Raw genomic sequence first — 57,671 nt, forward strand, 5'->3', positions numbered from 1 at the left:
TCTGGACGGGACTCGAACCCGCGACCCCATGCGTGACAGGCATGTATTCTAACCAGCTGAACTACCAGACCGTTGCTCTAAGCGGATGCAAATATATAACCTTTTTTTAAATAAAAAAGAGTTATTTCATAAAAAATTCTGCCTACTGATAAGGTAGGAGGTAAGTATTTTGTCATACCCTTCATTTATATCTACAGGAACATAATCTATCTTGTATTGTAAGCATTTGTTTTTTAGCTTATTGAAGAAGATGTTGCTTAATTCTTGATATTTTTGTTGTACGTTTTCAGCGTATAAATTTATTTCTTCACCAGTTTCAACATCTGTGAATTTTTTTGGGCTATTGTCAAAATCGAATAAGAACTCTGTTTTTTTATCGTGAGTATGAAATAATACAACTTCGTGTTTGTTAAATTTTAAGTGTCGTAAGGCGTCAAAAAGCTCCTCTTCATTTTTTGAGGTTTGAAACATATCAGTAAATAAGAAAATCAAAGACCTTCTATGAATTTTTTCTGCTATTTCATGTAAGTATTGATAAGTTTCTGTTGAGGTGTTTGATTTTGAAGACAATAATAGCTCTAATTGATTCAACAACATTTTACGGTGACGTTCACTTCCTTTTTCGGGAGCATAATATTCATAAGAATCTGAATAAATACTTAATCCTACAGCATCTCTTTGTCGTTTTAAGATATCCATTAGAGAAGCTGCTGCTAATGCCGAAAAACCAATTTTATTTAAGTTGTCTATTGATTGGTTTTTACTAACAGGATAGTGCATGGAAGCAGAATTGTCTATAATTAAATGACATCGAAGATTGGTTTCTTCTTCATATTTTTTTGTGTACAACTTTTCGGTCTTAGCAAATAACTTCCAATCAATATGACGCGTGCTTTCACCTTTGTTATAAAGCTTATGTTCAGAAAACTCCACTGAAAAGCCATGAAACGGACTTTTATGCATGCCTGTTATAAAACCTTCAACAACCTGTTTAGCGAGTAGTTCGAGGTTTTTTAGTTCAGAAGTTGTGTTTTTAAGATCAATCATATAGTTCCGAAGATAAAAAAAAGGTTTGGCAATTGCCAAACCTTTTCTATAATATCAAATTAAAATACTATTTATATATTATAAAGCAGCATCAATTTTATCAGTATATGCTTTTTTAGGAGCGGCACCTACTTGTTTGTCAACAACTTCACCATTCTTAAAGATTAATACGGTAGGGATGTTTCTTACACCATATTTAGCAGCAAATTCTTGATTTGCATCTACATCTACTTTACCAACTACAGCCTTACCATCGTATTCATTACTAATTTCATCAACGATAGGAGATACCATTCTACAAGGTCCACACCAAGCTGCCCAAAAATCTACTAATACTGGTTTGTCAGATTTTAATACTACTTCTTCAAAAGAAGCATCTGTAATTTCTAATGCCATTTTATTTATGTTTTTATCTAAGTTATTTTCTTATTTATTCACTACAAATGTAAACAAATATTTTACCAATACAATTCTACAAAAATTACTTTTTATTATTATAATATCAATACTTTCTATTTACTTACAAGTTTGTTTTTAAGTGTGTAAAATAATCTATAACTTTGCCAAATATATTTTGAGGAAAAATTTGACTGATTGCAACCTCATTGAACAATAGTTCAAAATAAAAATGCTAAAGCAGTAATTTTCTACTCCTTTTAGCGACTCAGCAATCCAAGTTTTTTCTTTATAGTTAAATTTTAAAAAAGAAGTATTTATGTCATATTTTTTCACTTCGGAAAGTGTTTCTGAAGGACATCCAGACAAAGTAGCAGATCAAATTTCTGATGCTTTAATAGATAATTTTTTAGCTTTTGATTCAGATTCTAAAGTAGCATGTGAAACATTGGTAACAACTGGTCAAGTAGTATTAGCAGGAGAAGTAAAATCTTCTACCTACTTAGATGTTCAAAAAATTGCTCGTGAGGTAATTAATAAAATTGGATATACGAAAGGTGAGTACATGTTTGATGGTAATTCTTGTGGAGTATTATCTGCAATTCATGAACAATCAGATGATATTAGCCGTGGAGTAGATAGAGCATCTAGAGAAGAGCAAGGTGCCGGAGATCAGGGAATGATGTTTGGTTATGCGACAAACGAAACTGAGCATTATATGCCGTTAGCGTTAGATTTATCACATATAATTTTAAAGGAATTAGCAGCGATACGTAGAGAGAATAAAGAAATTACTTATTTACGTCCAGATGCTAAAAGTCAGGTAACGATTGAGTATTCTGATGATAACGTACCACAACGTATTGAAGCAATTGTTGTTTCTACACAGCACGATGATTTTGCTGATGATGAAACTATGTTAGCAAAAATTAGAAAAGATATTGTTGAAATTTTAATCCCAAGAGTTAAAGCACAATTAACTCCAGAAATTCAAGCGTTGTTTAATGATGATATTAAATATCATATTAATCCAACAGGGAAATTTGTAATTGGTGGACCTCACGGAGATACTGGATTAACAGGACGTAAAATCATTGTAGATACCTATGGAGGAAAAGGAGCACATGGTGGTGGAGCTTTCTCAGGAAAAGATCCTAGTAAAGTAGATCGTTCTGCAGCGTATGCAACGCGTCATATTGCTAAAAACTTAGTAGCGGCGGGAGTTGCTGATGAGGTATTGGTACAAGTATCGTATGCGATTGGAGTTGTAGAGCCAATGGGGGTTTTTGTAGACACTTATGGAACATCAAAAGTTAATTTAAATGATGGGGAGATAGCTCAAAAAGTTTCTGAAATTTTTGATATGCGCCCGCATGCTATTGAAGATCGTTTAAAGTTACGTAACCCAATATATAGTGAAACTGCTGCTTATGGGCATATGGGAAGAACAAACGAAGTGGTTTCCAAAACATTTACGCAACCTAACGGAGAAAGTAAAACCGTAGAAGTTGAGCTATTTACTTGGGAAAAATTAGATTATGTTTCTAAAGTAAAAGAGAATTTTGGTTTGTAAAAAACAAAATTAGTAGTAAAAAAGCCTCGACATTGTCGAGGCTTTGTAGTTTTAATAGTTTATTTTACTTGAAATACAAAGGGTATTCTAGCTTGAATTCCTTTTAGGTTTTTCATTTTATGAATGTTGTTGTATAACTGATAGTTTTCATCACCCATTGTTTCTTTCAAAATTTCTTCTTTTGAAGCTTTTGCAAAAGGAGAGAATTTTAAGGCTTCTTTTAAATCTGTTTTATAATTAGGGTAATTACGAACTCTGTAGTTTTCAAGCTCTGCTAATTCAGCGGCAACTTTAATAGCATCATTTAATCCTCCTAATTGATCTACTAAGCCGTTTTCAATAGCTTCTTTACCTGTCCAAACTCTACCTTGAGCAATTTCATTTACTTGCTCAAAAGTCATGTTACGTCCTGCAGAAACACGGTTAACAAATGTGGTGTAAATTTGTTCAACACCTTCCTTAGTAACATCGTAAAACTTTTTATTCATTGGTTCAAAAACACTGTAAGAAGCACTGTTGTTGGTAGATACTTGCTCTGCATTAATACCAATATTGTCGGTAAATTGACTAAAGTTAGGAATAGCGCCAAAAACACCGATTGAACCTGTTATTGTTGTAGGTTCTGCAATAATTTTATCGGCATTACAAGCAATGTAGTAACCACCAGAAGCAGCGAAGTTACCCATAGAAACTACTAAAGGTTTTTCTTTTTTAGTTAATTCTAACTCACGCCATATTAGTTCAGAAGCCAATGCGTTACCTCCAGGAGAGTTTACGCGTAGTACGACAGCTTTTACATTATCATCTTTTCTAGCTTTTCTAATAGCTTTATTAATAATTCCTTGTCCAATATAGTCTTCATTTCCTTCTCCGTAGATAATGTCTCCTTGTGCATATATTACAGCAATTTTATCTTTTGCTGTTGAAGAAATTCTTCCTTTTCCAGAGTTTATGTAGTCTTCAATAGAAATAGTATTTAGTTTCTTGTCAGAACCCATAGCTAATTTTTCTTCGTATTCATCTTCGTAAATAGAAGCATCAATTAAATTGTTTTCTTTTGCAACAGTAACATTTCTTCCGTTAGAATTATCTGCAATAAGGTTTAGCTTTTCAATAGAAATGTTTCTACTTTTACTAATATCATCTGTAATTTCTGACCAAATTGACTTTAAAAATGAAGTAGTTTGTTCGCGGTTAGCTTCGCTCATTTCATTTTCCAAGAAAGGTTCAACAGCACTTTTATATTTTCCGTGACGAATAACCTCCATTTTAATACCATATTTGTCTTCAAAGTCTTTGAAATATAAAATTTCGGTAGATAAACCTCTAAAGTCAATAGCTCCTACTGGGTTTAAGAATAAACTGTCAGCAACAGAGCTTAGGTAGTAATTTTTTTGAGTATAAATGTCATTATAAGCATATACAAACTTACCACTCTCTTTAAACTCTTCAATTTTGTTTCGTATGGCTTGTGTTTGTGCGATACCAGCATTAATAAAAGGTGTTTTAATACTTATTCCTTTTATTTTATCATCAGTTTTTGCATTTTCAATAGCGTTGATAATTTTGTTTAAAGCCAATTTTTCATCTGTTAGCTCCAAAGCTTCAGCAATAGGATTGTCTTCTTTTGGAGCATAATCTTTAATGGGTGTTGATAAATCTAACTCTAAAACTGAGTTTGATTTTACAACAATTTTTTCTTCAGCTCCTACAATAGCAGCGATAGCAAAAAAGAATACAAATAGCAAAAATAGAGCAATGAAAAAGCCTAGAATAGAGGCAAGTAAATTTCTTAAAAACTTCATGTTGTATGGTTAATTTTTTTGAGCAAATATACAGTTTTTAGAGAGACGCCTTTTACTAAGGTTTTGTTAGTTCCAACGATTTATTCCTACACCCAAGTTCATGCGGTATTTTCGTTGGGCGAACTCAAAATAATTAAAAAGTTTATAATTTACTTCATAACCATAATCAACGTGTGGACTATAATCAATTACATTTTCATAAATGTTTGAATTAAATTGAAGAGGATTTCTAGCTCGATAATTCCATGTATTTACATACAAACAATTTTTATTTTCTAGGTATTGTTGTGAGTAAAAGTCCTCTGGTTTGGCTATACTGTTTAAATAAGTAGTAAAACCAGGATCAATAATTATAATTTCATACTCTAAACTATCATTAGCAATTACAACAGGTTCCTCTTTAGGAGTGTTAGAAGTATTTTTTATAGGCGAGGAACTGCAAGCCCATATCATAGTTCCAATAACACTAAGAAAAAGAATATGTTGTAAGGTTTTCATAATCAGTGTGATTTGTAATTATAAAGTTGCAAAAATTATTCCATTTTTCATTGATTTTTAATTTGTTTAATAGTAATTTTCAGCATTAAATACTAAAAAATGAAGAAAAGATGTTTTTGGGTTAGTGATGATCCACTATATGTTGAGTATCACGATAATGAATGGGGAGTGCCTGTATATGATGACGATAAGCTGTTTGAGTTTTTAATATTAGAAACTTTCCAAGCAGGTTTGAGTTGGATTACAGTTTTGAAGAAAAGAGAAAACTTTAGAAAGGCGTTTGATAATTTCGACTATAAAAAAATAGCAAAATACTCTGAAGATAAATATGAAGAATTGCTTTTGGATGCTGGAATTATAAGAAATAAATTAAAGATAAGAGCCACAATTACCAACGCGCAGGCTTTTATGAAAGTACAAGACGAATTTGGTTCGTTCTCAAAATATATTTGGAGCTTTACTAATGGAAAACCGATAGTGAATAAGTTTGAAAAGAGAGAAGAAGTACCAGCAACAACAGAGCTTTCTGATGCGATTTCAAAAGATTTAAAAAAACGAGGATTTAAGTTTGTTGGTTCAACAGTAATTTATGCACACATGCAGGCTACAGGAATGGTAAACGACCATACAACCGACTGTTTTCGATACCGTGAAGTTTAAATTTCGTAATTTTAGCATTCAAAAAAAATAAATTTAAAACTATATAAATGAAATTAAAACAAATGCTTTGTGCAGTTGTTGCAGCTGGAGTATTAACTTCATGCGGAACAGAAGCCAAAAAAGAACCTAAAGTAGTAGAAAAAAAGGCAAAAGAGTTTGAGTATGTTGTTGAGCAATTTGCCGATATAAAAGTGTTACGTTATCAAATTCCAGGATTTGATGAATTAACACTAAAAGAAAAAAAATTAGTGTACTATTTAACACAAGCTGGTTTATCTGGGCGTGATATTATGTGGGATCAAAACTACCGTCATAATCTAGAAATTAGAGCTGCTTTAGAAAACATTAATAATAATTTTAAAGGAGACAAAGAAAGTGAAGATTTTAAAGCATTCACTACCTATTTGAAAAGAGTGTGGTTTTCTAATGGAATCCATCATCATTATTCTAACGATAAGTTAAAACCTACATTTTCTAAAGAATATTTAGAAACGTTGTTAAAAGAAACTAATACTGAATTATCTACGGAAGCATTAGACGTTATTTTTAATGATAAAGATGCTAAAAAAGTAAACAAAAAAGCTGGGGTAGATAATGTATTAGCATCAGCAGTAAACTTTTATGGTGCAGATATTACCAGCAAAGAGGTAGAAGATTTTTATGTGAAAGCAGATAAAGGACCAAAAGGGCAACCAATTGAGGCTGGTTTAAACTCTAAGTTAGTTCGTGAAGATGGAAAACTAGTTGAAAAAGTTTGGAAATCTGGCGGGATGTACGGGCAAGCAATCGATAAAATTATTTATTGGTTAGAAAAAGCTAAGGAAGTAGCCGAGAACGAAAAACAAGCAAAAACGTTAGAGTTGTTAATCGAGTACTATAAAACAGGAGATTTACATACTTGGGACGAATATGCAATTGCTTGGGTAGAATCTACTGAAGGTAACATTGATTGGATTAACGGTTTTATTGAAGTGTATAATGACCCTAAAGGATACAGAGGTTCATACGAAACGGTTGTACAAATCAAAGACTTTGATATGTCTAAAAAAATGAAAGTATTATCAGACAACGCACAGTGGTTTGAAGATAACGCTCCGTTAGACCCAACCCACAAAAAGAAAGATGTTGTAGGAGTTTCATATAAAACAGTAAATGTAGCAGGTGAAGCTGGAGATGCATCTCCAAGTACGCCAATTGGAGTGAATTTACCAAACAACAACTGGATTCGTCAACAACACGGTTCTAAATCGGTATCGTTAGGAAATATTATAGGTTCTTATAACAATGCTGGAGGAACTGGACGTTTAAAAGAGTTTGCTAACGATCAAGAAGAAATTGATTTAGAGATTAAATATGGGAAGTTAGCAGATAAATTACACACGGCATTACACGAGGTAATCGGGCATGCTTCAGGTGTAATTAACGACGGAGTTGGTCAACCAAAAGAGACATTAAAGAACTATGCTTCTACAATGGAAGAGGGTAGAGCAGATTTAGTTGGGTTGTATTATTTAATGGATCCTAAATTACAAGAATTAAGGTTAGTTGATGATTGGCAAAAAGTAGGAAAAGCTGCTTATGACGGATATATCAGAAATGGGTTAATGACGCAGTTAATCAGAATTAACTTAGGAGACGATATTGAAGAAGATCACATGGTAAACCGTCAATGGGTTTCAGCGTGGGCTTTTGAACAAGGAGTGAAAGATAATGTAATTGAAAAAGTTACTAGAGATGGAAAAACTTTTTATAACATTAATGATTATGAAAAACTTCGTGAAATTTTTGGACGTTTATTAAAAGAAACACAAAGAATTAAATCAGAAGGAGATTTTGAAGCGGCAAAAGCATTAGTAGAAGGTTACGGAGTAAAAGTAGATCAAGATATTCATAAAGAAGTTTTAGATCGTAATGCACAGTTTACATCAGCTCCTTATAACGGATTTGTAAATCCAGTCTTAGAGCCAGTAACTGATACTGATGGAAATATTACTGATATCAAGATTAAGCAACCAGAAACGTTTGAAGAGCAAATGAAGTTCTACGCTAAAAACTATAACTTCTTGCCAGTTAAAAACTAAGAAGTCCAGTTTTAAAAATAGTTGAAAAAATCAAAACCGATTCTATTTAGAATCGGTTTTTTGATTTTATAAGAAACTATTAAAAGGAAGTGTTATTTTGTTAATAATTTTGATAAAAACAATAAAGCAATTACTACTGCTATTGCTATAGCAACGTATAAAGCTCCATTCTGATAATGTTTTTTATTGTTTTTAGCATCTTTCTTATAACTAAAATACATTAAAAGAATAAAAGCTATCACAAATAAACTCGCAAAAACAATTCTGCCTGTAGTAAACATTTTTGCAGCAATAAGTATAAACATAAAATTGTATTTTTAGCAAAGTTAAAGAATGATTTTAGAATGAAAAAAACTAAAATAGCAATTATTTTTGATGCTAGTTAAAGTGTCAGAGAAAGCAACATAAACCAATATAAAACAGATTAATTACAATGAAGAAAAGAATAGCAGCAGTACACGAATTTCATTCAGCATTCGGATTAGGAGTCAAAAATGAACCTACAGCAAATATAGGAGAAGAACGAAACTTACTTCGTTTTAATTTGATGAAAGAAGAAAATGAAGAATATTTAGAAGCTGCCCAAAATAACGATTTGGTTGAGGTAGCAGATGCTTTAGGTGATATGTTATATATTTTATGTGGAACCATAATAGAACATGGTATGCAGCATAAAATAGAAGAAGTATTCAATGAAATACAACGAAGCAACATGAGTAAGTTAGGAGAAGATGGCAAGCCTATTTACCGTGAAGATGGTAAAGTATTGAAAGGACCAAATTACTTTAAACCAAACATTAAAGAAATCTTAGATAAATAAAAAAGACTCCTTATTAAGGAGTCTTTTTTATTTTGTTCTTTTATTTACCCATAATTCTTTCTAATTCCGATGTTAATGTTTTAACATTATTAACCATTTTAATAATGATACCATTAGAATCTATAATTAAGTGTGTAGGATATTGTTTAACTTTTAGTTTCTTAGTCATGTAATCCTTTTGCTCAGGGATAGTTGGATATTTAAACTCTTTGGTTTCTAAAAATTTAACCAGTTCATCTTTTTTATCAAAAGCCAAGCTAACAAATTCAATTTTTTCATCCTTGTACTTATCTACCAACTCATTTAATTCAGGAAATTCTTCAACACATACTTTACAAGTAATAAACCAGCATTTTAGTACTAACAACTTCCCTTTTGTATCAGCTTTATTGTGTGCGTTACCATTTAAATCAATAAAGTTGTAATTAGGAAGTTTTTTACCTTCCATTTTAAAGTATTGATGTGCTATTGAAGCTTTACTAACAATTGATTTTTTTATTTTTTCATTCGAAGAATCATCAATACCTGTAAGCTGATATTGTACTTTACCATCTTTTTTAGACTTAATAGGAATGTATGCACCAGTACGAAGTAAGGTTAAAAAGATACCTTTTTCCATAATAGCACCCTTATCATCCATAGGAATGAAAGTTGACATTAAATCAATATTTTCCTTTGTATAAGCTTCCCAGTTATCAAAGTTTTTTTGAATATCTTCAGTATCAACAGAAAATGAACCTGTCGAAGAACCTTTAACAGTTAAGGTTTCTTCAGAAGTATTATCTTCATTAATAGGAGGTTCTCCTTCCTTTTTGGGAGTAATTACTTTATTACTTTGAGCTATGGTTTTATCTTCATTTGAAATTGAATTAGAATAAATATCTAATCCAAAAAATGAAATTGCAAAACCTACTCCTATTGATAATAAAGCTAGTACAATATTTCTCATTTCTTTAGAATTTTTTGTTAAAAAACTTAATTCTGTTTACTAATATAGCTTTTTTTAATGAAATTATTAAACTTTAACCCTCCAGTTGTGCTTATCTTCTAGTTTGTTGTATTGAATGTTAAGTAGTTTTTCTTTAAAGAAGGAAGCATAAGAATCACTTACTTCTGGTAATTCAAAAGTATTATTTTGGTGTTTAAACCCTTTTATAGGATTTATTACAGCAGCAGTACCAGAACCAAAAATTTCTTTTAGTTCACCTTGCCTTGCAGCTTCTTTAATTTCAGCAACCGATACTCTTTTAATTTCAATATCTATGTTGTAGTCTTTTGCAAGTTGAATAATCGATTTACGAGTAACACCATCTAAAATACGGTCACTTGTTGGTGCAGTTATAAGTTTATCTCCTACTCTAAAAAAGATATTCATTGTACCTGCTTCTTCTAAGTATTCGTGTGTATTAGCATCAGTCCAAACAATTTGTTGATACCCTTCTTTATGCGCTAAACTAGTAGGGTAAAATTGAGCTGCATAGTTACCAGCCGCTTTTGCAAAACCAACACCACCATCAGCAGAACGACTATATTTTTCAGCAAAAAGAACTCTAACTTCACCAGCATAATATGATTGTGCAGGAGAACAAATAATTATAAACTTATATTCTTCGGCAGGAGAAGCAGCAATAGCTCCTTCAGAAGCAATAATGAACGGACGAATATATAACGAGTTTCCTATTCCTTTTTTAATCCATGCATTATCCAATTTAAGAAGTTTTTTTAACCCTTCAAAAAATACGTTTTCTGGAACTGGTGGCATTGCTAAACGAGCCCCGGATTTATTAATTCTATGAAAATTCTCATCAGGACGAAATAAAAACACATCATCATTTTCATCTTTATAAGCCTTCATTCCTTCAAAAACAGCTTGTCCGTAATGAAAAACCCTAGCAGAAGGCTCAAAAGTTAAAGGTCCATAAGGTAAAATTTTAGGCGTTTTCCATTCTCCATTAGCAAAGTCACAAACTAGCATATGGTCAGTAAAAGTGCGACCGAACGCTAAGTTGTTAAAATCTACCGTATTTATTTTAGACTCTTGTATAAGCTCAATATCAATATTCATTATGTGATTAATTTTAGAAGTGCTACGAAGATACAAAATCTAGTGGTATATTTTGAGGTTAGCTACTAGCTTGAAGAAATATGAGTATATTTGTTGATATGTTAATTTTAATTTTTTGAAAATGAAAAGACTACTAGTTTTTGCTACGTTTTTAAGCGTAATGTTTAGTGCTTGTAAAACTGAAAAGAAAGATGCAACTTCTGCTGTAAATGATATTAAAGAACAAAAGATAGCCTATGCGTCGTTTGGAAATGAGATTACAGATAGCAATGCTATTTCTGCTGAAGAAATGCGAACAAAATTCAAAAATTTAAAAAAAGGAGATACTTTAAATATAAAATTTACTTCAACAATAAATGAAGTATGTAAGAAAAAAGGGTGTTGGATGAAGTTAGATTTAGGTGAAGAACAAGAATCAATGGTACGTTTTAAAGATTATGGTTTTTTCATGCCTTTAAACGCAGATGATAAAGAAGTGATAGTAAACGGTAAAGCTTTTGTTACTGAGATTTCTATTGATGAATTACAGCATTATGCTAAAGATGCAGGAAAATCAGAAGAAGAAATAGCAAAAATTACAGAACCAAAATACACCTACGCTTTTGAAGCTGATGGAGTGTTAATGAAAAAATAATGAAACAATTAATTATTGTTTTATTGATGTCCTTGGTGTTTTTTTCTTGTAAACAAGAAAAGAAAGAACCAAAAGAGGAACTTATAATGTATCAATCTTCAGAAATGGCAGCCTTAATGAATGCTATGTATGAAGGGAACATGACAATTAAGAATAAAATTTTAGCAGGTGAATCAATAGGTAACTTTCCTGAAACCTATCTGAATATTCATTCTGCGGTTTTAACCGATCCAGCAGATAGAAATACAAGTTTTGAAGCTTTTTCAAAACTGTATATTCAAGATATGCAGCAAGTATATTCGGGTTCAAAAGATTCTTTAAAACAGAATTTTAATCAAGCTGTAAATAGTTGTATTGCCTGTCATAAAACAACTTGTACAGGACCAATACCAAGAATTAAAAAATTACTGATTAAATAGTTTAGTTATAAAACGAGAAATTATCATAACGTCCGATGGTTCTACTACCATTCATTTGCCAGAGTGGAATGAACAATATCACTCTAAACACGGAGCAATACAAGAAGCCTATCATGTATTTATTAGAAACGGATTAAAGTATGTAGATGTTAAAAATGTTTCTATTTTAGAAATAGGTTTCGGAACAGGACTCAATTGTTTTATCACATTACTGGAAGCTAAAAAGCAGATTGATTATGTTGGGGTAGAAGCATATCCTGTAGCTAAAGAAGAAGTGGTGAAATTAAATTATGTTGAGGAATTGGATGCTGATGATAAAAGAGAATTTTTTGAGAAAATTCACGAAGTTTCTTGGGAAGAAAAACACAAAATAGCCTCCAATTTTTCATTGACTAAGCGTAAACAGTTTTTTACTGAAATTACTGATGAAAATAGCTTTGATTTGATTTATTTTGATGCTTTTGGAGCTAGAGTACAACCCGATTTGTGGACAGAAGATATTTTTAAAATTATGTTTGCTGCGCTAAAACCAGAAGGTGTCTTAGTAACTTACTCAGCAAAAGGAAGTGTACGACGAGCAATGCAGGCGGTAGGTTTTGATGTAGAACGCTTACCTGGACCTCCAGGGAAAAGAGAGATGTTGCGAGCAACAAAAGTAAGTAGTGAGTAACATTTAACATAATTAAAAGCCTAATGCAATTAGTTTAGTAAATAGAAACAAATAAATGGAGTTTAAAAGACGTTTTGGTAATCGAAAAAAAGGAAATCCTAAAAAAGGGTTATTTCTAGTAATCTTATTAATCATTGTATTGTATTTGTTTTTCAATGTAGAAAAAATTATTGGAAGATTTTTATAAATGAAGCCATTTCAATTTAAAGAGTTTACAGTACACCAAGATAAAACTGCAATGAAAATAGGTACCGATGCGGTATTGCTAGGTGCGTGGTGTGATTTAGGAGGATACCCTGATACAATGTTAGATGTTGGTTCAGGCACAGGGGTTATTTCATTGATGTTAGCACAACGAAGTGATGCGATGACTATTGATGCAGTAGAAGTTGATGAAGGTGCTTATGAACAAACGGTTGAAAATTTTGAGCAATCAGCTTGGGGAGATAGACTTTTTTGTTACAATGCTTCTTTTGTAGAGTTTGTAGAAGAAATGGCAGAGGAAGAAGAAGAATACGATATAATTGTTTCAAACCCGCCATTTTATACTGATGACTATGAAACGGAAGATATAGCAAGAAATAAAGCACGATTTACAAGCTCATTGTCTTTTGAAGAGTTAATACAGGGAGTAAGTGAAATATTGTCCGAAAACGGAAGGTTCTCAACCATTATACCGTTTAAAGAAGAAGCGGATTTTATCAAGCTAGCTAAAAAACATAACTTATACCTAAACAGGGTTTGTAGAGTAAGAGGAAATCCAACATCAGAAATAAAACGTAGTTTGTTAGAGTTTTCGTTTACTAAAGCTACAGTTCAAGAAGAAGAATTAATTATAGAAACAAGAAGGCACCAGTATACTGATGCCTATATAAATCTTACAAAAGATTTTTATTTGAAGATGTGATTTTTTATGTGGATACCTTTTCAAAAACGTCATTTAATGTTAACTCAGTTCTTGTTGTGAAGAATGGAGTTTTTGAGTGTCAGTTTTTATAACTTCGATTGGGTTTTTATTCTCATCAATAGCAACAAAGGTAAACTCACCCTCAATGGCTTTTTCTCTATGATGTGAGTACATATGCTCTGTATAAATTTTAACGGTAACTTTCAAACTTTTGTTACCTATATAGCTAACTTTTCCTATTAACTCAATAATAGTTCCAGCAGGAATTGGTTTTTTAAAATCAATTTTATCACTACTTACAGTTACAACTTTTTGTCTACAAAACCGTGTCGCAGTAATAAAAGCAACTTCATCCATTAATTGCATGGCAGTTCCTCCGAACAGTGTATCATAATGATTGGTTGTGTTTGGAAATACGGCTTTAAAAATACGTGTTTCCGATTGTATTATTTTTTCTTCTGTGGTCATTTTTAGTGGGAGTTTATATGATAATTAGTGCCCAAAAAGTTTTGTGTTTTTGGGCACTTTATAATTAGTCAGCTGTTAGGTAATAGTTTCCAGTGTATTAGTATTGTACCTTAATGAAGCTTCTTTTGCAGCCGAAACCATAGCAAGTAAAGCTTTTTCTGTTTCATCCCAATGTCTGGTTTTAAGACCACAATCAGGATTTACCCAAAGCTGGGCGGCTGGAATAACTTTTTGAGCTTTGTGTAAGAGTTCAAGCATTTCTTGAATAGAAGGAACTCTAGGTGAATGAATGTCATATACTCCAGGGCCAATTTCATTTGGATATTTAAAATCAGCAAAAGCATTTAATAGTTCCATTTGAGAACGAGAGCATTCAATCGTAATAACATCAGCATCCATATCAGCAATGTTTTGAATAATGTCATTAAACTCTGAATAGCACATGTGTGTATGTATTTGTGTAGCATCATCTACACCGCATGATGAAATTTTAAAAGCTTCAACAGCCCATTTTAGATAATCATTCCAACCTGATTTTCGTAGAGGAAGTCCTTCTCTTATAGCAGGTTCATCAATTTGAATAATTCTGATACCCACTTTTTCTAGATCTGTAACTTCATCGCGAATAGCTAATGCAATTTGTTTACAGGTAGTTGAACGAGGCTGGTCATCGCGTACAAAAGACCATTGTAAAATGGTAACAGGTCCTGTTAACATTCCTTTAACCCAATTATTAGTTAAAGATTGTGCGTACTGTGACCAATAAACAGTCATTGGATGGGGGCGGTAAACATCACCGTAAATAATAGGAGGCTTCACACAGCGGCTACCATAACTTTGAACCCAGCCTTTTTTAGTAAATGTAACTCCTGCAAGTTGTTCACCAAAATACTCTACCATGTCGTTTCGCTCATACTCACCATGAACCAAAACATCAAGACCTATTTTTTCTTGCCATTGAATGGTTTTTTGAGTTTCTTTCTTTAGTAAATATTTATATTCCTCACTATTTAAAGTACCTTTTTTAAATTGTGCTCTCCAGCTTCTTACTTCTTTAGTTTGGGGAAATGAACCAATGGTTGTAGTAGGGAATAATGGTAAATTCAATACTTTTTCTTGCGCTTCTTTACGAACAGAAAAGCTATTTTTTCTTCGAGAATCAGTTTCAGTAATAGCATCAATACGTTGTTTTACGTCGTTATGATGAATCAAAGCTGAAGATTTTCTACTTGCGATAGCTTTTTTGTTTTCTTCAAAAGCATTCAAAATAGCTTTATTAGTAGTATCTTCAGATAACTGTTTTAACAAATTTACTTCTGTAAGTTTTTGCTTAGCGAAAGCAAGCCATTGTTTAATATCATTATCTAAAGATGTTTCTAGTTCTAAATCGCAAGGAGAATGTAATAAAGAACATGAGGAAGCAATAAAGATTCTGTCAGAGCCTAATCTATCGGTTGCTTTTTGAATAAGTTGTAACGATTTTTCAAAGTCGTTTTTCCAAATGTTTCTTCCATCTACAATACCTAACGATAGAGACTTGTCTTCAGAAAGAGTGCTTAATACATCGTCTAATTGGTATTCACAACGAACTAAGTCGATATGTAATGTATCGATAGGAAGTGTGTTAGCTAATGAAAGATTGTCTTTTAAACCTTCAAAGTAAGTGGTAACTATAAATTTTAAATTAGGAAACTTCCTTCTAATTTCATTATAGATAAATTGATAGGTTTCTTTAGCTTTTTCGTTTAGGTCTAACGCTAAAAAAGGCTCATCAAATTGAATATATTTTGCACCTTGTGCTTGAAGCTCTTGAAGAATTTCCATATACACAGGAAGTAGTTTTGTTGCTAAATCTAACTTATTAAACCCCTCTTCTTTTTCTTTACCTAAAATAAGGTAGCTAACTAAACCAATAATTACAGGTTTAGCATTAATTCCTAATTGTTTAGCTCCAACAAATTCATTAACAATTTTATTAGAGAATAGTTTAAACTCCTGGTCTTTATAGAATTCGGGAACAATGTAATGGTAGTTAGTGTCAAACCACTTAGTCATTTCCATAGCAGTAATATCAAGCTCATCTTTTTGATATCCTCTTGCCATGGCAAAATAGAGATCTAGTTCAGAGTTTGAAGCTTTTAAAGCTACTTCGTTGTAACGTTTAGGGATAGCGCCAACGCTGAGTGTCATATCTAACACTTGATCGTAATAAGAAAAATCATTACAAGGAATAAGGTCTATACCTGCTTCTTGTTGTGTTTTCCAGTTTTGTTGACAGATGTTTCTTCCTGTTTCAAGAAGTTCCTGTAAACTTGTTTTGCCCGACCAATATTGCTCGCAGGCTTTTTTGAGTTCTCTGTTGCTACCAATACGCGGATAGCCAAGAATGTGCGTTTGCATTTCTTTTTAACTTTTATAATTAAACATTAATTTTAAAAGTTCTTTTAGATGCTTCGCAATGCTAAAAAACGATGTGATGCTTGAGAAGAAATAATGACATACCAAAAAAGCACAGCATTTCATAAGAGAAAGTGTACGTTAAAATATATCATCGGTATGACCCAAAGGCTTCAAATCGCGAAAGCATTGTCAATATCCGAATAGGCAGGTCTCCTGACTTATAACAGTTTTTATCATCCTTCCCGCTTTTGCAGTGGATATACTAGGATAAAAACTTTTGGTGTGTTACTTACAGTTGCGCGACAGTTCGTGATTTTCACACGATTCCCTATTAATCTACAGCTAAGTAAAACCTTTCCGGTTGATGAAGTATGTAAAGAACTTATCGGGGTAAATGTATGTATTATTTTTTTAGAACTGGTAATAAAAAAAGCATCAGTATACTGATGCTTCTTGAGTTTTAACAAGATTTTAAATTTTGTTATTTTTCCCAGTTTTTAAGTTGATCTAAGTATAGATAGCTTTCAACGAATTTCCTGTGCTCTATATTTGTCATGATTTCGAGTAGTTCTAACGCTGAAATATAACTTGCTAAATTTCCGTTTGAAGATAAAAACTTACCATCTTTAATAAAAGTTACCAAGCTGTCGTTTTGAACTTTTAAATTAGGGTAATCTTTTTGTAGTTGTTCACCACCACCAATCCATGTTACAATTTTATGGCCATCAGCTATACCAGATTTACCAATTAAGTTAGCACCAGCACAATTACTAACAGTGTATTGGGTCTCTTGATTTTTTGTTTTTATAAAATCTACAATTTTATCATTATGCACCTGCGTATACATATCGTAAGCACTTGGAACAAATAAAGCTGTTAGTTTGGGGCAATTATCAAAAGTGTAGTCTGGAACAAAATGCATTCCTTCTTCGGTAGTAATAGGTTTAGCTGTTTCAGCTATCGTTACTACATTAAAAAGTTGTTTGCCCTCTTTGTCTACTTTTCCAAAAACATCAGATGTTGCTATAACTTCTCCTTGTAAAACTCCGTTAAACATTAAAAGCCCTATAGTTGGTAATTCAGGATTAAATGGTTTTAAATGTTTAGTTAGAGTATCAGATGGAGATACAACTTGATCAGTTTTTTTGTTGGTTTTTGATTTTTCTGAATTACAACTAACAGTAATAATTGCAAAAATTAAAATTACTACAATACTTAGGTTTTTCATGTGTGTTTTTATTTAGTATCTCTTTGAGTAGGTTTAATAATCATTCTAAAGTATTGGTCTTTATATATGTAATAGCCTAACCAGTTATAGAGTGTTCTTACTTTGTTTTTGAAGTTTACAAGTCCCATAATGTGTACAAAAATCCAAATTAACCAAGCAACAAAACCTTTTAAAGATTGTTTTTGCCCAGGGAAATCAAGTACAGCCTTATTTCGTCCAATAATAGCTAATGAACCTTTATCATTGTATTGAAAAGTCTTCCAGTTACTATTTTTTCTAGAAAGATTTTTAGCTAAGTTTCTAGCTTGTTGTAATGCAGGTTGTGCTAATTGAGGATGTCCTTTAGGATAGTTTTTGTCTCCTAAAATCAAAGCACAGTCCCCTAAAGCATAAATGTTATCATATGAATGTACTAGGTTGAACTGATTTGTTTTTAACCTTCTACCAGCACCAAAACTCTCCTTTGAAAAACCATCAAATGTTTTAGCAGACACACCAGCTGCCCATATAAGGTTTTTAGTATGTATTTTTTCTCCGTTTGATAAATACACAGTTTCACCATCAAAATCATTAACCATGGTGTCCATTGTCAAAGTTACCCCAAGTTCACTTAATTTCTTAGAGGTATATTCTTGTGCTCTTTTGGACATTGGAGCTAATACAGAGCTTTGACCATCAATAAGGTGAATTTCTCCAAAATCATTTTCGTCTAGTTCAGGGTAGTCTTTTATGATAATTGAAGTTTTAATCTCGGATAAAATCCCTGAAAGTTCAACACCTGTAGGACCTGCGCCAGCAATAACAAAAGTTAAACACTTTTTTCTTTCTTCTGGGTTGTGAATTCTTGTAGCTCGGTCAAATCGAGTTAAAATAACATTTCTAAGAGACAGCGCATCACTAATGGTTTTCATAGGTAAACTGTACTTTTCAATGTTTTTGTTTCCAAAAAAATTACTCTCTGTACCAGTTGCCATTACTAGGATGTCGTATGCTATTTCTCCATTACTTACCACTATTTTATTTTCTTCTGGAACAATTTTTTCAAGAGTACCCAGTCGAAAACGAGCGTTTTTAAATTTTCTTAAAATTTTTCTGAATGGATAACTAATTGCAGAAGGTTCCATAAAACCTGTGGATACTTGGTAGATTAAAGGAGGGAAGAAATTGTAGTTGTTACTATCTACTAAAATAATCTGATAACTTTCTGAATTTCCTAATCCTTTTATAAGTTCTAATCCAGCAAAACCGCCGCCAACAACGACAAGTTTTTTCATGTTTTTCATAATGCTATTATGCCCTTAAATTAAATATAAGTGCAAAGGTAGTTAAGTAGGTTTTAGTAAAAAATAAACTAGCTTAAGAAAAACTACTTTCTTTTAATTTCGCTTAAATATTCTGGAGTTAACCCTAAAAAACTAGCTAATAAATATTGAGGTACTCGTTGTACAAATTCAGGGAAGTCTTCTCTAAACCTAAAATACATTTCTTCTTTAGAGTAACTGTTAATATATTTTAAACGCATTAAAGCAGCTCCATAAGCTGTTTCGTATATGTTTCTAAAGTATTTTTCTAATAAAGGAAACTTATTTAATAACTCGTTATATTTTGAAAAGGAAATTGATAAAACCTCAGAACTTTCAATTGTTTCTATCGTAAAGTTAGCGTGTTTTTGGTTTTGAAAAGCTAAAAAGTCTGTTAGCCACCAATTCTCTAAAGCAAACTGTGTTGTTTTTTTATAGCCTAAATCATCAATAAAGTATAATTGCAAGCAACCTTTAGCAACAAAAAATAGTTTATCACATCGTTGGCTAGTAAATAGTAAGGTTTCTTTTTTCTTGTAGGATTGATGATCAAAAAATGTTACTATTTCAGATAGCTCTTCTTCGGAAAAAGAAGTGTAACCTTTAATATGTTCTGTTAAAATACTTTCGGCCATTTGTTAGTTTAGTATTGAAATGTAAAAATACTAACTTTATAATTAGTTCTTTTTAACTAAAAAAGAAAAGGCACCCTTGTTTAGGTGCCTTTTTATTAGTTATTTGAAAATTTTTTATCCCTTTATACTCTCAGGATTATAGCCTAAATAAGGTACTTCTTTTTCAACAAAATTAATTCCGTAATCTTCCAACTCTTTTAAAATTGGTTCGTACACCTCTTTATTAATAGGTAATTGTACACCAGGAGTGGTAATATCACCGTTTAAAATACGTACTGTAGCCATAGCTACAGGTAGTCCAACAGTTTTTGCCATTGCAGTGTAAGTTTGGTCATCACCTTTAATCACCATACTACTTTCAATTTGGTACTTGTCTTCTTTGTATTGATATCCAAAAATATGGTGCATTACAATCATATCTTTATCTTCAGCTTCAAGAGTCCAAGAATCCATTAATATTTTTTGTAAAATTTCAGCAGGAGTAGCATTTTTCAATCCTACTTTTTTATTTGGGTTGAATATGTCTAACTCTACAAATTTATCCCACATTAAATCATCTTGATCAATCTTTGTATACGAACGGAACTTTAATTCAACAGAATCGGAAGGAGAATATGCTAAGAAAAGATTTGTGAAATCACGATAGCTCATGTTTTCTGAGTCTTCAATAGTATAAGTGTCATCAGTCATTCCTAATTGAACAAATACGTTCCAAGCACGAGAAAATCCAACTTTACGAATTGTTCCTCTATACATGGTTTTAATATCTTCTAAACCATAAATACTTCTATATTTTAAAGAATCACGGTTAGCATACGCTTCAAATTTTCCACTACCATTAATGGTTAAAAATTCAGTTCTTCTAAATAATTTTTGGTATGGAATGTACTTGTAAGTTCCTTCTTGTATAAACATAGAAGCTCCACCTTGACCAGCTAATACCACATTTCTTGGGTTCCAAGTAAATTTATAATTCCATAAATTAGTATCACTTTCAGGAGCTACCAATCCACCACAAAAAGATTCAAATAACAACATTTTTCCACCCTGTTCCTTTATGCGGTCAATAACTTGCATAGCACTCATGTGATCGATTCCTGGATCCAGACCAATTTCGTTCATAAATACTAATCCTTTAGCTTTAGCTTCTTCATCTAAAGCTTTCATTTCATCAGAAATATATGAGGCGGTAACCATGTGCTTTCCGTAAGCAATACAATCTTTAGCTACTTCAATATGAAAACGAGCAGGTAACATTGAAATAACGATATCTGCTTTTTGAATTGCTTGTGAGCGTTCCTCAGCGTTAAAAACATCTAACTGTATTGCTGTAGCATTTGAATGATTGTTAACTTTAGATTGAGCGCTTTCTAATGAAACATCACCAATAGTTATATGTAGTTTTTCTTGTGAAGATTTATCTAATAAATATTTTATAAGTGAAGAGCTTGATCTACCAGCACCAATTATCAATATATTTCTCATTATAATGTATTTTTGTTATCAATAAATTTTGAGGCGACAATATCGCTAAAAAAGTTTAAATTTAAACAAAAACTGAGATAATGTATAAAAATTTAACAATAGCAGGGGTTTTAGGAGTAATTGCTGTTATTTTAGGAGCCTTCGGAGCTCACGCTTTAAAAACAAGATTAACACCAGAAGCTTTAGAGAGTTTTGAAACCGCTGTACGTTATCAGTTTTTTCATGTGCTATTATTACTTTTTGTAAACATGTTTACTGGATTTACTAACAAAGAAAAGAACAGGATTAGCTATTTTTTAATAGCTGGAATTTTATTGTTTTCAGGATCAATTTATCTAATTTACCTAGCGAATGTTCCAGCAAAAGCAATTTGGTTTATAACACCTTTAGGAGGAATACTATTAATCGTGGGCTGGAGTCTATTAATATATAGCTTTTTCAAAAAAGTTATTAAAGGTTAAAGTTGATAAAATCTTTATATGATTCACCTTTTTAATCAAAAAGAACTATTTTTGTCCAAAATTAAACACAACTAAAATCTTTTAAGATGACAAATCTTGATACGAAAACGATATCGTTAGATAACTTAGGCATAAAAGACGCTACGGTTCGTTATCAATTAACTTCAGACGAGTTACACGACATCACTATTGAAAAAGAACAAGGAGTAGAAACCAGTTTTGGAGCTTTGGCTGTTAAAACAGGTGAGTTCACAGGTCGTTCTCCAATGGATCGTTTTATCGTTAAAGACGATATAACTAAAGACCAAGTTTGGTGGGGAGATATTAACATTCCCTTCGATTCAGAAAAATTTGACAAGTTATACGATAAGGTAACTAATTATTTATCAAATAAAGAAGTGTTTGTGCGTGATAGTTATGCATGTGCAGACGAAGATTATAAGTTAAATATTAGAGTAGTAAACGAACACCCTTGGACTAACATGTTTGCACACAACATGTTTTTACGTCCTACAACAGAGGAGTTAAAGACTTTTTCGCCAGAATGGACAGTAGTAAATGCTCCAAATTTTATGGCTGATCCAGCAATAGACGGAACACGTCAACATAACTTTGCTATCTTAAACTTTACTAGAAAAATAGCATTAATTGGCGGTACAGGGTATACAGGAGAAATTAAAAAAGGAATTTTCTCTGCGTTAAACTTTATTTTACCAGTATTTAAAAACACCTTACCAATGCACTGCTCAGCAAACGTTGGTAAAGATGGAGATACTGCTATTTTCTTCGGATTATCAGGAACAGGTAAAACTACTTTATCTACCGATCCAAATCGTAGTTTAATTGGTGATGATGAGCATGGTTGGACTGCTGAAAACACAATTTTTAATTTTGAAGGTGGATGTTATGCAAAAGTAATCGACTTATCTCAAGAGAAAGAACCAGAAATTTACGGAGCGATTAAAAGAGGGGCGATTCTTGAAAATATCGTAATGGATGACAAAGGAAATGTAGATTTTGCTGATACATCAATTACACAAAATACACGTGTAAGTTATCCTATTTATCACATTGAAAATATTCAAACACCATCTAAAGGTGCAAATCCAAAGAATATCTTCTTCTTAACAGCAGATGCTTTTGGAGTATTGCCTCCAATCTCTAAATTAACACCAGGTCAAGCTGCATATCACTTTATTTCTGGGTACACAGCAAAAGTAGCAGGTACTGAGGCTGGAATTAATGAGCCATTACCAAGTTTTTCAGCTTGTTTTGGAGCTCCATTCATGCCATTACACCCAACACGTTACGCTGAAATGTTAAGCAAGAAAATGCAAGAAGCAGGAGTAAACGTTTGGTTAATTAACACCGGATGGACAGGAGGTGCTTACGGTACTGGTAGCAGAATGAAATTAAAGTACACTCGCGCTATGATTACTGAGGCTTTACAAGGTAATTTAGAAAACGTTGAATTTGTACAACACCCAATTTTTGGATTATCAATGCCAACTACTTGTGAAAATGTTCCTGATGAAGTGTTAAATCCAAAGCAAACATGGGCAGATAAAGATGCTTATGATGCAAAAGCTATGGAATTAGCAAATTCATTTAGAAAGAACTTTGCTCAGTTTGAAGAAATGGCAAGCGAGGAAATTATTAAAGGAGGACCAATAGCGTAACCTTTATAACATAAATACTAAGAAAGCATCCACTATGGATGCTTTTTTTGTGAAAAATACTCAGTATTTTAGCAATAAATAAATTTTAGCATGATTGTACAGGGAAATATAGTCGATATTCAAAACAAACGAATTTTTAAAGGAGAAGTTGAGGTTAAAGAAGGAAAGATTACACAAATTAGAGCAGTAGAACATACTGTAGAAAACTATATTTTACCCGGATTTATAGATGCGCATATTCATATAGAAAGCTCTATGTTAGTGCCATCAGAGTTTGCTAAAATAGCCGTAACACACGGTACGGTAGCAACAGTATCCGATCCGCATGAAATAGCCAATGTATTAGGTGTAAAAGGAGTAGATTTTATGATTGAAAACGGAAAAAAAGTTCCGTTAAAATTTAATTTTGGAGCGCCATCATGTGTACCAGCAACTTCTTTTGAAAGTGCAGGAGCTGTCATTGATTCAGAAGATATAAAAAAGATGATGGAGAATCCTGATATCAAGTATTTAGCAGAAATGATGAATTACCCAGGGGTTATTTATCAAGATGAAGAAGTGTTGCAAAAAATCGCTTGGGCAAAACATTACAACAAACCTGTAGATGGTCATGCACCTGGACTACGAGGAGAAGATTTAGATAAATATATAGCGGCAGGAATTTATACCGATCACGAATGCTTTACCTATGAAGAAGGATTGGAGAAGTTAGAAAAGGGGATGAAAGTTATTATCCGTGAAGGAAGTGCTGCAAAAAACTTTGAAGCATTAATCGATTTACTTCCTGAATATTATGAGAATATGATGTTCTGTTCCGATGATAAACATCCAGATGATTTGTTATTAGGACATATCAACCAATTATGTGAGCGTACAGTAGCGAAAGGAATAGATGTTTTTAAAGTGTTACAAGCTGCTTGTATCAATCCAGTTGAGCATTACAATTTAGATGTAGGAAGATTGAATGAAGGAGATACGGCTGATTTTATCGTAGTAAAAGACTTACAAAAATTTGAAGTGCTTCAAACATACATTAACGGTGAGTTAGTGGCTGAAAACGGAAAATCATTTGTACAGCATGTAGACTTTGAAGTGTTGAATAATTTTGAGAATGATAAAAAGAGTGTTGTTGATTTTGAGTTTCATTCAGCATCTGAAAAGATTCGAGTGATAGAAGCTCTAGATGGAGAATTAGTGACGAATGAAATAGAAGTAGATTCGTTAATAAAAGAAGGAAATTTAGTTTCTGATGTAGCAAACGATGTGCTAAAAATGACGGTAGTAAATCGTTATCAAAATGCAGAACCTTCGATTGCGTTTATCAAAAACTTCGGATTAAAAGAAGGAGCAATAGCGAGTTCTGTAGGACATGATTCTCATAATATTATTGCCGTTGGCGTATCGGATGAATTGATTTGTAAGGCGGTAAATTTATTGATTGAAAATAAAGGAGGAGTTTGCGCTGTAACATCTTCTGAAGAAAAAGTAGTTCCGCTTCCCGTTGCAGGAATCATGTCAGATAAACCAGCAGTTGAAATAGGAAAAGCCTATGCAGAATTGGATGCCATGGCAAAACAATTAGGTAGTAAATTACGAGCTCCGTATATGACCCTATCTTTTATGGCATTGTTAGTAATTCCATCCTTAAAACTATCAGACAAAGGCTTGTTTGATGGGAACACATTTAAATTTACTTCTTTAGAAGTTAAATAAACGAGAGTTTGAAGACAGAAAAAATTATATTAGGGATTGATCCAGGAACTTCTATCATGGGGTTCGGAATTATAAAGGTGGTAGGAAAAAAGATGGAATTTGTTCAGATGAATGAATTGCTCTTAAAAAAATATGACGATCATTATTTAAAACTCAAAATTATTTTTGAACGTACCATTGAATTGATTGACACTTATCATCCAGATGAAATAGCGTTGGAAGCTCCTTTTTATGGGAAGAATGTACAATCCATGTTGAAATTAGGACGCGCACAAGGAGTGGCTATGGCAGCAGGATTGTCAAGACAAATACCAGTAACGGAGTACGCACCTAAGAAAATAAAAATGGCAATTACAGGTAAAGGAACATCAAGTAAAGAACAAGTAGCGTTAATGCTAAAATCACTGTTGAACTTAAAGGAATTACCTAAAAATCTAGATGCTACTGATGGTTTAGCAGCTGCGGTATGTCATTTTTATAATTCAGGAACAGAAGTAGGAGGTAAGAACTATACAGGTTGGGCAGCGTTTGTAAAACAAAACCCGAAAAAAATTAGTTAATTATGAAAGAAGTTTTAGAGATTTTTTTGCAGAACCCAATTTTATTTTTGTTAGGTTTAGTTTTGATAGGAAGCTATTTCTTTTTCAAGAAAAAATTTGAAAACTTAGCAGATAAAGATGATATTTCTGATTTGACTAGAGAGGTGGAGAATGTAAAAAAAGAATTTAATGAAGATTTAGAAAAATTAAAAGTAAATTTAGAGATATTGAAGTCTCATAAAGTTAACCTAGTTAATGAAAAGAGAAAAACTATTTATGACTTTTGGAGCAGTATGAATTTGTTGACAGAGAAGTCTATAAATATATTTAACTATAATATTGATGATTTTGACAGTTACAACCATTTTAAAGGAGATATTAATAAATCATATGAGAACTTTACTTTAAATAGATATTCTTTTGAATTAAAACTTCATGAGTTTATAGATGAGGAGTTTAAGAGAATAATTGGAGACTTTTCTAAATTGATAATAAAAAAACATCTTTTACTTTATGAAATAGGTTTAGAAATAGTAGACTTTAAATTCAAACTAAAAAAAGATGAAGTTGAAATCAGTTATTATGATTCTATAGTAGATAAGTACTCGAAGTCTTCTAAAACCTACATGGATGAACTGTATCCAAAATTACAATTGATTAAAGAGAAATTAATTTTGATTACTGAAAGCTTACATAAATAATTTGGCAGGAATTTATCTACATATCCCATTTTGTAAGCAAGCATGTTATTATTGCGATTTTCACTTTTCTACTTCATTAAAAAAGAAAGAGGAGTTAGTTTCTTGCTTGGTGAAAGAGCTAGAATTGCGAAAGGAAGAGTTACAAAATGAAGAAATAGAAACGATTTATTTTGGAGGAGGAACACCGAGTTTATTGTCGGTTGAAGAATTAAGGTTGTTGATAGATACTATTTATCAGAACTATACCGTAGTATCAAATCTAGAAATTACCTTAGAAGCAAATCCAGATGATTTATCAGAAGAAAAAATAATTGAATTATCTGAAACCCCTGTTAATCGCTTAAGCATAGGAATACAATCTTTTTTTGAAGAAGATTTACAATTGATGAATCGAGCTCATAATGCACAAGAAGCAAAAAACTGCTTGTCTGTCGCGACACGCTACTTTGATAATATTACTATTGATTTGATTTACGGAGTTCCGAATATGAGTAATGAACGTTGGAGAGAAAATTTGCAAATAGCTTTTGATTTCGAGATCAATCATATTTCATCGTATGCGCTAACAGTAGAGCCTAAAACAGCGTTAGATTCGTTTATCAAGCAAGGAAAATATCCTGATGTTGACGAAACGGTAGCTAAAGAACATTTTGATATTTTGGTAGCAGAAACCACTAAAAACGGATTTGTACATTACGAAATTTCCAATTTTGGAAAACCTAATTATTTTTCAAAGCACAATACTAGTTATTGGTTAGGAAAAAAATATATAGGAATTGGTCCTTCTGCACATTCGTTCAATAAAACACATCGTAGTTGGAATGTCGCCAACAATGCAAAATATATCAAAGCAATTCAAGAAGGAAAACTCCCTTTGGAGCAAGAGAAACTCACTAAGAAAGATCAGTTTAATGAATATTTAATGACAGGATTAAGAACCATTTGGGGAGTGTCGCTAGAGAAAATTGAGGAAGATTTCGGGGAAGAATTTAGAAAAAATCTCCTTAAAAATGCAGAGAAGTTTATCAATCAAGGTTTGTTAGTTGTCACTTCGAGTAATTTTGGTAAGAATCAAAATTGTATCGAGAAGTTGAAAACTACATCAAAAGGAAAGTTCTTAGCAGATGGATTGGCTAGTGAGTTATTCATAATTTAGGTATATTTGAGTATGATCGCAACAATTGAATACAACTCAAGAAAGTACAAAATAGATTTATCAAAACCACTAGACATTTCAATAGCTATTGATACCTCAAAAGAAAATGTAAATGCCTGGTATTTAGATGACCCTAAAATTTTCCCTGTTTCTGATGGGAATTGGATTGGAAGTGTACAACAAGGAGCTGATGTAAATTTTAATAACATACAATTTAATCCGCACTCACATATTACACATACCGAATGCGTGGGGCATATAACAGAAGAAGTTTATTCAGTAAACAAAGAACTATCAAAATTTTTCTTTTTAGCAGAAGTAGTGACTATCGCTCCAGAACAGTTAAAAAATAAGGACTTTGTAATTTCAAAAAAACAATTACAAAATGTTCTAGGAAATAAAAAGCGTGATGCAATAGTCATCAGAACCTTACCAAACCTGTCAGACAAAAAGTCGATGCGTTATTCAAATACAAATCCAACCTATCTGTTAGAAGAAGGCGCTATATACTTAAAAGAAAAAGGAATAGAACATTTACTAATTGATTTGCCGTCGGTGGACAAAGAAAAAGACGGAGGAAAATTATTAGCACATAATGCCTTTTGGAATACGCAAGGAATAACTAGAATGCAGGCAACCATTACGGAATTTATATATGTGCCCAATAAAATAAAAGATGGAACTTACTTTTTAAATCTAATGGTAGCGCCATTTGAAAACGATGCAACACCTAGTAAACCTACACTTTACGAAATTATTTAAAAATTTTTATGTTAGTGTATTCGTTTTTTTACTAGTTTTACACTTCAATCTAGAAATAATAATGACAATTTTTAATACATATAAGCAATGTAAATCGACTGTGGTAAGACACAGAAACGATCGGGCGATGTATGTATTATAACTATGTGTATATAAAATATAATGATTACAAAAAGTCCGACTGAAAAGTCGGACTTTTTACTTTTATAACTAATAACAACAACTAAACTATAAACATATGAAAAAACTCTACTTTAATTATTTAAACACCTTTAAAGGGCTTTCTAGCGAGGTTTGGTGGCTCGCTTTAATAACTTTAATAAACAGGGCAGGTACAATGGTAATTCCGTTTATGTCTTTGTATTTAAGAGAAAGTTTACATTTTACTTTAAACGATGTAGGTTGGATTATGACTTGCTTTGGATTAGGGTCTGTTGGAGGATCTTGGTTGGGAGGAAAATTAGCAGATAAAATAGGTTTTTACAAGGTGATGAAAACCAGTTTGTTTTTAACAGGATTACTCTTTGTAGCCTTACAGTTTGTAGATACTTTCTGGGGATTTTGTATTGGTATCTTTTTGGTGATGCTAGTAGCAGATACTTTTAGACCCGCTATGTTTGTAGCCTTAAATACTTATAGTAAACCAGAAAATAAAACACGTTCAGTAACCTTAATCCGTCTGGCAATTAACTTGGGTTTTTCTGCAGGGCCTGCTGTTGGAGGATTAATAATTACTTCATTAGGATATAGCGGATTGTTTTGGATAGATGGGGTTACTTGTGTTTTAGCAACTATATTATTAGTAAATGTGTTACATCCTAAAAAAGCAAGAGTATTAGATGAAATAAAGATAGAAAATCCAGAGTCGATTTTTTCAGATAAGGCTTTTTGGGTGTTTTTTGTAGGAATGTTTGTGTTCGGGTTTATTTTCTTACAATATTTCTCTACCATGCCACTGTATTATAAAGATATACATCATTTGACAGAGTTAGAAATAGGATTGTTAATGGGGATGAACGGATTTTTCATTTTCCTATTAGAAATGCCGCTCATTACTTGGTTAGAAAAAAGTAAGTATACTAAAGAGTTCTTAATGTTTCTTGGGCTATTACTAACAGGATTAAGTTTTGTAGTAATTAACTTAACCGGTTGGGTAGGAATTTTAATTGTAGGAATGTTACTGATGACAATAGGAGAGATGATCGCATTTCCTTTTTCAAATGCCTTTGTGATGGAGCGAGCAAAAAAAGGAAATCAAGGAGAATACATGGCATATTATAGTATTGCATTTTCTATGTCACACATATTTGGACATAATTCGGGAATGCAATTAATTGATAATATTGGATTTGATAATACATGGAACTTTATGATTGTATTATCAGGAGTTGGAGTGTTATTTTTATTTATGTTAATACGAATTGTAAAAAGAGAAAAAGTAATAGCATGGACTTAAACCAAGTAACAATTCCGTCTATAGATGTAAATCAATCTGTTGTATTTTATAAAAAACTAGGCTTGCATCTTATTGTAGATGCAAGCCCTAGATATGTTCGGTTTGAAGTGCCTGATGGAGAAGCAACTTTTTCAATTCACCAAGTAGAAAAGATGCCTAAAGTAGAGGGTATTACGTTGTATTTTGAAGATGAAAATTTAGATGAATTAGTAGAAAAACTACAAGAAAAAGGAATTCAATTTACTCAGTTACCTAAAAATCAAACATGGTTATGGAGAGAAGCCCACTTGTTAGATCCAGATGGTAATAAATTAATTCTGTTTAAAGCAGGAGAGCATAGAAAAAATCCGCCTTGGCGAATCAAATAAGAAATAGAAGTTTTTATCTTTGAATATTTTAATTAAGAAAATAAACGATGAATATACAAGACGCACAAAAACAAGTAGACGATTGGATTAAAAATCATGGAGTACGTTACTTTAACGAGTTAACAAATATGGCGCAACTAACTGAAGAAGTTGGAGAAGTAGCTCGAATTATTGCGCGTCGTTATGGAGAGCAAAGTGAGAAAGAAAGTGATAAAAACAAAGATTTAGGAGAAGAATTAGCAGATGTAATGTTCGTAGTGTTGTGTTTAGCAAACCAAACAGGAGTAAACTTACAAGAAGCTTTTGATAAGAAGTTAGATATTAAAACGAAACGAGATCACGATCGTCATCATAATAATGAAAAACTGAAATAAATGAGTCTCATAAAAAATATACAAAAAGGAAGTTTTTGGATTAATGTTTTAAAAGTAGGAACCCCATTTTTAGTAATCGTAGCTGTTTTTTCTCTATTCTTTAAAACAGGGGGAGCTATTTTTTCAGGAGACTTTGAAACTGTATACAATGTACACTTCGCAAATAAACAATGGATTCGCTTTTGGCTAAGTAAAATTGTAATTGCACTTATTTATAGTATATACATTGTAAATAAAAAAACGAAATAGTTTTTTATGGATTTAAGACTAAAAACTGAAGAATTTAATTCAGGTACTCATATAACCATTTCAGGTTCAAAAAGTGAATCGAATAGATTGTTGATTTTACAACAATTATATTCAGGTTTACAAATTGAAAATTTGTCAGATTCTGACGATACACACCATTTACAAGGAGCGTTAACCTCTGATAATATAGTTGCAGATATTGGACATGCAGGAACTGCGATGCGCTTTTTAACTGCTTTTTTTGCAACACAAGAAGGCGTTACAAAAATATTGCAAGGATCAGACCGCATGCACAATCGACCGATTGAAATTTTGGTTAATGCGCTTCGCGATTTAGGAGCATCTATAGATTATGTAGAAAAAGAAGGATACCCTCCGCTTAAAATATCGGGAAGAAAACTAACAAAAGAGAAAGTTTCAATTAATGGAAATGTAAGTAGTCAATATATTTCAGCATTACTATTAATTGCTCCAAGCTTAGAAAAAGGATTGGAAATTGAATTGGTCGGAAAAATTACGTCGGTTCCCTATATTAATATGACTTTACAATTATTAGCTCAATTAAAAATTGAAGCTGAGTTTAAAGGACAAGCCATTAAAATTAAGCCAAAACCAACTGTAAAAAAGCAAGTGATTGTTGTAGAGTCAGATTGGAGTTCCGCTTCCTATTTTTATTCAATTGTTGCATTAAGTAAAATTGGTTCTTCGGTAAAACTTTCAGCGTATAAAAAAGATAGTTTACAAGGAGATAGTTGTCTGTCAGAAATATATAAGCATTTTGGTGTAGCCACAACTTTTGAAGAAAACTCAATTCTTTTAACAAAAGAGAGAGAGCATAATTCAGCAGCACTTAATCAAGACTTAAAAAATGCCCCAGATATTGCACAAACTATTGCAGTCACATGCTTCGGATTAGGGGTTGCTTGTGATTTATCAGGATTACATACGTTAAAAATTAAAGAAACTGATCGATTAGAAGCGCTACGCGAAGAGTTGGCAAAACTAGGAGCAGAAATTTCAGTTACTAATGAAAGCTTACACTTAAAAACATCTTCAAAAATTAAAGAAAATATTCAAATAGCAACTTATAATGATCATCGAATGGCAATGGCATTTGCACCGTTAGCCTTAAAAGTTCCTATAGAAATTTTAGAAGCTGAAGTAGTAACTAAATCCTATAGAAGTTTTTGGAAAGATATGCTTTGTGTAGGAATTGAGAATGTTACCATAAAATAATACGACAATCACTTGACAACGCCTATGTTGAAATTGTATATTTGCCACCGTTAAGAAAATTTTACAAATGAAATTATCAAATTTTAGTTTTGAATTGCCACCAGAATTATTGGCAGAGTATCCTTCAGAGCACAGAGATGAAGCACGTTTAATGGTATTACATCGCGATACCCAAAAAATCGAACATAAATTGTTTAAAGATTTAATCAATTATTTTGATGAGGGAGATGTAATGATGTTAAATAATACGAAGGTTTTTCCTGCTCGCATGTTCGGGAATAAGGAGAAGACAGGAGCTCGTATTGAAGTGTTCTTACTACGCGAATTAAATGCTGAAAATCGTTTGTGGGATGTATTAGTAGACCCAGCAAGAAAGATAAGAATAGGAAACAAATTATTTTTTGGAGAAGATGAAAGTTTAGTAGCTGAAGTTATAGATAATACAACTTCACGTGGAAGAACTTTACGATTCTTATTTGACGGTCCTTACGAAGAATTTAGAAAGAAATTAATCGAATTAGGAGAAACTCCGTTACCAAAATATATTAAAAGAGAGGTAGAACCAGAAGATGAAGATCGTTACCAAACTATTTTTGCAAAGCATGAAGGTGCAGTAGCAGCTCCAACAGCAGGACTACATTTCTCTAAACACTTAATGAAGCGTTTAGAAATTAAAGGAGTAGATTTTGCTGAAACTACATTACATGTAGGTTTAGGTACTTTTAATCCAGTTGAGGTTGAAGATTTATCAAAGCACAAGATGGATTCAGAGCAGATTGTTATTCCTCAAGCTAGTGCAGATATGGTAAATAATGCAATAACAAAGAAAAAAAGAGTATGTGCAGTAGGTACTACGGTGATGAGAACAATTGAGTCATCAGTATCTTCAAGTAATGAATTAAATGCTTATGAAGGATGGACAAATAAGTTCATTTTTCCTCCATATGATTTTAGTATTGCTAACTGCATGGTAACTAATTTTCATACACCAAAATCAACGTTGTTGATGATGGTTTCTGCATTTGCAGGGCATGATTTTATGATGGAAGCATACCAAGAAGCAATTAAAGAAAAATATAAATTTTACTCGTATGGAGATGCGATGTTAATTTTATAAAATAGTTTTTTAAACCAAAAACAAAACCTCACAAGTTACTTGTGAGGTTTTGTGTATTTTTGTACCTGATGATAGTAAAGAAGAAAGACATACGCGCATTAACTAAAGAGCAGCTCCGTAATTTTTTTGTTGAAAATGGAGATAAAGCTTTTCGTGGTAATCAAGTATACGAATGGTTATGGCATAAAGCTGCCCATTCTTTTGACGATATGACGAGTCTGTCTAAGGCTACGCGAAAAATGTTAGATGAAAACTTCGTAATTAATCATATTGAAGTTGATACAATGCAGCGTAGTAATGATGGTACCATAAAAAATGCGATTAAGCTCCATGATGGGTTAATTGTGGAGTCAGTTTTAATTCCTACTGAAAAACGTACCACTGCTTGTGTGTCTAGTCAAGTAGGTTGTAGTTTAGATTGTAAGTTTTGCGCAACAGCTCGTTTAAAACGTATGCGTAATTTAAATGCAGATGAAATCTACGATCAAGTTGTGGCAATTGATAAGCAAAGTAGACTATATCATAATCATAAACTTTCAAATATTGTTTTTATGGGGATGGGAGAGCCTTTAATGAATTATAACAATGTAATTAAAGCTATTGATAAAATAACTTCAGAAGAAGGTTTAGGAATGGCTGCTCGTAGAATTACAGTATCAACTTCAGGCGTGCCTAAGATTATTAAAAAAATGGCAGATGACGAAGTTCGTTTTAATTTAGCAGTATCGCTACATTCTGCTATTGATGAGGTTCGAACATCTATAATGCCTTTTAATGCTACTTTTCCTTTAAAAGATTTAAAAGAAGCTCTGGAGTATTGGTACGAAAAGACCAATCGAAAAATAACTTATGAGTATGTTGTTTGGAATGGAATTAATGATCGAAAAGAAGATATTGATGCGTTGGTTCGATTCTGTAGTTATGTTCCTTGTAAAGTCAATTTAATTGAATATAACCCAATAGATGATGGAGAGTTTCAGCAAGCTTCAGATAGGGCTTTAAATAATTATATTTCCAATCTTGAAATGAATGATATTGTGGTAAATGTACGTCGTTCTCGCGGAAAAGATATTGATGCTGCTTGTGGGCAGTTAGCTAATAAATCCTAGGTTTACATAAACAGAAAAACGATAAGAAAAGAGACTAGCATTAAACTTAAGTCGATAATAGCTTTGTAAAGTTTTAGTTTTTTTGAGAAAGCTAATACGGTTATATCTAATATTCCTAAGAAAAATATAGAAGGAAGACCTAAAAAAGTGTACGGTAAAATAACAGGATTCCCTAAACAAGAACGTTGATTACTGTCAGAAATATAAATACCAAACAATATAAAACAGGTACAGATTATAATAAAAATAACCCCTCTTGTTTTTAAATGTTTCATATTTTGTTTTTAATCAAAAGTAAACATTTTTTATTCTTATTTTTGTTTACTATATGAAGCCAGTAGAGCAAATAAAACTTCCGATTGCTAAAGAAATGGAACTCTTTGAAACTAAGTTCAAAGACTCGATGTTGTCTAAAGTTCCATTATTAAACAGAATTACTTATTATATCGTTCGTAGAAAGGGAAAACAAATGCGACCAATGTTTGTGTTTTTAGTCGCAAAAATGGTTTCTAATGGCGGTTTTGATGAACGTACATATCGTGGAGCATCTGTGGTAGAGCTAATTCATACGGCAACCTTGGTACATGATGATGTGGTTGATGACAGTAACCGCCGTAGAGGTTTTTTCTCAATCAATGCACTTTGGAAAAATAAAATAGCTGTTCTTGTAGGTGATTACTTACTTTCAAAAGGGTTATTACTCTCTATAGATAATGAAGATTTCGATTTGTTAAAGTTGATTTCCATCGCTGTACGAGAAATGAGTGAAGGAGAGTTATTGCAAATCGAAAAAGCTCGTAAACTTGATATTACCGAAGAAATTTATTTTGAAATTATCCGCCAAAAAACAGCTACGTTAATTGCAGCTTGTTGTGGTATTGGTGCTGCATCAGTTGGAGCGAATAATAAAACAGTGCAACAGATGCGAAAGTTCGGCGAATACATAGGTATTGCTTTTCAAATTAAGGATGATTTATTTGATTATACTGAAGATAAAATAGGAAAGCCAACAGGAATTGATATCAAAGAGCAAAAAATGACGCTTCCGTTGATTTATACGCTGAATAACTGTTCAAAAAAAGAAAAATCGTGGTTAATTAACTCCGTAAAAAAACATAATACAAATAAAAAGCGTGTAAAAGAAGTAATTGCTTTTGTAAAACAAAACGGAGGTTTAGAATATACGACTGCTAAAATGCATGATTATAAAAATAAGGCATTAGCTATTCTGAATAATTACCCTGATTCGGAATATAAAAGCTCTTTACTTCAAATGATTGATTATGTTGTAGAGCGTAAGATTTAAAGGGAAGGATTATTGCTTTTAATTTCCCATATTTCTAAGCTTATGTAGTCTTTAAGTTTATTTAAACTTATACATAGGTTATTAATAAAGCAATCATACATTTCAATGTTGTTTAAAGGGTCTTCTTTTAAAAAGTAGCCTTCGGGTAAATTTTCATTAATAGAGTTGTAGAATAAATCAAAGTGTTTTAAATCGAATAAATATTTAATTCGAGTAATCTTTTCATGTTGAAACCAAAGAAAACAATTTGAATTGAATTTTTTTCCAAAAATATAAACTTCAGAAAGTTTTTGACTTTTGTACAGCTTGCCCATATGAGAGTTTACTTCAATGAATTTCAAATCTATTGAACAATCTTCAAAAGGTATACCTAGAGTGTATGGAAGTTTATTAATGAACATTTTACTAGTTGTTTAAAAATTAGTCTAAATTCCAAAATACATCATTCATAGTATCTGGATTAGTAGTTCCAGAAGCTTGTTCTAGCCAATCATCTTTATAAGAGTTATCCATAAAATTAGGGTTGTTATATTTGAGACTATCTTTACTATCCCATCTAGATTTCAACTCCTTTTCTATGTTTTTATACCATTTTTTTAGATTATAAATGAAATTACCATAATCATAAAAATATTTTAAGTAATTAAAATTTTCTGGAAACTTTTTGTTAGGGAATTTATATTGAAAATATTCAAACTCATTATAATCTAGTAGTAATGACTCAGTTTTATTTATTTCTTCTTTATAAATAGTATTTATGTAGTTTTTTATATAAGGGAGCTTAATGAAATCTTCATGATCTAAGTCAAACCACTCAAAATGAAAATACAACCAGTTTATATAGTTAATATCTTGTTTCATAAGTGAACTAACACTTTTATTGGGGTGTTTTTTAAAACCTTCCGGTAGTATTTCTTTTGAAAAGTTTTTAATATTTATTTCATTTTTCGATTTATTCTCTAGCTCCTCAAGTGATATTTTCTTTCTTTTAATTTCTGAAATTAAAAAACTGATCTCTATATAACAAGTCAATTGATAGTCATTATTGTTTGTTAAATCAATTTTTGAATCTATTATAAAAGAATTAGATAAATATTCAAGAATTTCATCTTTTAAAAGTTTAGAATCTTTGTAAAAGTGTGATAGGTTTTTAACTTGCTTTATTTTAAAACTTAGGTCTATTTTACTTTGAGATTCTTCATCAAAATTTAGTGTTATTTTATCTTTCCAATATTCATTTTCCTTGATAGATTTAATGTCTGTTTCAAAATCCAAAAAGAGTAAAGCAATTTTCATTAATAAACTTTTAAATTTTATAAATATACTAAAACTATTAAAGTATTAATCATGCTTAATTAAAAAGTGAAAAACCTCGAGACATGTCTCGAGGTTTTTAAATATTTAGGTGTCGAATTTCTCGACTACATCATTCCTGGCATTCCACCACCCATTGGAGGCATTCCACCACCTGCAGGAGCATCTTCTTTAATATCAACTAAAGCACACTCAGTAGTTAAGATCATTCCAGCAACAGAAGCAGCGTTTTCTAAAGCTACACGAGTTACTTTCTTAGGATCAATAATACCAGCCTCTAACATATCTACATATTGTTCAGATTTAGCATCATATCCAAAGTCTTTTTTGCCTTCTAATACCTTGTTAATTACAACAGAACCTTCACCACCAGCATTTTCAACAATCGTACGTAATGGAGATTCAATAGCTCTATTCACAATTTGAATACCTGTAGTTTCGTCTAAGTTCTCTGTAGTAATTGCTTCTAGCACTTTTTTAGCGCGTACCAAAGCAACACCACCACCAGCAACAATTCCTTCCTCTACAGCAGCTCTTGTAGCGTGTAAAGCATCATCAACACGGTCTTTCTTTTCTTTCATTTCTACTTCAGAAGCAGCACCAACATATAATACAGCAACTCCACCTGCTAATTTAGCTAAACGCTCTTGTAATTTTTCACGATCGTAATCAGAAGTCGTAGATTCAATTTGCGCTTTAATTTGGTTTACACGAGCTTTAATTTGTGTTTGCTCACCAGAACCATTAACAATAGTTGTATTGTCTTTATCAATAGTTACAGTTTCAGCAGTACCTAATAAATCTAAGGTTGCATTTTCTAAAGAGAAGCCTCTTTCTTCTGAAATTACAGTACCACCAGTTAAAATAGCGATGTCTTCTAACATTGCTTTTCTACGGTCACCAAACCCAGGAGCTTTTACAGCAGCAATTTTTAATCCACCACGTAATTTGTTAACAACTAAAGTAGCTAATGCTTGTCCGTCAACATCTTCAGCAATAATTAATAAAGGCTTTCCTGATTGTGCAACAGGCTCTAAAATTGGAAGGATTTCTTGTAAATTAGAAATCTTTTTATCAAATAATAAGATATATGGATTGTCTAAATCAGCAATCATTTTATCAGCATCTGTTACAAAGTATGGCGATAAATACCCACGATCAAACTGCATTCCTTCAACAACGTCAACATAAGTATCCATTCCTTTGGCTTCTTCTACAGTAATAACACCTTCTTTACCAACTTTACCAAAAGCAGTAGCAATTAAATCGCCAATAACTTGATCATTATTAGCAGAGATAGAGGCTACTTGTTGTATTTTTTCTGAAGAATCACCAACTTCTTTTGATTGTTTTGTTAAGTCTTCGGTAATAGCAGCAACAGCTTTATCAATACCGCGTTTTAAATCCATTGGATTAGCACCAGCAGCAACGTTTTTTAATCCTTCTTTTACAATTGCTTGTGCTAATACAGTAGCAGTTGTAGTACCATCACCAGCTAAATCGTTAGTTTTAGAAGCTACTTCTTTAACCATTTGAGCTCCCATGTTTTCTAACTCATCTTCTAACTCTACTTCTTTAGCCACAGTAACACCATCTTTGGTTACGTGAGGAGCTCCGAATGATTTAGAAATAATAACGTTACGTCCTTTAGGTCCTAAAGTTACTTTTACTGCATTTGCTAATGCATCTACACCACGCTTTAATCCGTCGCGAGCGTCTACATCAAATTTTATATCTTTTGCCATGTTTGTTGTTTTTAGCTTATAGCTATTAGCACTTGGGTGCTAGCTAAAAATTATTAATTTATTAAAGTTGTATCTAAAGGCTAAAAGCCAATAGCTGGAATCGATTTTTAGATAATAGCGAAGATGTCGCTTTCTCTCATAATTAAATAATCTTTTCCTTCTAATTTAAGTTCAGTACCAGCGTACTTTCCGTATAAAACAGTGTCACCAACTTTTACAGTTAAAGGTTCATCTTTTGTTCCGTTTCCTACGGCAACTACAGTACCTTTTTGTGGTTTTTCCTTTGCGTTGTCAGGGATGATAATTCCTGATGCTGTAGTAGTTTCTGCTGCAGCTGGTTCAACAAGAACTCTGTCTGCTAAAGGTTTAATGTTTAATCCCATTTTATATATTTTTGATTAAATTAATTTTTACTGGTTAAGTTTTGTCAGAAATTATGCCATTAGATTTTTGCTGACATTTTTTCTAACAGATTAGATTTATAAATAAAAAAAATGCCAACGTGTCATTTACGTTGGCATTTCATATTGTATTTTGTAAAAACTACTGAGCGCTATCTTTAGCAGTATCTGTTGCTGCCGGTGTAGCAGGAGTAGTTGTAGTTTCAATATTGTTTAAAGTTTCATTTAATTGAGGAGCATCAGCTGCGTTACCTCTTGGAATAGCAAAATTTGCTAATAAAATTAAAGCAAACATAGTAATAGCTAATGTCCAAGTAGTTCTGTCTAAAAAGCTATTTGTATTTTGTACACCTCCAATATTTTGAGCACCACCTCCTCCAAATGATGAAGATAATCCTCCACCTTTAGGATTTTGAACCATTACAATTAAGATTAATGCTATTGCAACAATCAATATTAAAACTAAAAGTAAAGTATACGTTGTCATCTATTTATTGTTTTGTAAAATTTGTATTCTTTTAATTTGGTCTGCAAAGAAACCACTTTTTTCTGGATATTTCAAACTTAATATTTTATATGCTTGAATAGCACTGTCATATTTCTTCTGTTCTAAATATACCTTAGCTAGGGTTTCGGTAGCTAATTGATTATTTTGCTGATTTTCGGATACTTTTATATCTGCAGTATTTGTTTTACTAGGACGAGATATTTTTGGAGTAGTTTCAATAAAACGATCAATAATAGCCTCGTGTTCAGATTTTACTGGAGCTTCTTGTTGCTGCTTGTTTGGAACCTTATTATCAGAAGTTCTTACAATAGCTTTTTTAGAAGATAATTGTAACCATTGATTAAAAGAAAAAGTTTCTTTTTCTGTAAACGAAAGAGGTTTTCCTATAGCTAAACCCTCTTCTATAACTGAAAATTTTGTTGTTTTTCTTCTGTTAAGAATTTTGTCTTTTAAGCTATTTTTTTCTTCTTTTTTAGGTATTTCTTTAAAAGTTTGAGAAGTAATAAAGTCAAATAAAACAGTTCTGTCATTAGTGTGAGAAGCTGTTATTTTTAACTCGTTATTATATTTATAGCTTTCTTGATTCTTTAAAACTTTTAAACGAAGGGCTCTAGCAGATTGAAAATAAGGATATTCTTGAATAATAGCAGTGATATCTGAAAGATGTTCTTGCGAAATTAATTCAGGTTTTTCTAATAATTGTATGTATGTGTCTTTTTTCAAAATTATCCCCAGTCTCCTACAGAAGCATTAAAAATATCTTGTGTAATTCGTTCTAAAATTTCATCTAACGCGGTTTCTAACACAGTACCTGTTAACTGTTGGTTAGCTCCATAATCGTAATAAAAAGAAAAACGTTTTTCAAAATTTTTCTTTTCATTTAAGTTGTTAACAAAATTTACGTTTACAGTAATTGTTAATCGGTTTTGAGCAGCAGTTTGCTGTGCGGTAGCACTCATTGGCGTAACACGGTAATCAACAATTTCACCTGAAAAATGTAAATCACCACCAGAAGAAACTAGAGTTAAGTTGGTTTGGCGTGTAAATAAATCTTGTAAGTCTTGTGTGAATTTTTGACTTAAAGTAGGCTCTACTAATGGAGCTTGGTTAGGGAAAAAATCAACCTGAATTGTTTTTGCATTTCCTGTATCTCCTCCTGTAAAAGAGTATGCTCCACAGCCTAACATTAAAATGATTGTGGTAATGAAAGTAATAGTGTAAAATAAATTTTTCATAAAATCAAATGTAAACAAATTCAAGTTTTATAATGGTATACGACTACTATTATAAGTCGTATTGTTTTATTTTTCGGTATAAAGTTCTTTCAGAAATTCCTAACTCTTTAGCAGCTAACTTACGTTTTCCGTTGTTTTTTTCAAGAGATTTTTTTATCATTTCAATTTCTTTTTCTTGCAATGATAAACTTTCATCTTCCTCAATAGTTTCCGCATAATCATACTCACTTTGGTGAGAAGATGATTTAGGTATTTGTACTACTTCGATGTTTGAAGCTTCTGACAACTCTTGATCTTGATATATACGTTCAATTAAACGATGATTGTCTTCTTGAACTTGTTCAGGGTCATCATTTTGCATTAAGTCTAACGTTAGTTTTTTTAGATCATTAATGTCGTTACGCATATCAAACAAGATTTTATACATGATATCTCGTTCGTTAGCAAAATCTGATTGATTTACAGTTTTACCCCCGACTACAGCAGGTAAATTACTACGATTTTCTGGTAAATATTGAACTAGTTTTTCAGGAGTAATTAATCTGTCTTCTTCAACGATTGATACTTGTTCAGCAATATTTTTTAATTGACGGATATTGCCAGGGAAACGATAGTTTAATAAAATTTTTACTGCATTTTCATTCAATCGTATGGTTGGCATTCGGTATTTTTGTGCAAAATCGGCAGCAAACTTTCTAAATAACAAATGTATGTCCTCTCCACGTTCCCTCAAAGGAGGCAATGGAATTTCTATAGTGCTTAAACGATAGTATAAATCTTCACGAAATTTTTCTTTAGAAATAGCCTCGTGCATATTTACATTGGTAGCAGCTACAATACGAACATTTGTTTTTTGCACTTGAGAAGAGCCTACTTTTATAAACTCTCCATTTTCTAACACACGTAGCAAGCGTACTTGAGTTGTTAATGGTAATTCTCCAACTTCATCTAAAAAGATAGTACCACCATCAGCAACTTCAAAATATCCTTTTCTGGTCTGCGTAGCTCCTGTAAAAGCTCCTTTTTCATGCCCAAATAATTCACTATCAATAGTTCCTTCAGGGATAGCACCACAGTTTACAGCAATATATTTTGCGTGTTTTCTGTGTGATAATTGATGAATTATCTTTGGAATGTTTTCTTTTCCAACACCACTTTCACCAGTAACTAATACTGAAATATCAGTAGGAGCTACTCGAATCGACTTTTCAATTGCGCGATTGAGCTGAACATCGTTACCGATAATGCCAAAGCGTTGTTTTATAGCTTGTAAATTTTCCATATGCCCTTTTAATTTCCCCTAAAAGGGAAAATAGTTTTATAAATTTTTACCAACCACAATAGTTTCCTTCCTTTTGGGAAGGATTAAGGATGGGCTTTAATTATTGTCAGAATATCCAACAGCCGTACCTTTTAAAGTAGTTGAAGTACAGTTTTCAATTTTTACATTTACAAAATCACCTATCTTATAGTTCTCCTTAGGAAAAACTACTACGGTGTTTTGTGTATTACGACCTTTCCATTCGTTTTCGTTTCTCTTTGAAGTTCCTTCGATTAAAACTTCTTGAATTTGACCAATATTTTCTTTGGTTCTGTATAAACTGTGTTCTTGTTGTAAATCGATGATTTCCTGTAAACGACGTTTTTTGATAGCTAAAGGAACATCATCTTCCATTTTTTTAGCGGCTAAAGTCCCTGGTCTTTCAGAGTAAGCAAACATAAAACCGAAACTATATTTTACATGGCGCATTAGGTCTAAAGTATCTTGATGGTCTTGTTCCGTTTCTCCACAGAAACCAGCAATCATATCTTGACTTAGAGCCATTTCAGGAATAATCTTATAAATATCGTTAACTAACTCCATGTATTCTTCGCGAGTATGTTGTCGGTTCATGGCTTTTAACATGGCATTACTTCCACTTTGGACTGGTAAATGAATGTATTTACAAATGTTTTGGTGTTTTGCCATTACATGAATTACATCCAAGGTCATGTCTTGAGGGTTAGATGTAGAAAAGCGAAAACGCATTTTAGGAAATTCAGTAGCGCACATATCTAATAATTGAGCGAAATCTACAGCAGTCGCTTGTGCTAATTCTGAAGCTTTCTTGAAATCTTTTTTCAATCCACCACCATACCATAAGTAAGAATCTACATTCTGACCTAGCAAAGTAATTTCTTTGAAGTTTTTTTCTTTCATACTGCGGATTTCTTCAATAATACTCTTAGGGTCACGACTGCGCTCACGACCACGAGTAAAAGGAACCACACAAAATGTACACATATTGTCACAACCACGAGTAATTGAAACAAATGCAGAAACTCCGTTAGAGTTTAAACGAACAGGAGAAACATCGGCATAGGTTTCTTCCTTGGATAAAATTACATTTACAGCATCACGACCTGCATCTACCTCTTCTATTAAATTTGGTAAATCACGATAGGCGTCTGGTCCTACAACTAAGTCGACAATTTTCTCTTCCTCTAAAAATTTCTCTTTTAATCGTTCAGCCATACAACCTAACACACCAACTTTCATAGTTGGATTTGTTTTTTTAACAGCGTTGTATTTTTGAAGTCTGTTACGAACAGTGGTTTCTGCTTTTTCACGAATAGAACAAGTGTTTACCAATACCAAATCAGCATCTTCAAGGTTTTGAGTAGTATTAAAACCTTGTTCAGCTAAAATTGACGCCACAATTTCGCTATCGTTCATGTTCATTTGACAACCATAACTTTCAATAAAAAGCTTTTTGCTGTTTCCTTCTTTGTGTTCTGTAACAAGGGCTTTCCCTTGTTTCTTCTCATCAATTACTTTCTCTACGTGTTCCATAAATCCTAAAATCGTACTAAATATAGGGTGCAAAGATACAACCAAAATGTGTAATTTGTGACAAATTGACATGGATAGTTTTTTTAAGAAAAAGTAAAATTTTGTTAAAAATGACTCATTAAAAAAAAACTATATACTTTTGCAAACTGAATTATGCCTATATTAATAAGGTGTAAATGAGATAAGAGATATAAGACGTATGGCAAAAAATTTAGTAATAGTTGAGTCACCTGCTAAAGCGAAAACGATAGAGAAGTTTTTAGGAAAGGACTTTCGGGTTGAATCTAGTTTTGGACACATTGCAGACTTACCATCTAAGGAATTAGGTGTAAATGTAGAAGGAGATTTCAAACCAAAATATATAGTTTCTACTGATAAAAAAGCAGTGGTAAAGAAACTGAAAGATTTAGCAAAAAAAGCAGAAACTGTTTGGTTAGCATCCGATGAAGACCGCGAGGGAGAGGCAATAGCATGGCACTTAGCGGAACAATTAAAGTTAAAAGATGAGAATACAAAACGTATTGTTTTTAATTCTATTACTAAAAAGGCGATTTTAAAAGCGATTGAAAATCCGCGTACAATTAATTATAATCTAGTTGATGCACAACAAGCACGACGTGTGTTAGATAGAATTGTAGGATATGAGCTATCTCCTGTTTTGTGGAGAAAAGTAAAACCAGGATTATCTGCGGGTAGAGTACAATCGGTAGCAGTACGTTTGATTGTAGAGCGTGAAAGAGAAATAGAAGGGTTCACTCCTGTGGCTTCTTATCGAGTTGATGCAGAGTTTGTAAATGCAGAAGGTAAAAAATTTAAGGCAAAACTTGCGAAGAATTTCTCAACAAAAAAAGAAGCTGAAGACTTTTTGAATTCTTGTTTAGATGCAGAATTCTCTGTAGCAGATTTACAAAAAAAACCAGCAAAAAAATCTCCTGCACCACCATTTACAACATCTACCTTACAACAGGAAGCATCAAGAAAATTAGGTTTTCCTGTTGCTAAAACGATGATGGTAGCACAACGTTTGTATGAAGCAGGGTTGATAACCTATATGAGAACAGATAGTGTGAACTTATCTGATGATGCAAAAAATGCTGCTCAAGCTGAAATCATTGCTTCTTATGGTGAAGAATATAGTAAACCACGTAATTTCTCTACGAAATCAAAGGGAGCACAAGAAGCACACGAGGCGATTCGTCCAACCAATATGGAGAATCATGAGATTACAGGCGAATACGATCAAACAAGACTCTATAGTTTAATTTGGAAACGTACACTAGCCTCACAAATGAGTGAAGCACAATTAGAACGTACTGTTGTAAAAATAGACAACAATAAAAACAAGAAGCAATTTACTGCAAACGGAGAGGTAATCACTTTTGAAGGTTTCTTAAAAGTATATTTAGAAGGAACCGATAATGAAGAAGAGGAACAAGCAGGTATGTTACCTAAAATGAAGGTGAAGGAGCAATTAATTAATGAGTTAATTACAGCAACTGAACGTTATACACGACCATCAGCGAGGTTTTCAGAAGCAGCTTTAGTAAAACGTTTAGAGGAATTAGGAATTGGTCGTCCTTCTACGTATGCACCTACTATTTCAACAATTCAAAGAAGACAATATATAGAAAAAGGTACTGTAGAAGGAAAGGAAAGGAATTACACACAATTAAGTTTAGCAAACCAAACAGTGTCAGAACAACTCTTAACAGAAAGAGTAGGTTCTGATAAAGGAAAATTAGTTCCAACAGATATTGGAAACATTGTAAATGATTTCTTAGTAGCTAATTTCGATACTATTTTAGACTATGGTTTTACAGCCAAAGTAGAAAATGAGTTTGATGATATTGCTGAAGGAAAAGAAGATTGGACAGCGATGATTAAAGATTTCTACAAAAACTTTCATGTAGTTGTAGAAGATGTTGCTGAAAATGCTGAAAGAGCAAAAGGAGAACGTTTGTTAGGGGTTGACCCAGAAAGCGGTAAAAATGTATATGTGCGTTTAGGGCGTTATGGAGCAATGGTACAAATAGGAGAAGCGACAGACGAAGAAAAACCTCGTTTTGCTAGCTTACAAGGAGACCAAACTATGAATTCAATTACCTACGAAGAGGCGATGGATTTATTTAAGTTGCCAAAAACATTGGGGGATTATGAAGAAAAAGAGGTAATTGTAGCTAACGGAAGATTTGGGCCTTATATTAAGTTTGATGGTAAGTATGTGTCGTTAGACAAAGGAGAAAATCCAATGTCAGTAGACATGGATAGAGCTATAGAACTAATAGAAGCAAAACGGAAAGCAGATGCACCTATTGGAGAATACGACGGTATGCCAATTCAAAAAGGAGTTGGGCGTTTTGGACCTTTTATTAAATGGAATTCTATTTTTATCAATGTCAATAAAAAGTACGATTTTGATAATTTAAGTCAAGCAGATTTAGAAGAGTTAATCGAAGATAAAAAACGAAAAGAGCGTGAAAAGCTAATTCACAACTTTGAAGAAGTTGGTATTCGTGTTGAAAAGGCACGTTGGGGGCGCTTTAATGTAATAAAAGGAAAAATAAAAATAGAGCTTCCTAAAACCACAGAAATAGAAAAGCTAACACAAGAAGAGGCTGTTAAAATGATAGAGGCGAAAACACCAAAGAAAAAAACAACCAAAAAGAAAGCTGTCAAAAAAAAATAAAGAAGCTTTCAAAAAAAAAATAGTTTAGTATATTGCGACCCTTAAATTCCCCTTATCAATGAATATAGACTTCTTTACCCCTGTTGAAGATTCTGTAGCTGCTTATGTAGTTATACAACCTTCTGCTGTATTAGGTAGGAATATTCAGATTCATACTGTTCAAGATGGTTTTCCAGATTTAACGGAAGTTTCTATAGCTGTTTTAGGCGTTAAAGATGATAGAGGTGCAATAGATAATTTTGGTACAGGTAAAGAACTGCACGAAATACGTAAGCATTTATATCAATTATTCCCTGGTAATTGGCATACGCGTATAGCGGATCTTGGGGATATAGAGAAAGGAAATACACTAGAAGATACTTATTTTGCTGTTAAATCATCAATAGCATTTTTACTGAAAAAAAATATACTTCCAATTATAATTGGGGGAGGGCAAGATTTAACTTATGCGAATTATAGGGCTTATGATGAGTTAGAACAAACAGTTAATCTAGTCGCTGTAGATAGCAGATTTGATTTAGGAACATTAGAAGACGAGCTAAGTTCAAGGTCATATGTGAGTAGAATTGTTATGGAACAACCAAACAATTTGTTCAATTTTAGTAATATAGGTTATCAAACATATTTCAATTCACAAGAAGAAATAGATTTATTAGATAAATTATATTTTGATGCTTACAGATTAGGGCAAGTAAAGGATGTAACTTTAGTAGAGCCTATAATGCGTGATGCAGATGTTGTAAGTATTGATATTGGAAGTGTTCGGCAAAGTGAAGCACCTGGGAATAAAAATGCCTCACCAAATGGTTTTTATGGAGAGGAAGTGTGTGCTATTGCACGTTATGCAGGAATTAGCGATAAAGTAACATCCTTTGGGATATATGAGTATAATAGTAAGCTAGATTCAAATTGCCAGACAGCAAATTTAATAGCTCAAGTGATTTGGTACTTTATAGAAGGGGTAAACTCAAGAGCTAAAGATTATCCATTTGTCACAAAAGAAAGTTACCAAAAGTTTACAGTACTTTTGAATGATGATGACCCCATAAATTTCTATAAGAGTGACAAAAGTGGGCGTTGGTGGATGGAAATAAACTTAATATCAAATAATAAACACAAAAGACATGCGTTAATACCATGTAACTATCGAGATTATGAACAGGCGTTGCAACAAAAAACACCAGAAAGGTGGTATAAAGCTTTGCAAAAGCTTGTTTAGTAGAAAGTTGTATGTTCTGTAAAAAATAATAACTCGTAATTGTTTTTTAATAAAAAAAATAATAGGTTTACGCCTCTTTATATAAGAAAGATATAATATGAAAAAAATAACAGTACTTGCATTGTTAGCATCTATCATCTACTCTTGTGGTTCAAGTGGAGATAGAGGAGAATTGGTAGGAGTAAAGTCAAAAAGAAAATGGTTTGCAGAGAAGCCATACGGTATGGCTAAAATTCCAGGAGGATCTTTCACTATGGGGAAACAAGATGAAGACCCTATGGGGGCTATGAATGCTCCAACTAAAACGGTTACTGTACAGCCATTCTACATGGATGAAACAGAAATAACTAATAGTGAGTACAAAGCATTTGTTCATTGGGTTAGAGACTCTATTACAAGAACTAAATTAGCTTACCAAGCAGATTTTGCTTCTTTAGGAGGAGAAAATGCTGAAGCTACAGGTAAAAATGCACAAGGGATACAGTTATATGCTTTTGCATCAAAAGACACAGTAAATGAAACTCCGTATGAGAAATACATGCGTGAAAATTACTATGAGTTAGGTGAAGGACTAGATTCATTGAAACCATTAAATTGGGAAGAAGAACTTATTTGGGATTCTCAAGAATATCCAGATGCAGACTATGTTGAGGTAATGGATTCTCTATATATTAAGAAAGATGAAGCCTTAAATGGAATAAGAACATTTAATACAAAACTATTAAATTATAGGTATTACTGGTTTGATAATGAAGCGGCTGCAAGAACTGGTAAAAATAGAAAAGATTTCTTAAGAGATGAAGTTATAAATGTATATCCAGATACGACAGTATGGATTAAAGATTTTAACTATTCATACAATGACCCAATGCACCAAGAATACTTTGGTCATAAAGCTTACGAAAACTATCCAGTAGTAGGAGTTACTTGGAATCAAGCAAAAGCATTCTGTCACTGGAGAACTCAAACAAAAAATAACTTCCAACGATCAAAACAGAAATTAGGTTTAGTACCAGCATTCAGATTACCAACAGAAGCTGAATGGGAGTATGCTGCACGTGGAGGACTAGATTATGGTAAATACCCTTGGGGTGGACCAAGTACGACAAGTGATAGAGGGTGCTTCTTAGCAAACTTTAAACCAGTTCGTGGAGACTATGCTGCAGATGGAGCTTTATATACTGTCGAGGCGATGTCTTATAATCCTAATGAGTATGGGTTGTTTAATATGGCAGGTAATGTTTCTGAGTGGACAAATACAGCTTATAACCAAATGTCTTATTACATGGGGTCTACAATGAATCCTAATGTAGAAATAAAAGAGAATAGAAGAAAAATTATCCGTGGAGGATCTTGGAAAGATGTAGCATATTTCTTAGAGGTAAGTTCTCGTGATTGGGAATATGCTGATACAGCAAGAAGTTATATTGGATTTAGAACAGTACAAGATTATTTAGGTACTAATAAAAGTAATTAACAAGAAAACAAGAATAAATATTAATCCCCAAAATTTAAAAATCAAGAATTATGGCACAATCAAAATCAACTAAGAAAATGTTCAATATGGCTTACGGTTTAGGAGCCGCAGTAGTTATTATTGGAGCATTATTTAAAATTTTACACTGGCCTTTTGGAAATGAAGTATTAATGGTAGGTATGATTGTTGAAGCAGCAGTTTTCGCATTGTCAGCGTTTGAAGCAGTTGAAGACGATTTAGATTGGACAAAAGTATACCCAGAGTTAGCAGATGGACAATCACTAGGAGGTAAAAAAGGTAAAGAAGCATCTCCAGAAGAAGCACAAAGTATGTTATCTCAAAAGTTAGATAATATTTTAAGCGAAGCTAAATTAGATGCTCAATTAGTTTCTCGTTTAGGTGATAGCATTAAAAATTTCCAAGGAGCAGTAGAGCCATTAGCTTCAGCTTCTCAATCAATTTCAGCTACTAATAGTTACAATGAGCAAATGTCTAGAGCAGCAGCTCAAATGGAGTCTTTAAACAGTTTATATCAAACACAAGTAGAAAGTGCTAGTAGACAAGCTGATTTAAACTCTGCAATGGTAGAGAATTCTCAACGTTTACAAGAACAAATGCAATCGTTAGCAACAAACCTATCTTCATTAAATGGAGTATATGGAGGAATGTTAACTGCAATGTCTAATAAATAATTAATTAGTTTATCTAATTTATTAACTAAACAAACTAATTAATATGGCAGGAGGACAACTATCACCAAGGCAAAAGATGATTAACCTGATGTACTTAGTGTTTATTGCAATGTTAGCAATGAATATGAGTAAAGAGGTATTATCAGCCTTTGGATTAATGAATGAAAAGTTAACAGTAGCAAACGAAAAAGCAACTGAGAAAAATAAAACAGCTTACGAAACGTTAGCTCAAAAAGCAGCAGAACAAGCTAAACAATATGGTGAAGCTAAAGAGAAAACTGATAAATTAAAAGTAGCTGCGGATGAATTGTATGCTTATGTAGGAGACTTAAAGAGCCAAATGACTGGTGATTTAGAAGACAAGGAAGCATATGAAACAATGGATAAGTCTAAGTTTTTAGATGAGTTATTCTTTAAAGGAGGTAAAATATCAAAAGCAGGACAAGAGTTTGTAGCTAAGATTGATGCTTTCAGAAACGATGCAGTAACAGCTTTAGAAGGTACAGAAGTAGCTGATGTAATTGCAGCTCGTTTTAGTACAGCCAAAGAAGAAAACAAAGATGGTAAAAAAATTGACTGGTTAAAATATCATTTTGAAGGATTCCCTTTAATTGCATCTTTAACTAAGTTAACTCAAATTCAAGCAGACATTAAAGCCACAGAATCAGACGCTTTAACAGCTTTATTACAAGGAGAATTACAAAGTGCTGTATCTATGACCAAGTATGAAGCAATGGTTGTTTTTGATAAGAGTGCTTATTATCCAGGAGAAAACTTATCAGGTAGAATTGTATTAGGAAAAAAAGACCCTAATTTAACTGCTGAGAAAGTTACTATAAATGGAGAAGAAGTAGCTAAAGATAAGATTCAAGCAGGACAGGTGATTTTAGACGGTCCAGCTGGTAATGTTGGGGATAAAGAGTTAATTGGTGAATTCCAGTTTAAGGAAGGAGATACTATAGTTCCTATTCCAATTAAAGGAGCTTATGCTGTAATTCCTAGACCAAACGAAGCGTTAGTTTCTGCAGACAAGATGAATGTTGTATACCGTGGTTTATCTAATCCATTAACAATTTCTATTCCAGGAGTACCAGGAAACAAAGTTAGCGCAAGAGCTCCAGGACTGAAAAGAGTTAGAGGAGATAAGTATGCTATGTATCCAGGTAAAGGTAGTGAGGTAAACATCGTAGTTACTGGAACTCCAACTGGTGCATCAAAAGGTGTACGCTCTGTTAAGAAATTTAGAATTAAAGACATACCACCAGCGGTTGGTATGGTTAGAGGTCAATACGGTACAGTAAAAATGCCAAAAGCAAGTGTAGGTAGAGTAAGTGTAGCTGCTGGATTACCAGATTTCTTATTCGATTTAAAACTAAACGTATCTAGCTTTAAAATTAAGGTACCAGGGCAAGTGGCTATTCCTATTAACGGAAGATCTATGAGCTCAAGAGCTAAAGCGGCAATTAATAAGGCAAGAAGAAATGATGTAATTACTATCTTTGATATTAAAGCATCTGTTTCTGGATCTAATTATAGAATCAAAAAGGTATTGCCTGTTAGTATTGAAATTACGAATTAATAAGTAAAAACAAGAAAGTATGAATTGGAAGCGTTTTTATATGGTTTTATTCGCATTTGCAGCAACAAGCTATGCAAGTGCCCAAGCTAACCTTTTAAATGCAAAAAAGGTAGATGAAATTGGATTTAAATCTGAAGCACAAATTGCTTCAGAAGATAACAAACCACTTCCTTATGGCTTTATTAGTGATAGAGATGTATTGTGGTCTAAAGTGGTGTGGGAATATGTAGATTTAAATCAAAAAATAAATCTTCCTTATTATTACCCAATTGATACTATGAATGCTGGATTAACAAGACGTTCTTTATTTGATACCTTATTAAAAGGGATTAAAAATGGGGAAATAAAAGAAGTATATAATGACTCTTATTTCACTACGAAGATTGATATGAATAATATTGAAATGATGATTCATAATCAACGTCAAAATGGAGATTATGTAGATGATTATTATGTACAGTCTCAGGATATTAAAGGCTTTAAGTTAAAAGGCATTTGGTATTTTGATAAGCGTCAAGGTGAGTTAAAATATCGTTTATTAGCTTTGGCTCCAATGGGACCAGATGTACAGGTAATGGGAGTTGAAGAAATTGATGATAGCGAAAGTGTATATCCTTTATTTTGGGTGTTTTTCCCAGATGCTCGTGAAACATTACACAATTCTAAAGTATTCAACCCAGAAAATTCGGCTCAACCACTTTCTTATGACAATTTGTTAAATGCAAGACGTTTCACTTCTACTATTTTGAGAGAAGAGAACATTTATGGAGACAGAGCTATTTCTGATTATGTTCGTGGTAACTCTTTATTTCAATTGTTAGAAGCAAATAGGATTAAAGAAGGTATCCGTAATAGAGAAATGGATATGTGGAATTACTAGTATTCCTTTTCAATATAAACAAAAAAGAGCTTGCAATGCAAGCTCTTTTTTATTGCAATAGTAGTACTTTTGAGTTATGAATGCAGAGGTAGATTATATCATCGTTGGTTTAGGGTTATCAGGAATAGCTTTTACAGAACAATTAATAAAAAACAACAAAAGCTTTATAGTTTTTGAAAATAACTCACAAGTATCATCGGTAGTTGCTGGTGGGGTTTACAATCCCGTAATTTTAAAACGATTTACTCCAGTTTGGAACGGACATGAGCAATTGCAAAAAGCAATCCCTTTTTATAAAGAATTAGAAGAAAAGTTACAACTTACCTTAGATTATAAATTTACCACAAAAAAAGTATTCACAAGTGTAGGAGATGAAAACAACTGGTTCATAGCATCAGATAAACCGATGTTATCTTACTACATGAATCCTAAGGTCTCAAAAGAAAGAATAAAAGGAATTATAGGTGATTATGGATTTGGAGAACTAAAAGGTACAGGGAGAATCGATACGCCTCTATTGGTGAAAACCTATAAAGAATATATCAAGTCATTAAAAAGTCTAGTAAAAGAAGCCTTTGACTATTCAAAAGTAAAGATTGAAAAAGAAATAGTTAGATACGAAGACATCACAGCAAAAAGAATTGTGTTTAGTGAAGGGTTTGGTTTGAAGAAAAATCCATTTTTTAATTATTTACCTCTAAACGGAACCAAAGGAGAAACCATAACAATACATGCTCCTGAATTGAAAATAGATTTTTTATTAAAAGGTAGTGTTTTTATAATGCCACTAGGTAACGATACTTATAAAATAGGAGCAACATTTAACTGGACAGATAAAACCTCGATTCCAACAGAAGAAGGAAGAAAAGAATTGGAGGATAAACTACAAAAAGTTATATCTGTTCCATATACAATAATAGAGCAATCAGCAGGAATACGCCCAACAATTAAAGATAGAAGACCTTTAGTAGGAAAACATCCAAAATATCCAAAATTAGCCGTTTTAAACGGTTTAGGTACGCGAGGTGTAATGGTAGCTCCAACTGTAGCTGAAAACCTCTTTAATCACTTTGAAAGAAATGAAGAGTTAGATAAAGAAATAGATATTGAAAGATTCAGACAAGAATAATAGAATGTATTGTATAGAAAAAACGACTTCTTAAGTGATTAGGAAGTCGTTTTTGTTTTTTTATTATTTTTTTGATTGTAATTCTTCAGCCTCTTTTTTATAACTCACAAAAAGATTAATCCAAATAATTCTTGAAAGTCGTAAGGTAACAGGTGTTAGAATCAAAGAGACAGCAACAATAGCAATGAAACTATGTAAAATAGATAGTCCAATAAATACTTTAGCAATGATAAAAATAGCAACAAAAAGAGCAACTGCTAAACCATAATTAACATACATTGCACCAAAAAAGAAAGAAGGCTCCATCATGTATTTTAAATTACATTTTGGGCAGTTCTCGTGTAATGTAGTAACTTTTTTAGGGTTGAAGTTAAGCTTGTATTTAAAAAACTCCCCTTCATGACAACGAGGACATTTACCATTAAAAATACTATACAATTTACTTCCTTTTCCAAACATTTCTTATAGGTATTAAGTTCAATTAACTATTTGCTTTTTGTAAGTTTGCACAAATTTCAACAAAAATAAAACTATCATTTGTAACTCTAGTTACAAAACCAAAGTAATTTGCTAAAAATATGTTAAACGTACACGATGTATCAGTTTCATTTATGGGAACAGATTTGTTCTCCGGAATCACTTTTAAATTAATAAAAGGAGATAGAATTGGATTGATTGGAAAAAATGGAGCAGGAAAATCTACTTTATTAAAAGTTTTATCAAAAGATATTGAAAGTAGTGGTGGAACGCTAGCATTTGATAAAGATGTACGTATCGGATTTTTACGTCAGGATATTGATTTTGTTCAGGGAAGAACTATTTTAGAAGAAGCCTATCAAGCATTTACTGAAATTAAAGCAATAGAGTTAGATTTAGATGAGATAAACCGACAATTAGCTGAAAGAACCGATTATGAAAGTGAGTCGTATAATCAGTTAATTATTGATTTAAACGAAAAAACAGAACGTTACGAGTTACTAGGAGGTTACAATTATCAAGGCGAAACTGAAAAAATATTACAAGGTTTAGGGTTTCAACGAGAAGATTTTGATAAGTTGACAGATACCTTTTCTGGGGGTTGGCGTATGCGTATTGAGTTAGCAAAACTACTTTTACAGAATAATGATATCTTATTACTCGATGAGCCTACCAACCACTTAGATATCGAGTCGATTATTTGGTTAGAAAACTTCTTAAAAAACTATGCTGGAGCTATTGTGTTGGTATCGCATGATAAGATGTTTTTAGACAATGTAACTAACCGAACGATAGAAATTTCGTTAGGTCAAATTTACGATTATAAAAAACCGTATTCTGAGTTTTTAAAACTACGAGCTGAAATTAAAGAAAAGCAGTTACAAACGCAGAAAAATCAGCAAAAGGAAATAGAGCATACCGAAAAACTAATTGAGAAATTCCGTGCGAAGGCGAGCAAAGCTTCCATGGCACAATCGCTAATTAAAAAATTAGAAAAAGTTGAGCGTATTGAGGTAGATCAAGATGATAATTCAGTAATGAATGTTCGTTTTGCCATATCAAAAGAACCTGGTAAAATTATTGTTGAAGCTGAAAATTTAACCAAGAATTACGGAGAAAAAGAGGTCTTAAAAGATGTAGATTTGTTGATTGAGCGCAATAGTAGAATCGCTTTTGTAGGACAAAACGGACAAGGAAAATCTACGTTAGCTAAAATGATGGTGGGAGAAATTCCATTTGAAGGAGATTTAAAACTAGGGCATAATGTTGAAATAGGTTATTTTGCACAGAATCAGTCGGAAGAATTACCAGCAGAGAAAACGGTACTAGAAATTATGGAAGATGCTGCTACGGATAGTAACCGAATGCGTGTACGAGATATGTTAGGTTCGTTTTTGTTTGGTGGAGAAGCGGTAGATAAGAAAGCCAAAGTGCTATCAGGAGGTGAGCGAAACCGTTTGGCGTTGTGTAAGTTATTGCTATCGCCATTTAATGTGTTAATAATGGATGAGCCTACCAACCACTTAGATATTGCTTCTAAAAATGTATTAAAAAAAGCACTACAAAACTTTGATGGAACGTTAATAGTAGTATCTCACGACCGTGATTTTTTACAAGGATTAACCACCACGGTTTACGGATTTAAAGACCGTGAAATAAAAGAATATTTAGGAGATATCGATTACTTCTTAGAGCAACACAAAATGGAAAGTTTGCGTGATGCTGAGAAAAAAACGGTAGTAACCAAAGAAAAAGATACTTCTAAAAAAGAAGCCTATCAATTATCGAGAGAGCAAGAAAAAGAGCTAAAAAAGCTAAAAAACAAGCTTAATAAAATTGAAACGCAAATCGCAAATTTAGAAGCTGAAATAGAAAAAATAGATTTAGAATTAGCTCAGAATTACGATGAAGTATCTTCACGTCCTAACTTTTTTGAAAACTACAAAGCAAAAAAAGCCAAAGTAGATAAACTCATGGAAGAATGGGAACAAGTTGAGAAGCAGTTAGTTGATTTTTAATATTAAGAATAAAAGCAAAAACTTGTTTTTTACCTCAGTTCTTTGTTGTGCGTAGTTTTTTTATTTAGTTATTCTATTTTTTAAATCCATTTGTCCGTGTAAAATTCTCGTAATTTCAATCGGTAGGTTAATTCGCTTTCGGTAAAAAATGATATGTCGGCTTGTTTTAAGTCCGAATAAGTCATTGGTTATTCCTTCGTAATTTTTTCCTAAATCAGGATTATTAGCAATATATTGGCAACTATCTAATAGTAAGTTATAATATCTGTCAGCTTGTTGTTCAGACCACTTTTCAATTGTGTATTCCCAAATTCCAGTCAAATCTTCAATAGCTTTGTTAGTCAGTTCATATTTAGCCATTCTTTTTATGTCTAGCTTTTAATTCCTGAAGATGTTTCTCTGGGTCAAAATCGTGTGCAATTCCGCTATCAATTCCTTCTTGTATTGCATTTTTCAAAGCGATTACTTTACTTTCTTCGTTTTCTAAAAGCCGAAGTCCAGCTCTAACTACTTCACTTACATTTTTATATCGTCCAGCTGAAACTTGGCTACTTACAAATTGGTCAAAATAATTTCCGAGTGATATTGATGTGTTCTTACTCATAATTCAAATATTTACTCAAAAGTACCAAAAATTGGTAAGTTTTCCAAGTTACACCTAACTACTCTGTATAGCATCTATGAAAAAGCAGTAAGTTGAGCATCTTTAAAGTAGATAAGCAACACAAATTAACCTTGTTAAAGAGCATTCCAAGGATGGGTGTAAAGACAGCTTTATTTTTAATAATTGTAACCGATGGTTTTAAAAAGTTTGAGAACGCATCACAACTTTGTAGTTATGTAGGAATTACACCAACTATAAGGGAGTCATGAAGCAGTAGAAGCAGGATAAGTAAAATAGGAAATCAAAAACTACGAAATTTATTATTTATGTGCAGTTTTAATGCGTGCAAATATAACAAGGCCTGTAAAGCTATTTATGACCGAATAGTAGCCAAGGGAAAGAGTAAAAAGTTAGCATTAATAGCCGTGTATAATAAACTATTAAAGCAAGCATTTGCTATCGCAAAATCAGGGCTAACCTATGATAATAATTATAGAAGTATTTTAGTGAAAAGTTAATGAGTTTTTACTTGTTTTTTACCTCAGTTCTTTGTTGTAGGTAGTTTTTTATACTCGAACTAATCTTAATAATGGTTCAAATGCATAAAGGGCTGGTCTTCTTCCTGAAGATTCTTCTATTGTTCTTAGAAGTTCTTTATCAAGTAGCATTCTTGTAAATCTAGCCGCAGTTGGTCCTGGTATTCCGCTTTTTGAAGTGAATCTATTATTCCTAAATATTGGATTTGTGAAAATATAATCCAATGCATTTACGCTCCATTTTGAAGATAAAGTATCAGAAAAAACATGTTTCATTTCTTCGTATAAATTTTTTATACTTTCAGCTATTTCTAAATTTCTAATTGCTTGTTTTTCAATTGCATTTAAAAAGAAAATACACCACGATTCCCAATCGTCATTTTCTGATACGTTCCTCATAGTATCAATATATTGATCTTTATGTTCTTCTAAATATCCACTTACATAAAAATGAGGTTCTGAAATTGTACCAGATGACCATAATAGTAGTGTAATTAACATGCGTCCAATTCTTCCATTTCCATCTTGAAAGGGGTGAAGTGCTTCAAATTCAAGATGCATTAAAGCCGTTTTTAATTAATATAGGGTCTGAACTTTCCTTTATATATGTAAATAATTGTTCCAATCCATCATTTAATTTTTCAGGACTTATTGGTGTAAATAGGACTTTCTGTTTTATTTTGTCAGCTAAATAGTTTTGTTCAATTTTGTATTGTCCTGGTGCTTTTTGAGCACCTCTTCCAAAGGATAATAATTGTTGGTGTAGAGTTTTTATTAAATGTTGAGATAATGGGTATCCATCTATCATTGCTTTTTGTGCATTTAAAAGAGCTCGTTGGTATAAGATTGTCTCAAATACTTCAGAGCGAACATTTTTTGCTTCTTCTGAATCATTTTCACTATCAGCTTCAAACTTTAGAATTTCATCCATTGTACTAATTGTTCCTTCCATTCTAGAAGAAATTACTGCTTCTTGATTTCTCAATGGCGCTAGTAAAATTTCGCTGTTATGCATGTTTT

59 protein-coding genes, 1 pseudogene and 1 riboswitch (1 of these 61 running past the window's edge) are annotated in these 57,671 nt (G+C 32.4%); of the genes and pseudogenes, 32 read left to right on the top strand and 28 right to left on the bottom strand.

Annotated features, from left to right (window positions below; genetic code table 11):
* Positions 1-126 precede the first annotated feature (126 nt).
* Complete coding sequence (locus tag Q4517_RS12070; protein WP_303509719.1) at positions 127-1,047, bottom strand: DUF58 domain-containing protein; 921 nt, start codon at positions 1,045-1,047, stop codon at positions 127-129.
* Between the two features lie 78 nt (positions 1,048-1,125).
* A complete protein-coding gene (gene trxA / locus Q4517_RS12075) occupies positions 1,126-1,443 on the bottom strand; it encodes a thioredoxin (RefSeq protein WP_028892415.1) in 318 nt (105 codons plus the stop codon).
* 319 nt (positions 1,444-1,762) lie between these two features.
* On the opposite strand from trxA, the gene metK reads away from it, so the two are divergent.
* Positions 1,763-3,016 carry a methionine adenosyltransferase gene (gene metK / locus Q4517_RS12080; RefSeq protein ID WP_303509725.1) on the top strand — a complete coding sequence of 418 codons (1,254 nt, stop codon included), beginning with the start codon at positions 1,763-1,765 and terminating at the stop codon, positions 3,014-3,016.
* Positions 3,017-3,075: 59 nt separating this feature from the next.
* Here the strand turns inward: metK and sppA are convergent, their stop codons facing one another.
* Both sppA and Q4517_RS12090 read right to left on the bottom strand, forming a co-directional pair.
* A complete protein-coding gene (gene sppA, locus Q4517_RS12085; protein WP_303509727.1) occupies positions 3,076-4,821 on the bottom strand; it encodes a signal peptide peptidase SppA in 1,746 nt (581 codons plus the stop codon).
* A gap of 66 nt (positions 4,822-4,887) precedes the next feature.
* Positions 4,888-5,319 (bottom strand): DUF6146 family protein, encoded by a 432-nt coding sequence (locus Q4517_RS12090; protein ID WP_303509729.1) that lies wholly within the window; start codon positions 5,317-5,319, stop codon positions 4,888-4,890.
* Between the two features lie 99 nt (positions 5,320-5,418).
* On the opposite strand from Q4517_RS12090, the gene Q4517_RS12095 reads away from it, so the two are divergent.
* Complete coding sequence (locus Q4517_RS12095; RefSeq protein WP_303509732.1) at positions 5,419-5,979, top strand: DNA-3-methyladenine glycosylase I; 561 nt, start codon at positions 5,419-5,421, stop codon at positions 5,977-5,979.
* A 47-nt stretch (positions 5,980-6,026) separates the two neighbouring features.
* A complete protein-coding gene (locus Q4517_RS12100; protein ID WP_303509734.1) occupies positions 6,027-8,060 on the top strand; it encodes a dipeptidyl-peptidase 3 family protein in 2,034 nt (677 codons plus the stop codon).
* 92 nt (positions 8,061-8,152) lie between these two features.
* On the opposite strand, the gene Q4517_RS12105 is transcribed toward Q4517_RS12100, so the two are convergent.
* Entirely contained in the window at positions 8,153-8,365 is a 213-nt protein-coding gene (locus Q4517_RS12105; RefSeq protein WP_303509737.1) for a hypothetical protein, read from the bottom strand.
* Positions 8,366-8,493: 128 nt separating this feature from the next.
* Between Q4517_RS12105 and Q4517_RS12110 the strand changes: the two genes are divergently transcribed.
* Positions 8,494-8,880, top strand: a complete 387-nt coding sequence (locus Q4517_RS12110; protein WP_303509740.1) for a nucleoside triphosphate pyrophosphohydrolase family protein — start codon at positions 8,494-8,496, stop codon at positions 8,878-8,880.
* Between the two features lie 40 nt (positions 8,881-8,920).
* Here Q4517_RS12110 and Q4517_RS12115 read toward each other — a convergent pair whose 3' ends face one another.
* Both Q4517_RS12115 and Q4517_RS12120 read right to left on the bottom strand, forming a co-directional pair.
* Positions 8,921-9,829, bottom strand: a complete 909-nt coding sequence (locus Q4517_RS12115; protein WP_303509743.1) for a TlpA disulfide reductase family protein — start codon at positions 9,827-9,829, stop codon at positions 8,921-8,923.
* 66 nt (positions 9,830-9,895) lie between these two features.
* A complete protein-coding gene (locus Q4517_RS12120; RefSeq protein WP_303509746.1) occupies positions 9,896-10,945 on the bottom strand; it encodes a branched-chain amino acid aminotransferase in 1,050 nt (349 codons plus the stop codon).
* A 121-nt stretch (positions 10,946-11,066) separates the two neighbouring features.
* Here Q4517_RS12120 and Q4517_RS12125 point away from each other — a divergent pair, with 121 nt between their 5' ends.
* The 4 genes from Q4517_RS12125 (at position 11,067) to Q4517_RS12140 (ending at position 13,575) form a co-directional block, all read left to right on the top strand.
* The gene (locus Q4517_RS12125) at positions 11,067-11,579 is read left to right on the top strand and encodes a DUF4920 domain-containing protein (RefSeq protein ID WP_303509749.1); all 513 of its coding nucleotides are present in this window, start codon (positions 11,067-11,069) and stop codon (positions 11,577-11,579) included.
* The gene (locus Q4517_RS12130; protein WP_303509752.1) at positions 11,579-11,998 is read left to right on the top strand and encodes a hypothetical protein; all 420 of its coding nucleotides are present in this window, start codon (positions 11,579-11,581) and stop codon (positions 11,996-11,998) included. The genes Q4517_RS12125 and Q4517_RS12130 overlap by 1 nt, the downstream gene beginning before the upstream one ends.
* A gap of 7 nt (positions 11,999-12,005) precedes the next feature.
* On the top strand, positions 12,006-12,668 hold the full coding sequence (mnmD, locus tag Q4517_RS12135; RefSeq protein ID WP_303509882.1) for a tRNA (5-methylaminomethyl-2-thiouridine)(34)-methyltransferase MnmD: 663 nt from the start codon (positions 12,006-12,008) through the stop codon (positions 12,666-12,668).
* A gap of 187 nt (positions 12,669-12,855) precedes the next feature.
* Positions 12,856-13,575 (top strand): tRNA1(Val) (adenine(37)-N6)-methyltransferase, encoded by a 720-nt coding sequence (locus Q4517_RS12140; RefSeq protein ID WP_303509755.1) that lies wholly within the window; start codon positions 12,856-12,858, stop codon positions 13,573-13,575.
* A gap of 39 nt (positions 13,576-13,614) precedes the next feature.
* Here the strand turns inward: Q4517_RS12140 and Q4517_RS12145 are convergent, their stop codons facing one another.
* The 6 genes from Q4517_RS12145 to Q4517_RS12170 form a co-directional block, all read right to left on the bottom strand.
* Entirely contained in the window at positions 13,615-14,043 is a 429-nt protein-coding gene (locus Q4517_RS12145; protein ID WP_115900148.1) for an acyl-CoA thioesterase, read from the bottom strand.
* 75 nt (positions 14,044-14,118) lie between these two features.
* The gene (metE, locus tag Q4517_RS12150; RefSeq protein ID WP_303509763.1) at positions 14,119-16,443 is read right to left on the bottom strand and encodes a 5-methyltetrahydropteroyltriglutamate--homocysteine S-methyltransferase; all 2,325 of its coding nucleotides are present in this window, start codon (positions 16,441-16,443) and stop codon (positions 14,119-14,121) included.
* A 185-nt stretch (positions 16,444-16,628) separates the two neighbouring features.
* Positions 16,629-16,815: riboswitch (cobalamin riboswitch) on the bottom strand.
* 109 nt (positions 16,816-16,924) lie between these two features.
* A complete protein-coding gene (locus tag Q4517_RS12155; RefSeq protein WP_303509765.1) occupies positions 16,925-17,671 on the bottom strand; it encodes a DJ-1/PfpI family protein in 747 nt (248 codons plus the stop codon).
* Positions 17,672-17,679: 8 nt separating this feature from the next.
* Entirely contained in the window at positions 17,680-18,954 is a 1,275-nt protein-coding gene (locus Q4517_RS12160) for an NAD(P)/FAD-dependent oxidoreductase (protein WP_303509767.1), read from the bottom strand.
* 83 nt (positions 18,955-19,037) lie between these two features.
* The gene (locus Q4517_RS12165) at positions 19,038-19,607 is read right to left on the bottom strand and encodes a Crp/Fnr family transcriptional regulator (protein ID WP_303509770.1); all 570 of its coding nucleotides are present in this window, start codon (positions 19,605-19,607) and stop codon (positions 19,038-19,040) included.
* A 114-nt stretch (positions 19,608-19,721) separates the two neighbouring features.
* Entirely contained in the window at positions 19,722-21,092 is a 1,371-nt protein-coding gene (locus tag Q4517_RS12170) for a saccharopine dehydrogenase family protein (protein WP_303509773.1), read from the bottom strand.
* Positions 21,093-21,172: 80 nt separating this feature from the next.
* Here Q4517_RS12170 and Q4517_RS12175 point away from each other — a divergent pair, with 80 nt between their 5' ends.
* The 14 genes from Q4517_RS12175 to rlmN all read left to right on the top strand — a co-directional run bounded on the left by Q4517_RS12175 (position 21,173) and on the right by rlmN (position 34,012).
* Entirely contained in the window at positions 21,173-21,553 is a 381-nt protein-coding gene (locus Q4517_RS12175) for a DUF423 domain-containing protein (protein ID WP_303509774.1), read from the top strand.
* 86 nt (positions 21,554-21,639) lie between these two features.
* A complete protein-coding gene (pckA, locus tag Q4517_RS12180; RefSeq protein WP_303509777.1) occupies positions 21,640-23,232 on the top strand; it encodes a phosphoenolpyruvate carboxykinase (ATP) in 1,593 nt (530 codons plus the stop codon).
* A gap of 90 nt (positions 23,233-23,322) precedes the next feature.
* Positions 23,323-24,945 carry an adenine deaminase gene (gene ade, locus Q4517_RS12185; protein WP_303509779.1) on the top strand — a complete coding sequence of 541 codons (1,623 nt, stop codon included), beginning with the start codon at positions 23,323-23,325 and terminating at the stop codon, positions 24,943-24,945.
* A gap of 8 nt (positions 24,946-24,953) precedes the next feature.
* Positions 24,954-25,505 carry a crossover junction endodeoxyribonuclease RuvC gene (gene ruvC, locus Q4517_RS12190; RefSeq protein ID WP_303509782.1) on the top strand — a complete coding sequence of 184 codons (552 nt, stop codon included), beginning with the start codon at positions 24,954-24,956 and terminating at the stop codon, positions 25,503-25,505.
* 2 nt (positions 25,506-25,507) lie between these two features.
* Positions 25,508-26,185, top strand: a complete 678-nt coding sequence (locus Q4517_RS12195) for a hypothetical protein (RefSeq protein WP_274639157.1) — start codon at positions 25,508-25,510, stop codon at positions 26,183-26,185.
* 1 nt (position 26,186) lies between these two features.
* Complete coding sequence (hemW, locus tag Q4517_RS12200; RefSeq protein WP_303509792.1) at positions 26,187-27,341, top strand: radical SAM family heme chaperone HemW; 1,155 nt, start codon at positions 26,187-26,189, stop codon at positions 27,339-27,341.
* A 12-nt stretch (positions 27,342-27,353) separates the two neighbouring features.
* Positions 27,354-28,103, top strand: coding sequence for a cyclase family protein (locus Q4517_RS12205; RefSeq protein WP_303509794.1), 750 nt, complete (start codon positions 27,354-27,356; stop codon positions 28,101-28,103).
* 238 nt (positions 28,104-28,341) lie between these two features.
* Positions 28,342-29,559 carry an MFS transporter gene (locus tag Q4517_RS12210; protein ID WP_303509796.1) on the top strand — a complete coding sequence of 406 codons (1,218 nt, stop codon included), beginning with the start codon at positions 28,342-28,344 and terminating at the stop codon, positions 29,557-29,559.
* A complete protein-coding gene (locus tag Q4517_RS12215) occupies positions 29,550-29,927 on the top strand; it encodes a VOC family protein (RefSeq protein WP_303509799.1) in 378 nt (125 codons plus the stop codon). Before Q4517_RS12210 ends, Q4517_RS12215 begins: the two co-directional genes overlap by 10 nt.
* Positions 29,928-29,974: 47 nt before the next feature.
* Positions 29,975-30,301, top strand: coding sequence for a nucleotide pyrophosphohydrolase (locus Q4517_RS12220; RefSeq protein ID WP_086031186.1), 327 nt, complete (start codon positions 29,975-29,977; stop codon positions 30,299-30,301).
* Positions 30,302-30,550: a hypothetical protein gene (locus Q4517_RS12225; protein ID WP_303509806.1), complete on the top strand. Its 249-nt coding sequence runs from the start codon at positions 30,302-30,304 to the stop codon at positions 30,548-30,550. It begins immediately after the preceding gene.
* 6 nt (positions 30,551-30,556) lie between these two features.
* Entirely contained in the window at positions 30,557-31,786 is a 1,230-nt protein-coding gene (locus Q4517_RS12230; RefSeq protein WP_303509808.1) for a 3-phosphoshikimate 1-carboxyvinyltransferase, read from the top strand.
* Positions 31,787-31,853: 67 nt separating this feature from the next.
* Positions 31,854-32,903: a tRNA preQ1(34) S-adenosylmethionine ribosyltransferase-isomerase QueA gene (queA, locus tag Q4517_RS12235; protein ID WP_303509811.1), complete on the top strand. Its 1,050-nt coding sequence runs from the start codon at positions 31,854-31,856 to the stop codon at positions 32,901-32,903.
* 68 nt (positions 32,904-32,971) lie between these two features.
* Entirely contained in the window at positions 32,972-34,012 is a 1,041-nt protein-coding gene (gene rlmN / locus Q4517_RS12240) for a 23S rRNA (adenine(2503)-C(2))-methyltransferase RlmN (RefSeq protein WP_303509814.1), read from the top strand.
* Positions 34,013-34,014: 2 nt separating this feature from the next.
* On the opposite strand, the gene Q4517_RS12245 is transcribed toward rlmN, so the two are convergent.
* Positions 34,015-34,287, bottom strand: a complete 273-nt coding sequence (locus Q4517_RS12245) for a hypothetical protein (protein ID WP_303509817.1) — start codon at positions 34,285-34,287, stop codon at positions 34,015-34,017.
* Positions 34,288-34,340: 53 nt separating this feature from the next.
* Between Q4517_RS12245 and Q4517_RS12250 the strand changes: the two genes are divergently transcribed.
* Positions 34,341-35,318: a polyprenyl synthetase family protein gene (locus tag Q4517_RS12250; RefSeq protein WP_303509822.1), complete on the top strand. Its 978-nt coding sequence runs from the start codon at positions 34,341-34,343 to the stop codon at positions 35,316-35,318.
* Here Q4517_RS12250 and Q4517_RS12255 read toward each other — a convergent pair.
* The 9 genes from Q4517_RS12255 to miaB form a co-directional block, all read right to left on the bottom strand.
* Positions 35,315-35,719 (bottom strand): hypothetical protein, encoded by a 405-nt coding sequence (locus tag Q4517_RS12255; RefSeq protein ID WP_303509824.1) that lies wholly within the window; start codon positions 35,717-35,719, stop codon positions 35,315-35,317. The two genes, Q4517_RS12250 and Q4517_RS12255, sit on opposite strands and share 4 nt — an antisense overlap.
* A 19-nt stretch (positions 35,720-35,738) precedes the next feature.
* The gene (locus tag Q4517_RS12260; RefSeq protein ID WP_303509826.1) at positions 35,739-36,614 is read right to left on the bottom strand and encodes a hypothetical protein; all 876 of its coding nucleotides are present in this window, start codon (positions 36,612-36,614) and stop codon (positions 35,739-35,741) included.
* A 125-nt stretch (positions 36,615-36,739) separates the two neighbouring features.
* Entirely contained in the window at positions 36,740-38,377 is a 1,638-nt protein-coding gene (gene groL / locus Q4517_RS12265) for a chaperonin GroEL (RefSeq protein WP_303509830.1), read from the bottom strand.
* Between the two features lie 107 nt (positions 38,378-38,484).
* Positions 38,485-38,760 (bottom strand): co-chaperone GroES, encoded by a 276-nt coding sequence (gene groES, locus Q4517_RS12270; RefSeq protein WP_047788560.1) that lies wholly within the window; start codon positions 38,758-38,760, stop codon positions 38,485-38,487.
* Positions 38,761-38,920: 160 nt separating this feature from the next.
* Complete coding sequence (secG, locus tag Q4517_RS12275; RefSeq protein WP_047788559.1) at positions 38,921-39,265, bottom strand: preprotein translocase subunit SecG; 345 nt, start codon at positions 39,263-39,265, stop codon at positions 38,921-38,923.
* Positions 39,266-40,009 carry a hypothetical protein gene (locus Q4517_RS12280; RefSeq protein ID WP_303509835.1) on the bottom strand — a complete coding sequence of 248 codons (744 nt, stop codon included), beginning with the start codon at positions 40,007-40,009 and terminating at the stop codon, positions 39,266-39,268.
* 2 nt (positions 40,010-40,011) lie between these two features.
* Complete coding sequence (locus Q4517_RS12285) at positions 40,012-40,521, bottom strand: LptE family protein (RefSeq protein ID WP_303509836.1); 510 nt, start codon at positions 40,519-40,521, stop codon at positions 40,012-40,014.
* A 49-nt stretch (positions 40,522-40,570) separates the two neighbouring features.
* Positions 40,571-41,803 (bottom strand): sigma-54-dependent Fis family transcriptional regulator, encoded by a 1,233-nt coding sequence (locus Q4517_RS12290; RefSeq protein WP_303509837.1) that lies wholly within the window; start codon positions 41,801-41,803, stop codon positions 40,571-40,573.
* 96 nt (positions 41,804-41,899) lie between these two features.
* Entirely contained in the window at positions 41,900-43,354 is a 1,455-nt protein-coding gene (gene miaB, locus Q4517_RS12295; RefSeq protein ID WP_303509839.1) for a tRNA (N6-isopentenyl adenosine(37)-C2)-methylthiotransferase MiaB, read from the bottom strand.
* A 199-nt stretch (positions 43,355-43,553) separates the two neighbouring features.
* Here miaB and topA point away from each other — a divergent pair, with 199 nt between their 5' ends.
* From topA to Q4517_RS12330, 7 genes are all read left to right on the top strand, one after another.
* Positions 43,554-46,040, top strand: coding sequence for a type I DNA topoisomerase (gene topA / locus Q4517_RS12300; protein WP_303509841.1), 2,487 nt, complete (start codon positions 43,554-43,556; stop codon positions 46,038-46,040).
* A 58-nt stretch (positions 46,041-46,098) separates the two neighbouring features.
* A complete protein-coding gene (locus tag Q4517_RS12305) occupies positions 46,099-47,259 on the top strand; it encodes a formimidoylglutamase (RefSeq protein WP_303509846.1) in 1,161 nt (386 codons plus the stop codon).
* Between the two features lie 97 nt (positions 47,260-47,356).
* Positions 47,357-48,736 carry a gliding motility lipoprotein GldK gene (gene gldK / locus Q4517_RS12310; RefSeq protein ID WP_303509849.1) on the top strand — a complete coding sequence of 460 codons (1,380 nt, stop codon included), beginning with the start codon at positions 47,357-47,359 and terminating at the stop codon, positions 48,734-48,736.
* Between the two features lie 50 nt (positions 48,737-48,786).
* On the top strand, positions 48,787-49,428 hold the full coding sequence (gldL, locus tag Q4517_RS12315; protein ID WP_303509851.1) for a gliding motility protein GldL: 642 nt from the start codon (positions 48,787-48,789) through the stop codon (positions 49,426-49,428).
* 43 nt (positions 49,429-49,471) lie between these two features.
* Entirely contained in the window at positions 49,472-51,007 is a 1,536-nt protein-coding gene (gene gldM, locus Q4517_RS12320) for a gliding motility protein GldM (protein ID WP_303509853.1), read from the top strand.
* Positions 51,008-51,026: 19 nt separating this feature from the next.
* Positions 51,027-51,887 (top strand): gliding motility protein GldN, encoded by an 861-nt coding sequence (gldN, locus tag Q4517_RS12325; RefSeq protein ID WP_303509855.1) that lies wholly within the window; start codon positions 51,027-51,029, stop codon positions 51,885-51,887.
* Positions 51,888-51,963: 76 nt separating this feature from the next.
* Positions 51,964-53,016: an FAD-binding oxidoreductase gene (locus tag Q4517_RS12330; RefSeq protein ID WP_303509857.1), complete on the top strand. Its 1,053-nt coding sequence runs from the start codon at positions 51,964-51,966 to the stop codon at positions 53,014-53,016.
* A gap of 63 nt (positions 53,017-53,079) precedes the next feature.
* On the opposite strand, the gene Q4517_RS12335 is transcribed toward Q4517_RS12330, so the two are convergent.
* Positions 53,080-53,475 carry a DUF983 domain-containing protein gene (locus Q4517_RS12335; RefSeq protein WP_303509859.1) on the bottom strand — a complete coding sequence of 132 codons (396 nt, stop codon included), beginning with the start codon at positions 53,473-53,475 and terminating at the stop codon, positions 53,080-53,082.
* A 119-nt stretch (positions 53,476-53,594) separates the two neighbouring features.
* Here Q4517_RS12335 and Q4517_RS12340 point away from each other — a divergent pair, with 119 nt between their 5' ends.
* Entirely contained in the window at positions 53,595-55,511 is a 1,917-nt protein-coding gene (locus tag Q4517_RS12340) for an ABC-F family ATP-binding cassette domain-containing protein (RefSeq protein ID WP_303509862.1), read from the top strand.
* A gap of 60 nt (positions 55,512-55,571) precedes the next feature.
* Here the strand turns inward: Q4517_RS12340 and Q4517_RS12345 are convergent, their stop codons facing one another.
* Positions 55,572-55,871 carry a type II toxin-antitoxin system RelE/ParE family toxin gene (locus Q4517_RS12345; protein ID WP_303509865.1) on the bottom strand — a complete coding sequence of 100 codons (300 nt, stop codon included), beginning with the start codon at positions 55,869-55,871 and terminating at the stop codon, positions 55,572-55,574.
* Positions 55,864-56,115, bottom strand: a complete 252-nt coding sequence (locus Q4517_RS12350; protein ID WP_303509868.1) for a type II toxin-antitoxin system ParD family antitoxin — start codon at positions 56,113-56,115, stop codon at positions 55,864-55,866. The genes Q4517_RS12345 and Q4517_RS12350 overlap by 8 nt, the downstream gene beginning before the upstream one ends.
* Before the next feature lie 92 nt (positions 56,116-56,207).
* Here Q4517_RS12350 and Q4517_RS12355 point away from each other — a divergent pair.
* Positions 56,208-56,633 (top strand): annotated as a pseudogene (locus Q4517_RS12355) (transposase); the annotation flags it as partial.
* 48 nt (positions 56,634-56,681) lie between these two features.
* On the opposite strand, the gene Q4517_RS12360 reads toward Q4517_RS12355, so the two are convergent.
* Positions 56,682-57,212, bottom strand: a complete 531-nt coding sequence (locus Q4517_RS12360) for a Fic family protein (RefSeq protein WP_303509869.1) — start codon at positions 57,210-57,212, stop codon at positions 56,682-56,684.
* Positions 57,202-57,671, bottom strand: the 3' portion of a protein-coding gene (locus Q4517_RS12365; protein ID WP_303509872.1) for a Fic family protein. The gene runs 118 nt beyond the window's last position; 470 of the gene's 588 nt are visible here — the last part of the coding sequence; its start codon lies beyond the right edge, outside the window; it ends in the stop codon at positions 57,202-57,204. Before Q4517_RS12365 ends, Q4517_RS12360 begins: the two co-directional genes overlap by 11 nt.

It is taken from the genome of Tenacibaculum sp. 1_MG-2023 (assembly GCF_030547425.1).
In the GTDB taxonomy this organism is placed as follows: domain Bacteria; phylum Bacteroidota; class Bacteroidia; order Flavobacteriales; family Flavobacteriaceae; genus Polaribacter.

Excerpts from the sequence above, each read along its gene's own strand:
- Q4517_RS12220 (WP_086031186.1), top strand. The coding sequence starts at position 29,975 with ATGAATATACAAGACGCACAAAAACAAGTAGACGATTGGATTAAAAAT.
- Q4517_RS12250 (WP_303509822.1), top strand. The coding sequence starts at position 34,341 with ATGAAGCCAGTAGAGCAAATAAAACTTCCGATTGCTAAAGAAATGGAA.
- Q4517_RS12170 (WP_303509773.1), bottom strand. The coding sequence starts at position 21,092 with ATGAGAAATATATTGATAATTGGTGCTGGTAGATCAAGCTCTTCACTT.
- Q4517_RS12110 (WP_303509740.1), top strand. The coding sequence starts at position 8,494 with ATGAAGAAAAGAATAGCAGCAGTACACGAATTTCATTCAGCATTCGGA.
- Q4517_RS12165 (WP_303509770.1), bottom strand. The coding sequence starts at position 19,607 with ATGGCCGAAAGTATTTTAACAGAACATATTAAAGGTTACACTTCTTTT.
- sppA (WP_303509727.1), bottom strand. The coding sequence starts at position 4,821 with ATGAAGTTTTTAAGAAATTTACTTGCCTCTATTCTAGGCTTTTTCATT.
- Q4517_RS12335 (WP_303509859.1), bottom strand. The coding sequence starts at position 53,475 with ATGTTTGGAAAAGGAAGTAAATTGTATAGTATTTTTAATGGTAAATGT.
- Q4517_RS12260 (WP_303509826.1), bottom strand. The coding sequence starts at position 36,614 with ATGAAAATTGCTTTACTCTTTTTGGATTTTGAAACAGACATTAAATCT.
- trxA (WP_028892415.1), bottom strand. The coding sequence starts at position 1,443 with ATGGCATTAGAAATTACAGATGCTTCTTTTGAAGAAGTAGTATTAAAA.
- Q4517_RS12100 (WP_303509734.1), top strand. The coding sequence starts at position 6,027 with ATGAAATTAAAACAAATGCTTTGTGCAGTTGTTGCAGCTGGAGTATTA.
- gldN (WP_303509855.1), top strand. The coding sequence starts at position 51,027 with ATGAATTGGAAGCGTTTTTATATGGTTTTATTCGCATTTGCAGCAACA.
- Q4517_RS12285 (WP_303509836.1), bottom strand. The coding sequence starts at position 40,521 with ATGAAAAATTTATTTTACACTATTACTTTCATTACCACAATCATTTTA.
- gldK (WP_303509849.1), top strand. The coding sequence starts at position 47,357 with ATGAAAAAAATAACAGTACTTGCATTGTTAGCATCTATCATCTACTCT.
- Q4517_RS12205 (WP_303509794.1), top strand. The coding sequence starts at position 27,354 with ATGATCGCAACAATTGAATACAACTCAAGAAAGTACAAAATAGATTTA.
- Q4517_RS12090 (WP_303509729.1), bottom strand. The coding sequence starts at position 5,319 with ATGAAAACCTTACAACATATTCTTTTTCTTAGTGTTATTGGAACTATG.
- Q4517_RS12305 (WP_303509846.1), top strand. The coding sequence starts at position 46,099 with ATGAATATAGACTTCTTTACCCCTGTTGAAGATTCTGTAGCTGCTTAT.
- metK (WP_303509725.1), top strand. The coding sequence starts at position 1,763 with ATGTCATATTTTTTCACTTCGGAAAGTGTTTCTGAAGGACATCCAGAC.
- Q4517_RS12290 (WP_303509837.1), bottom strand. The coding sequence starts at position 41,803 with ATGGAAAATTTACAAGCTATAAAACAACGCTTTGGCATTATCGGTAAC.
- Q4517_RS12125 (WP_303509749.1), top strand. The coding sequence starts at position 11,067 with ATGAAAAGACTACTAGTTTTTGCTACGTTTTTAAGCGTAATGTTTAGT.
- Q4517_RS12145 (WP_115900148.1), bottom strand. The coding sequence starts at position 14,043 with ATGACCACAGAAGAAAAAATAATACAATCGGAAACACGTATTTTTAAA.
- Q4517_RS12120 (WP_303509746.1), bottom strand. The coding sequence starts at position 10,945 with ATGAATATTGATATTGAGCTTATACAAGAGTCTAAAATAAATACGGTA.
- Q4517_RS12330 (WP_303509857.1), top strand. The coding sequence starts at position 51,964 with ATGAATGCAGAGGTAGATTATATCATCGTTGGTTTAGGGTTATCAGGA.
- ade (WP_303509779.1), top strand. The coding sequence starts at position 23,323 with ATGATTGTACAGGGAAATATAGTCGATATTCAAAACAAACGAATTTTT.
- Q4517_RS12360 (WP_303509869.1), bottom strand. The coding sequence starts at position 57,212 with ATGCATCTTGAATTTGAAGCACTTCACCCCTTTCAAGATGGAAATGGA.
- Q4517_RS12160 (WP_303509767.1), bottom strand. The coding sequence starts at position 18,954 with ATGAAAAACATGAAAAAACTTGTCGTTGTTGGCGGCGGTTTTGCTGGA.
- Q4517_RS12225 (WP_303509806.1), top strand. The coding sequence starts at position 30,302 with ATGAGTCTCATAAAAAATATACAAAAAGGAAGTTTTTGGATTAATGTT.
- Q4517_RS12105 (WP_303509737.1), bottom strand. The coding sequence starts at position 8,365 with ATGTTTATACTTATTGCTGCAAAAATGTTTACTACAGGCAGAATTGTT.
- Q4517_RS12130 (WP_303509752.1), top strand. The coding sequence starts at position 11,579 with ATGAAACAATTAATTATTGTTTTATTGATGTCCTTGGTGTTTTTTTCT.
- pckA (WP_303509777.1), top strand. The coding sequence starts at position 21,640 with ATGACAAATCTTGATACGAAAACGATATCGTTAGATAACTTAGGCATA.
- Q4517_RS12140 (WP_303509755.1), top strand. The coding sequence starts at position 12,856 with ATGAAGCCATTTCAATTTAAAGAGTTTACAGTACACCAAGATAAAACT.
- Q4517_RS12210 (WP_303509796.1), top strand. The coding sequence starts at position 28,342 with ATGAAAAAACTCTACTTTAATTATTTAAACACCTTTAAAGGGCTTTCT.
- Q4517_RS12175 (WP_303509774.1), top strand. The coding sequence starts at position 21,173 with ATGTATAAAAATTTAACAATAGCAGGGGTTTTAGGAGTAATTGCTGTT.
- Q4517_RS12095 (WP_303509732.1), top strand. The coding sequence starts at position 5,419 with ATGAAGAAAAGATGTTTTTGGGTTAGTGATGATCCACTATATGTTGAG.
- rlmN (WP_303509814.1), top strand. The coding sequence starts at position 32,972 with ATGATAGTAAAGAAGAAAGACATACGCGCATTAACTAAAGAGCAGCTC.
- secG (WP_047788559.1), bottom strand. The coding sequence starts at position 39,265 with ATGACAACGTATACTTTACTTTTAGTTTTAATATTGATTGTTGCAATA.
- topA (WP_303509841.1), top strand. The coding sequence starts at position 43,554 with ATGGCAAAAAATTTAGTAATAGTTGAGTCACCTGCTAAAGCGAAAACG.
- groL (WP_303509830.1), bottom strand. The coding sequence starts at position 38,377 with ATGGCAAAAGATATAAAATTTGATGTAGACGCTCGCGACGGATTAAAG.
- gldM (WP_303509853.1), top strand. The coding sequence starts at position 49,472 with ATGGCAGGAGGACAACTATCACCAAGGCAAAAGATGATTAACCTGATG.
- Q4517_RS12215 (WP_303509799.1), top strand. The coding sequence starts at position 29,550 with ATGGACTTAAACCAAGTAACAATTCCGTCTATAGATGTAAATCAATCT.
- Q4517_RS12070 (WP_303509719.1), bottom strand. The coding sequence starts at position 1,047 with ATGATTGATCTTAAAAACACAACTTCTGAACTAAAAAACCTCGAACTA.
- Q4517_RS12155 (WP_303509765.1), bottom strand. The coding sequence starts at position 17,671 with ATGAAAAACCTAAGTATTGTAGTAATTTTAATTTTTGCAATTATTACT.
- Q4517_RS12340 (WP_303509862.1), top strand. The coding sequence starts at position 53,595 with ATGTTAAACGTACACGATGTATCAGTTTCATTTATGGGAACAGATTTG.
- Q4517_RS12350 (WP_303509868.1), bottom strand. The coding sequence starts at position 56,115 with ATGAGTAAGAACACATCAATATCACTCGGAAATTATTTTGACCAATTT.
- queA (WP_303509811.1), top strand. The coding sequence starts at position 31,854 with ATGAAATTATCAAATTTTAGTTTTGAATTGCCACCAGAATTATTGGCA.
- gldL (WP_303509851.1), top strand. The coding sequence starts at position 48,787 with ATGGCACAATCAAAATCAACTAAGAAAATGTTCAATATGGCTTACGGT.
- Q4517_RS12245 (WP_303509817.1), bottom strand. The coding sequence starts at position 34,287 with ATGAAACATTTAAAAACAAGAGGGGTTATTTTTATTATAATCTGTACC.
- Q4517_RS12255 (WP_303509824.1), bottom strand. The coding sequence starts at position 35,719 with ATGTTCATTAATAAACTTCCATACACTCTAGGTATACCTTTTGAAGAT.
- groES (WP_047788560.1), bottom strand. The coding sequence starts at position 38,760 with ATGGGATTAAACATTAAACCTTTAGCAGACAGAGTTCTTGTTGAACCA.
- metE (WP_303509763.1), bottom strand. The coding sequence starts at position 16,443 with ATGCAAACGCACATTCTTGGCTATCCGCGTATTGGTAGCAACAGAGAA.
- miaB (WP_303509839.1), bottom strand. The coding sequence starts at position 43,354 with ATGGAACACGTAGAGAAAGTAATTGATGAGAAGAAACAAGGGAAAGCC.
- Q4517_RS12230 (WP_303509808.1), top strand. The coding sequence starts at position 30,557 with ATGGATTTAAGACTAAAAACTGAAGAATTTAATTCAGGTACTCATATA.
- Q4517_RS12115 (WP_303509743.1), bottom strand. The coding sequence starts at position 9,829 with ATGAGAAATATTGTACTAGCTTTATTATCAATAGGAGTAGGTTTTGCA.
- Q4517_RS12345 (WP_303509865.1), bottom strand. The coding sequence starts at position 55,871 with ATGGCTAAATATGAACTGACTAACAAAGCTATTGAAGATTTGACTGGA.
- Q4517_RS12195 (WP_274639157.1), top strand. The coding sequence starts at position 25,508 with ATGAAAGAAGTTTTAGAGATTTTTTTGCAGAACCCAATTTTATTTTTG.